Origin of the sequence: Microbacterium esteraromaticum (assembly GCF_028747645.1) — a bacterium.
Classification (GTDB): Bacteria; Actinomycetota; Actinomycetes; order Actinomycetales; family Microbacteriaceae; genus Microbacterium; species Microbacterium esteraromaticum_C.
This window is the reverse complement of sequence record NZ_CP118100.1, coordinates 1,821,022-1,876,929: the sequence shown is the minus strand read 5'-3', so window position 1 is coordinate 1,876,929 and position 55,908 is coordinate 1,821,022. Positions and strand designations below refer to the sequence as shown.

At 68.1% G+C, this 55,908-nt stretch carries 57 protein-coding genes, 1 tRNA gene and 1 pseudogene (2 of these 59 cut by a window edge); 34 read left to right on the top strand and 25 right to left on the bottom strand.

What is annotated here, in order from left to right; all coding sequences use genetic code 11:
- On the bottom strand, window positions 1-832 hold the 5' portion of the coding sequence (locus PTQ19_RS08840) for a carboxylesterase/lipase family protein (protein ID WP_274367060.1). It extends 587 nt beyond the left edge of the window; only the first 832 of its 1,419 coding nucleotides appear in the window; the start codon lies at window positions 830-832; its stop codon lies beyond the left edge, outside the window.
- A 99-nt stretch (window positions 833-931) separates the two neighbouring features.
- Here PTQ19_RS08840 and hrcA point away from each other — a divergent pair, with 99 nt between their 5' ends.
- The 12 genes from hrcA (at window position 932) to PTQ19_RS08780 (ending at window position 12,528) form a co-directional block, all read left to right on the top strand.
- Window positions 932-1,975, top strand: coding sequence for a heat-inducible transcriptional repressor HrcA (gene hrcA / locus PTQ19_RS08835; RefSeq protein WP_222445952.1), 1,044 nt, complete (start codon window positions 932-934; stop codon window positions 1,973-1,975).
- A gap of 58 nt (window positions 1,976-2,033) precedes the next feature.
- The gene (gene dnaJ / locus PTQ19_RS08830; protein ID WP_206549661.1) at window positions 2,034-3,140 is read left to right on the top strand and encodes a molecular chaperone DnaJ; all 1,107 of its coding nucleotides are present in this window, start codon (window positions 2,034-2,036) and stop codon (window positions 3,138-3,140) included.
- Window positions 3,141-3,158: 18 nt separating this feature from the next.
- Window positions 3,159-3,887, top strand: a complete 729-nt coding sequence (locus PTQ19_RS08825) for a 16S rRNA (uracil(1498)-N(3))-methyltransferase (protein ID WP_224817954.1) — start codon at window positions 3,159-3,161, stop codon at window positions 3,885-3,887.
- Between the two features lie 42 nt (window positions 3,888-3,929).
- Window positions 3,930-4,277 (top strand): HIT domain-containing protein, encoded by a 348-nt coding sequence (locus PTQ19_RS08820; RefSeq protein ID WP_179410628.1) that lies wholly within the window; start codon window positions 3,930-3,932, stop codon window positions 4,275-4,277.
- Between the two features lie 67 nt (window positions 4,278-4,344).
- Window positions 4,345-5,370 carry a PhoH family protein gene (locus tag PTQ19_RS08815; RefSeq protein WP_224818008.1) on the top strand — a complete coding sequence of 342 codons (1,026 nt, stop codon included), beginning with the start codon at window positions 4,345-4,347 and terminating at the stop codon, window positions 5,368-5,370.
- Window positions 5,367-5,825, top strand: coding sequence for an rRNA maturation RNase YbeY (gene ybeY / locus PTQ19_RS08810; protein ID WP_179410630.1), 459 nt, complete (start codon window positions 5,367-5,369; stop codon window positions 5,823-5,825). The genes PTQ19_RS08815 and ybeY overlap by 4 nt, the downstream gene beginning before the upstream one ends.
- Complete coding sequence (locus PTQ19_RS08805; protein WP_274367059.1) at window positions 5,822-7,117, top strand: hemolysin family protein; 1,296 nt, start codon at window positions 5,822-5,824, stop codon at window positions 7,115-7,117. The genes ybeY and PTQ19_RS08805 overlap by 4 nt, the downstream gene beginning before the upstream one ends.
- Window positions 7,110-8,006: a GTPase Era gene (gene era / locus PTQ19_RS08800; RefSeq protein WP_206549663.1), complete on the top strand. Its 897-nt coding sequence runs from the start codon at window positions 7,110-7,112 to the stop codon at window positions 8,004-8,006. Before PTQ19_RS08805 ends, era begins: the two co-directional genes overlap by 8 nt.
- A 5-nt stretch (window positions 8,007-8,011) precedes the next feature.
- Complete coding sequence (locus PTQ19_RS08795) at window positions 8,012-8,965, top strand: NADP-dependent oxidoreductase (RefSeq protein WP_274367058.1); 954 nt, start codon at window positions 8,012-8,014, stop codon at window positions 8,963-8,965.
- 176 nt (window positions 8,966-9,141) lie between these two features.
- Window positions 9,142-10,902 (top strand): 2-isopropylmalate synthase, encoded by a 1,761-nt coding sequence (leuA, locus tag PTQ19_RS08790; RefSeq protein WP_274367057.1) that lies wholly within the window; start codon window positions 9,142-9,144, stop codon window positions 10,900-10,902.
- Between the two features lie 55 nt (window positions 10,903-10,957).
- Window positions 10,958-11,728 carry a DNA repair protein RecO gene (gene recO, locus PTQ19_RS08785; RefSeq protein ID WP_179410635.1) on the top strand — a complete coding sequence of 257 codons (771 nt, stop codon included), beginning with the start codon at window positions 10,958-10,960 and terminating at the stop codon, window positions 11,726-11,728.
- Window positions 11,725-12,528 carry an isoprenyl transferase gene (locus tag PTQ19_RS08780; protein ID WP_274367056.1) on the top strand — a complete coding sequence of 268 codons (804 nt, stop codon included), beginning with the start codon at window positions 11,725-11,727 and terminating at the stop codon, window positions 12,526-12,528. The genes recO and PTQ19_RS08780 overlap by 4 nt, the downstream gene beginning before the upstream one ends.
- A gap of 4 nt (window positions 12,529-12,532) precedes the next feature.
- On the opposite strand, the gene PTQ19_RS08775 is transcribed toward PTQ19_RS08780, so the two are convergent.
- A complete protein-coding gene (locus tag PTQ19_RS08775; RefSeq protein ID WP_274367055.1) occupies window positions 12,533-13,099 on the bottom strand; it encodes an AAA family ATPase in 567 nt (188 codons plus the stop codon).
- Window positions 13,100-13,152: 53 nt separating this feature from the next.
- Between PTQ19_RS08775 and PTQ19_RS08770 the strand changes: the two genes are divergently transcribed.
- Entirely contained in the window at window positions 13,153-13,830 is a 678-nt protein-coding gene (locus PTQ19_RS08770) for a DsbA family oxidoreductase (protein ID WP_274367054.1), read from the top strand.
- An 11-nt stretch (window positions 13,831-13,841) separates the two neighbouring features.
- On the opposite strand, the gene PTQ19_RS08765 is transcribed toward PTQ19_RS08770, so the two are convergent.
- On the bottom strand, window positions 13,842-14,336 hold the full coding sequence (locus PTQ19_RS08765; protein WP_179410639.1) for a glutathione peroxidase: 495 nt from the start codon (window positions 14,334-14,336) through the stop codon (window positions 13,842-13,844).
- Window positions 14,337-14,395: 59 nt separating this feature from the next.
- Between PTQ19_RS08765 and dusB the strand changes: the two genes are divergently transcribed.
- The 5 genes from dusB (at window position 14,396) to PTQ19_RS08740 (ending at window position 19,760) form a co-directional block, all read left to right on the top strand.
- Window positions 14,396-15,559 carry a tRNA dihydrouridine synthase DusB gene (dusB, locus tag PTQ19_RS08760; RefSeq protein WP_274367053.1) on the top strand — a complete coding sequence of 388 codons (1,164 nt, stop codon included), beginning with the start codon at window positions 14,396-14,398 and terminating at the stop codon, window positions 15,557-15,559.
- Complete coding sequence (locus PTQ19_RS08755) at window positions 15,549-16,949, top strand: deoxyguanosinetriphosphate triphosphohydrolase (RefSeq protein WP_274367052.1); 1,401 nt, start codon at window positions 15,549-15,551, stop codon at window positions 16,947-16,949. Before dusB ends, PTQ19_RS08755 begins: the two co-directional genes overlap by 11 nt.
- Window positions 16,949-18,802, top strand: coding sequence for a DNA primase (dnaG, locus tag PTQ19_RS08750; protein WP_274367051.1), 1,854 nt, complete (start codon window positions 16,949-16,951; stop codon window positions 18,800-18,802). The genes PTQ19_RS08755 and dnaG overlap by 1 nt, the downstream gene beginning before the upstream one ends.
- A 32-nt stretch (window positions 18,803-18,834) precedes the next feature.
- Window positions 18,835-19,602: an ATP-binding cassette domain-containing protein gene (locus PTQ19_RS08745; RefSeq protein WP_179410643.1), complete on the top strand. Its 768-nt coding sequence runs from the start codon at window positions 18,835-18,837 to the stop codon at window positions 19,600-19,602.
- 85 nt (window positions 19,603-19,687) lie between these two features.
- Window positions 19,688-19,760 (top strand) — tRNA-Asn (locus PTQ19_RS08740).
- A gap of 105 nt (window positions 19,761-19,865) precedes the next feature.
- Here PTQ19_RS08740 and PTQ19_RS08735 read toward each other — a convergent pair.
- The 3 genes from PTQ19_RS08735 to def form a co-directional block, all read right to left on the bottom strand.
- Complete coding sequence (locus tag PTQ19_RS08735) at window positions 19,866-20,852, bottom strand: diaminopimelate dehydrogenase (RefSeq protein ID WP_274367050.1); 987 nt, start codon at window positions 20,850-20,852, stop codon at window positions 19,866-19,868.
- 93 nt (window positions 20,853-20,945) lie between these two features.
- Window positions 20,946-21,461 carry a septum formation family protein gene (locus tag PTQ19_RS08730; RefSeq protein WP_274367049.1) on the bottom strand — a complete coding sequence of 172 codons (516 nt, stop codon included), beginning with the start codon at window positions 21,459-21,461 and terminating at the stop codon, window positions 20,946-20,948.
- Between the two features lie 107 nt (window positions 21,462-21,568).
- A complete protein-coding gene (gene def / locus PTQ19_RS08725; RefSeq protein ID WP_274367048.1) occupies window positions 21,569-22,138 on the bottom strand; it encodes a peptide deformylase in 570 nt (189 codons plus the stop codon).
- Between the two features lie 118 nt (window positions 22,139-22,256).
- Between def and PTQ19_RS08720 the strand changes: the two genes are divergently transcribed.
- Complete coding sequence (locus PTQ19_RS08720) at window positions 22,257-23,252, top strand: multidrug DMT transporter permease (protein ID WP_274369063.1); 996 nt, start codon at window positions 22,257-22,259, stop codon at window positions 23,250-23,252.
- Between the two features lie 7 nt (window positions 23,253-23,259).
- On the opposite strand, the gene pgl is transcribed toward PTQ19_RS08720, so the two are convergent.
- From pgl to tkt, 6 genes are read right to left on the bottom strand one after another with little or no spacing between them, the layout of a single operon-like run.
- Complete coding sequence (pgl, locus tag PTQ19_RS08715; RefSeq protein ID WP_274367047.1) at window positions 23,260-24,039, bottom strand: 6-phosphogluconolactonase; 780 nt, start codon at window positions 24,037-24,039, stop codon at window positions 23,260-23,262.
- 4 nt (window positions 24,040-24,043) lie between these two features.
- Window positions 24,044-24,979 carry a glucose-6-phosphate dehydrogenase assembly protein OpcA gene (locus PTQ19_RS08710; RefSeq protein ID WP_274367046.1) on the bottom strand — a complete coding sequence of 312 codons (936 nt, stop codon included), beginning with the start codon at window positions 24,977-24,979 and terminating at the stop codon, window positions 24,044-24,046.
- Window positions 24,976-26,520, bottom strand: coding sequence for a glucose-6-phosphate dehydrogenase (gene zwf / locus PTQ19_RS08705; protein WP_179410649.1), 1,545 nt, complete (start codon window positions 26,518-26,520; stop codon window positions 24,976-24,978). The genes PTQ19_RS08710 and zwf overlap by 4 nt, the downstream gene beginning before the upstream one ends.
- 34 nt (window positions 26,521-26,554) lie before the next feature.
- Entirely contained in the window at window positions 26,555-28,156 is a 1,602-nt protein-coding gene (locus tag PTQ19_RS08700) for a glucose-6-phosphate isomerase (protein WP_274367045.1), read from the bottom strand.
- Complete coding sequence (gene tal / locus PTQ19_RS08695; RefSeq protein ID WP_206820403.1) at window positions 28,153-29,265, bottom strand: transaldolase; 1,113 nt, start codon at window positions 29,263-29,265, stop codon at window positions 28,153-28,155. The genes PTQ19_RS08700 and tal overlap by 4 nt, the downstream gene beginning before the upstream one ends.
- 35 nt (window positions 29,266-29,300) lie before the next feature.
- Window positions 29,301-31,403: a transketolase gene (gene tkt, locus PTQ19_RS08690; protein WP_274367044.1), complete on the bottom strand. Its 2,103-nt coding sequence runs from the start codon at window positions 31,401-31,403 to the stop codon at window positions 29,301-29,303.
- A 275-nt stretch (window positions 31,404-31,678) separates the two neighbouring features.
- Between tkt and PTQ19_RS08685 the strand changes: the two genes are divergently transcribed.
- The gene (locus tag PTQ19_RS08685) at window positions 31,679-32,599 is read left to right on the top strand and encodes a heme o synthase (protein ID WP_206821643.1); all 921 of its coding nucleotides are present in this window, start codon (window positions 31,679-31,681) and stop codon (window positions 32,597-32,599) included.
- A gap of 78 nt (window positions 32,600-32,677) precedes the next feature.
- On the opposite strand, the gene PTQ19_RS08680 is transcribed toward PTQ19_RS08685, so the two are convergent.
- Window positions 32,678-33,712, bottom strand: a complete 1,035-nt coding sequence (locus PTQ19_RS08680) for a COX15/CtaA family protein (RefSeq protein WP_425313207.1) — start codon at window positions 33,710-33,712, stop codon at window positions 32,678-32,680.
- A 317-nt stretch (window positions 33,713-34,029) separates the two neighbouring features.
- On the opposite strand from PTQ19_RS08680, the gene sufB reads away from it, so the two are divergent.
- The 6 genes from sufB to PTQ19_RS08650 are packed head-to-tail and all read left to right on the top strand — an operon-like array spanning window position 34,030 to window position 39,279.
- Entirely contained in the window at window positions 34,030-35,448 is a 1,419-nt protein-coding gene (sufB, locus tag PTQ19_RS08675; RefSeq protein ID WP_274367042.1) for a Fe-S cluster assembly protein SufB, read from the top strand.
- The gene (gene sufD / locus PTQ19_RS08670) at window positions 35,448-36,677 is read left to right on the top strand and encodes a Fe-S cluster assembly protein SufD (protein ID WP_274367041.1); all 1,230 of its coding nucleotides are present in this window, start codon (window positions 35,448-35,450) and stop codon (window positions 36,675-36,677) included. Before sufB ends, sufD begins: the two co-directional genes overlap by 1 nt.
- Window positions 36,674-37,000 (top strand): non-heme iron oxygenase ferredoxin subunit, encoded by a 327-nt coding sequence (locus PTQ19_RS08665; protein WP_179410656.1) that lies wholly within the window; start codon window positions 36,674-36,676, stop codon window positions 36,998-37,000. The genes sufD and PTQ19_RS08665 overlap by 4 nt, the downstream gene beginning before the upstream one ends.
- Window positions 37,001-37,771: a Fe-S cluster assembly ATPase SufC gene (gene sufC, locus PTQ19_RS08660; protein WP_179410657.1), complete on the top strand. Its 771-nt coding sequence runs from the start codon at window positions 37,001-37,003 to the stop codon at window positions 37,769-37,771. It abuts the gene before it with no gap.
- 9 nt (window positions 37,772-37,780) lie between these two features.
- Complete coding sequence (locus PTQ19_RS08655; protein WP_179410658.1) at window positions 37,781-38,110, top strand: metal-sulfur cluster assembly factor; 330 nt, start codon at window positions 37,781-37,783, stop codon at window positions 38,108-38,110.
- Window positions 38,111-38,127: 17 nt separating this feature from the next.
- A complete protein-coding gene (locus tag PTQ19_RS08650) occupies window positions 38,128-39,279 on the top strand; it encodes a MalY/PatB family protein (RefSeq protein ID WP_274367040.1) in 1,152 nt (383 codons plus the stop codon).
- Window positions 39,280-39,320: 41 nt separating this feature from the next.
- On the opposite strand, the gene PTQ19_RS08645 is transcribed toward PTQ19_RS08650, so the two are convergent.
- Window positions 39,321-39,863, bottom strand: coding sequence for a TetR family transcriptional regulator (locus PTQ19_RS08645; protein WP_179410660.1), 543 nt, complete (start codon window positions 39,861-39,863; stop codon window positions 39,321-39,323).
- 78 nt (window positions 39,864-39,941) lie between these two features.
- Between PTQ19_RS08645 and PTQ19_RS08640 the strand changes: the two genes are divergently transcribed.
- From PTQ19_RS08640 to PTQ19_RS08630, 3 genes are read left to right on the top strand one after another with little or no spacing between them, the layout of a single operon-like run.
- The gene (locus PTQ19_RS08640; protein WP_224817931.1) at window positions 39,942-40,523 is read left to right on the top strand and encodes a biotin transporter BioY; all 582 of its coding nucleotides are present in this window, start codon (window positions 39,942-39,944) and stop codon (window positions 40,521-40,523) included.
- The gene (locus PTQ19_RS08635; RefSeq protein ID WP_274367039.1) at window positions 40,520-41,200 is read left to right on the top strand and encodes an energy-coupling factor ABC transporter ATP-binding protein; all 681 of its coding nucleotides are present in this window, start codon (window positions 40,520-40,522) and stop codon (window positions 41,198-41,200) included. Before PTQ19_RS08640 ends, PTQ19_RS08635 begins: the two co-directional genes overlap by 4 nt.
- Window positions 41,197-41,793, top strand: a complete 597-nt coding sequence (locus tag PTQ19_RS08630; RefSeq protein WP_274367038.1) for an energy-coupling factor transporter transmembrane component T family protein — start codon at window positions 41,197-41,199, stop codon at window positions 41,791-41,793. Before PTQ19_RS08635 ends, PTQ19_RS08630 begins: the two co-directional genes overlap by 4 nt.
- Before the next feature lie 223 nt (window positions 41,794-42,016).
- Here PTQ19_RS08630 and PTQ19_RS08625 read toward each other — a convergent pair.
- From PTQ19_RS08625 to PTQ19_RS08610, 4 genes and pseudogenes are all read right to left on the bottom strand, one after another.
- Window positions 42,017-43,051 (bottom strand): annotated as a pseudogene (locus PTQ19_RS08625) (acyltransferase family protein); the annotation flags it as partial.
- A gap of 94 nt (window positions 43,052-43,145) precedes the next feature.
- Window positions 43,146-43,817, bottom strand: a complete 672-nt coding sequence (locus PTQ19_RS08620; RefSeq protein ID WP_274367037.1) for a response regulator — start codon at window positions 43,815-43,817, stop codon at window positions 43,146-43,148.
- On the bottom strand, window positions 43,814-45,073 hold the full coding sequence (locus PTQ19_RS08615; RefSeq protein WP_274367036.1) for a sensor histidine kinase: 1,260 nt from the start codon (window positions 45,071-45,073) through the stop codon (window positions 43,814-43,816). The genes PTQ19_RS08620 and PTQ19_RS08615 overlap by 4 nt, the downstream gene beginning before the upstream one ends.
- A gap of 5 nt (window positions 45,074-45,078) precedes the next feature.
- Complete coding sequence (locus tag PTQ19_RS08610) at window positions 45,079-45,825, bottom strand: DedA family protein (RefSeq protein WP_274367035.1); 747 nt, start codon at window positions 45,823-45,825, stop codon at window positions 45,079-45,081.
- 155 nt (window positions 45,826-45,980) lie between these two features.
- Here PTQ19_RS08610 and abc-f point away from each other — a divergent pair, with 155 nt between their 5' ends.
- Complete coding sequence (abc-f, locus tag PTQ19_RS08605) at window positions 45,981-47,579, top strand: ribosomal protection-like ABC-F family protein (protein WP_206549688.1); 1,599 nt, start codon at window positions 45,981-45,983, stop codon at window positions 47,577-47,579.
- A 557-nt stretch (window positions 47,580-48,136) separates the two neighbouring features.
- Window positions 48,137-48,664 carry an endonuclease domain-containing protein gene (locus tag PTQ19_RS08600; protein ID WP_274367034.1) on the top strand — a complete coding sequence of 176 codons (528 nt, stop codon included), beginning with the start codon at window positions 48,137-48,139 and terminating at the stop codon, window positions 48,662-48,664.
- 108 nt (window positions 48,665-48,772) lie between these two features.
- Here the strand turns inward: PTQ19_RS08600 and PTQ19_RS08595 are convergent, their stop codons facing one another.
- From PTQ19_RS08595 to PTQ19_RS08580, 4 genes are read right to left on the bottom strand one after another with little or no spacing between them, the layout of a single operon-like run.
- Window positions 48,773-49,333: a GrpB family protein gene (locus PTQ19_RS08595; RefSeq protein ID WP_274367033.1), complete on the bottom strand. Its 561-nt coding sequence runs from the start codon at window positions 49,331-49,333 to the stop codon at window positions 48,773-48,775.
- A 29-nt stretch (window positions 49,334-49,362) separates the two neighbouring features.
- Window positions 49,363-50,178 carry an SURF1 family protein gene (locus PTQ19_RS08590; RefSeq protein ID WP_274367032.1) on the bottom strand — a complete coding sequence of 272 codons (816 nt, stop codon included), beginning with the start codon at window positions 50,176-50,178 and terminating at the stop codon, window positions 49,363-49,365.
- Window positions 50,175-50,372, bottom strand: coding sequence for a hypothetical protein (locus PTQ19_RS08585; RefSeq protein ID WP_206823952.1), 198 nt, complete (start codon window positions 50,370-50,372; stop codon window positions 50,175-50,177). Before PTQ19_RS08585 ends, PTQ19_RS08590 begins: the two co-directional genes overlap by 4 nt.
- The gene (locus tag PTQ19_RS08580; protein WP_206549691.1) at window positions 50,369-50,746 is read right to left on the bottom strand and encodes a DUF3099 domain-containing protein; all 378 of its coding nucleotides are present in this window, start codon (window positions 50,744-50,746) and stop codon (window positions 50,369-50,371) included. The genes PTQ19_RS08585 and PTQ19_RS08580 overlap by 4 nt, the downstream gene beginning before the upstream one ends.
- A gap of 140 nt (window positions 50,747-50,886) precedes the next feature.
- Here PTQ19_RS08580 and PTQ19_RS08575 point away from each other — a divergent pair, with 140 nt between their 5' ends.
- Window positions 50,887-51,597 carry a beta-ketoacyl-ACP reductase gene (locus tag PTQ19_RS08575; protein WP_179410672.1) on the top strand — a complete coding sequence of 237 codons (711 nt, stop codon included), beginning with the start codon at window positions 50,887-50,889 and terminating at the stop codon, window positions 51,595-51,597.
- 6 nt (window positions 51,598-51,603) lie between these two features.
- Here PTQ19_RS08575 and PTQ19_RS08570 read toward each other — a convergent pair whose 3' ends face one another.
- The 3 genes from PTQ19_RS08570 to glgC all read right to left on the bottom strand — a co-directional run bounded on the left by PTQ19_RS08570 (window position 51,604) and on the right by glgC (window position 54,339).
- Entirely contained in the window at window positions 51,604-52,302 is a 699-nt protein-coding gene (locus PTQ19_RS08570) for an alpha/beta fold hydrolase (protein WP_274367031.1), read from the bottom strand.
- Between the two features lie 105 nt (window positions 52,303-52,407).
- Window positions 52,408-53,043 carry a phosphoserine phosphatase SerB gene (gene serB / locus PTQ19_RS08565; RefSeq protein WP_274367030.1) on the bottom strand — a complete coding sequence of 212 codons (636 nt, stop codon included), beginning with the start codon at window positions 53,041-53,043 and terminating at the stop codon, window positions 52,408-52,410.
- A 54-nt stretch (window positions 53,044-53,097) separates the two neighbouring features.
- Window positions 53,098-54,339, bottom strand: a complete 1,242-nt coding sequence (glgC, locus tag PTQ19_RS08560) for a glucose-1-phosphate adenylyltransferase (RefSeq protein WP_274367029.1) — start codon at window positions 54,337-54,339, stop codon at window positions 53,098-53,100.
- Window positions 54,340-54,385: 46 nt separating this feature from the next.
- Here glgC and glgA point away from each other — a divergent pair, with 46 nt between their 5' ends.
- Both glgA and PTQ19_RS08550 read left to right on the top strand, forming a co-directional pair.
- Window positions 54,386-55,570: a glycogen synthase gene (gene glgA, locus PTQ19_RS08555; protein WP_274367028.1), complete on the top strand. Its 1,185-nt coding sequence runs from the start codon at window positions 54,386-54,388 to the stop codon at window positions 55,568-55,570.
- A gap of 18 nt (window positions 55,571-55,588) precedes the next feature.
- Window positions 55,589-55,908, top strand: partial view of an ABC transporter ATP-binding protein gene (locus PTQ19_RS08550; RefSeq protein ID WP_274367027.1) — the beginning only. The gene runs 466 nt beyond the window's last position; the window shows 320 of its 786 coding nt (coding positions 1-320); the start codon lies at window positions 55,589-55,591; the stop codon falls past the right edge of the window.

Genomic DNA, 55,908 nt, shown 5'->3' with positions numbered 1-55,908 from the left:
CGGGGTCGATCGCGAACTGGAAACCCGGGGCTCCGCCGAGCGGTGAGGAACCGGCTGCGTGGGTGCGTCGAGCCTCGAGGAGCTGCTCTGGCGTGACGGCGGCGAACGCCTCGCGCTCCGCGGGGATGCCCAGCAGCTTCGCCAGCTGCGCGGTCACGCGTCCGGCCTTCTTCCGCGGCTGGGCCCGCAACGGACCCGACTGGATGATTGCTCGTGCGATCATCGGCCGCGACGTGTCGAGCGCGAGCAGACCGGCCACGAGGGCCCCGCCCGCCGACTCGCCCATCACGGTGATCTGAGTGGGGTCGCCCCCGAACGCGGCGACCTCTCGACGTACCCATGCCAGGGCGGCGGCCGCATCGAGCAGACCGAGGTTCGCCGGGGCATCGGACAGCACCGAGAACCCCTCAGAGCCGAGGCGATAGTTGACCGAGACGAAGACGATCCCGGCGCGGGCGAACACGGCGCCGTCGTAGAGCGGGATGGCGGCGGTGCCACGTTCGAGCGCACCGCCGTGCAACCACAGCACCACTGGGGCTTGCTCTGCCTGTGCCGGAGCCCAGACGTTTGCGGTGAGCACATCGTCGCCGTCGATGATCACCGACCCGAGCAGCTCGCCGATCGGACCGGCGTAGGGAACCTGCGGCGACGTGGGACCGAACGCGGTGGCCTCGCGTACGTCGTCCCACGGGGCGGGCGGTTGCGGTTCCCGGAACCGGTTCTCGCCAAAGGGCGGTGCGGCGTAGGGGATACCAAGGAATCGGTGCACCCCGTCGGTGACGGAGCCGCGGACAGCGCCGTCCGTGAGGGTGGCGATGGGGGCGTCGCTCATGAGCGTCATCCTAGGGGCAGACCCACCGCCTTCGGCAGGTGCTCGGCTGGGCGGGGTAGGATTGGCACTCGGTAGGTTCGAGTGCCAGTGGGAGGGGCGATGGTCACAGAAAGAGGACTCGAAGTCCTCCGCGCGATCGTGCAGGACTACGTCGAGACCCACGAGCCGGTCGGTAGCAAGTCGATCGTCGAGCGGCACGCCTTCGGTGTGTCCGCGGCGACCATCCGCAACGACATGGCGCTGCTCGAAGACGAAGACTTGATTGTCGCGCCGCACACGTCCTCGGGTCGAGTGCCGACCGATAAGGGGTACCGCGTCTTCGTCAACCACTTGGCGCAGTTGCGTCCCCTCTCGGCGGGACAACGCAGCGCCATCGAGTCCTTCCTCGGCGCTCCCGGTGACCTCGACGACATGATGGCCCGCACGGTGCGTGTGCTCACGCGCCTCACCGGCCAGGTGGCACTCGCGCAGTACCCGTCCTTCGCGCGGGCGAGCATCACGCACGTCGAGTTGGTCGCCCTCGCACCGAACCGGCTTCTGGTGGTGCTCGTCACCGATGCCGGCGGAGTGTCGCAGCGCATCGCGCAGGTACCGATCGATCTCGATGAGAACGATGTGGGGCTCCTGCGGGCGCAGCTGCTCGCCCTCATCGCCGGTCGTGCGGTCAGCGAGGCCACCGAGCGAGTTCGTTCGCTCGGCGAGCCCGCCCCGGCCGAACACGCCCGTCGGCTGCATCCTGCGCTCAGCGCGCTGGCGGCCGTGATCTCGGAAGAACTGGCCGAGTTCCGGCAGGAACGACTGGTGATGGCGGGGGCGGCGACCCTCGCCCGGCGCGAGCAGGACTTCCGCGGTAGCATCCACCCTCTACTCGAGGCGATCGAAGAACAGGTGACCCTGTTGCGGTTGATGAGTGAGATGGTCACCGACGAGCACGGCCTGGCGACCAGCATCGGTACCGAGAACGCGCCCTTCGGGCTCGGCGAGGCATCGATCGTCGCGAGCAACTATGACGCGCCGGGCGGCACCGCGCGCGTCGGCGTGATGGGCCCTACCCGCATGGACTATTCGAGCAATCTCGCGGCGGCGCGGGCGGTCGCCCGCTACCTGTCGCGGTTGCTCGAAGACGACGAGGCCGCCCGTTGACGCGGGTGGTCGTACAGAACACACAGACAGACGCACACGCACGCGCAGAAAGGTGATCGTGGCGGACCACTATGAGGTTCTCGGGGTGTCGAAGGACGCTTCGCAGGATGAGATCAAGAAGGCTTACCGCAAGCTGGCGCGCCAGCTGCATCCGGATGTGAACCCGGGAGATGAGGCCGCCGAGCGGTTCAAGCTCGTCACGCACGCGTACGACGTGCTCAGTGACGAGGACTCCCGGCGACGCTACGACATGGGCGGAGACGCGAACGGCGGCTTCGGAGGGTTCGGCGGTTTCGGCGACATCTTCGAGACGTTCTTCGGTGGTGCCGGCGGTGGACGCGGGGCACGGCCCCGCTCGCGTCGCGAGCGCGGGCAGGACGCCCTGGTGCGGGTCGACCTCGACCTGGGCGACGTCGTCTTCGGAGTGCACCGCGATATCGAGGTCGACACGGCCGTGCTGTGCGAGACCTGCGAGGGTGCGTGCTGCCAGCCGGGGACATCGCCGGTCACGTGTGACGTGTGCGGCGGTACCGGTCATGTTCAGCGTCAGGTGCGCAGCCTGCTCGGCAACGTCGTCACCACTCAGCCGTGCGGCAGCTGCGAGGGCTTCGGCACGACCATTCCCTACCCCTGCGGCTCGTGCGCCGGTCAGGGACGGGTGCGTTCGCGCCGCACGGTCGCGCTCGACATCCCCGCCGGGGTCGAGACCGGCCTGCGCCTGCAGCTGCCCGGATCGGGTGAGGTCGGCCGCGCGGGTGGTCCGAACGGCGACCTGTACGTCGAGATCTCGGTCGCCCCGCACCCGGTCTTCAGCCGGGAAGGCGACGACCTGCTCGCCACGCTTGAGGTCTCGGTGACGGATGCCATCCTCGGCACCACCACGACGATCGACAGTCTCGATGGCACCGTCGACCTCGAAGTGCGCGCCGGGGTGCAGTCCGGTGACGTGCTCACGATCAGCGGGCGCGGCATCACACCCCTGCGCGGAACCCAGCGCGGTGACCTGCGCGTCGGCGTGCAGGTGGTCACCCCGACCCGACTCGACAGCGCGCAGCGACGCCTCATCGAGGAGTTCGCCAAGAAGACGAAGGCGCCGGCTCCCAAGCTCGCACAGTTCCAGCAGGGGCTGTTCTCGAAGCTGCGCGACCGCTTCCGCTCGCACTGATCTCAGAAACGGACCGACATGGCGCTGCACTTCATCGTCCCCTCGTGCTCCGAGGCCGGTGAGGGCGATCTGATCACCCTCACCGGTGCCGAGGCGAAGCACGCCTCGGCCGTGCGCCGCGTGCGGGTGGGAGAGCACATCACCATCGGCGACGGCACGGGCGTCTGGCTGGAGGGCTCCGTCGAGGATGTCTCGGCCGCCGAGGTCACCGTGCGCATCGCGTCGCGCATCACCAGTGAGCGACCCGCGTCGCGGATCATCCTCGCCCAGGCGCTGGCCAAGGGCGACCGTGACGAACTCGCCGTGCAGACGGCATGCGAGCTCGGCGTCGACGAGATCGTGCCGTGGCAGGCGGCGCGCAGCGTCTCGCGTTGGGAAGGGGCGAAGATCGCGAAGGGGCGGGAGCGCTGGGCGACGATCGTGCGCGAGGCCGCCAAGCAGGCGCATCGCGCGTGGGTCCCCGAGGTCGCCGAGCTGAGCAGCACCGCGCAGCTGGTCGCGCGCGCCGCTGAACATCGGATGCTGGTGCTCGACCCCACGGCGGACGTCCCGCTCACCGGCATCCGCGATGACGGTCGCGACATCATGCTCGTGGTCGGGCCGGAGGGTGGCATCAGCCCCGAGGAACTCGCGCGGTTCACGGATGCCGGCGCCGAGCGCGTGCGGCTGGGCGACACGGTGCTGCGCACCTCGACGGCAGGACCGGCGGCGATCGCCGTGCTCTCAGGGGTGCTCGGTCGCTGGTGAGCCGGTGTCCGTCGCCCGAGCAGCCAAACTAGACTGACTGATATGAGTGAACCCTCGATCTTCACGCGCATCCTGAACGGGGAGATCCCCGGCGAGTTCGTCGCCCGCACGGAACGGGTGTTCGCGATCCGCGACATCAACCCGCAGGCGCCATTGCACGTGCTGGTCATTCCGGTGACCGAGCAGTACCGCGACGTCACCGAGCTCGCCGCCGGTGACCCCGGACTGCTCGCAGAGATGGTGGCCCTGGCCAAGCAGATCGCCGCGGAGCACGCGGGCGGCGAGTACCGACTGATCTTCAACAACGGTGCCACGGCCGGACAGACCGTTTTCCACGTCCACGCGCATGTGCTCGGCAACATCGAGGAGGGCAAGCTCGTTGGCTTCTGACGAACCGACACCCCAGTTCCCCGCTCAGCCCGAGTACACCGATCGCGTCTTCGTCGACGGCGTGGCGATGGTGCAGTTGCTCGGCCCGCAGGACCGCCTGCTGCGGATGCTCGAGAAGCAGCATCCTCGGGTGCAGGTGATGGTGCGCGGCAATGAGATCGTGCTCGGTGGTGCTCGCGATGACGTCGCGTCGGCGCGTCGGCTCGTGGACGAGCTGATCGAGATGACCCGCTCAGGCCATCAGCTCGCGCCCAGCGACGTCGAGCAGTCTGCTCGCCTGCTGCAGCGTTCTGACGGTCCCCGCCCGAGCGAGGTGCTCGGCGAGGCGATCCTGTCGACGCGTGGTCGCGTCATCCGTCCGAAGACGCTGGGGCAGAAAGAGTACGTCGACGCGATCGAAGAGAACACGATCGTGTTCGGCATCGGTCCCGCCGGAACCGGCAAGACCTACCTCGCGATGGCGAAGGCCGTGCAGGCGCTGCAGCGCAAAGAGGTGCAGCGGATCATCCTCACCCGGCCCGCGGTCGAGGCAGGGGAGCGTTTGGGGTTTCTGCCGGGCTCGCTCAACGACAAGATCGACCCGTACCTGCGCCCGCTGTACGACGCGCTCAACGAGATGATGGACCCCGAGGTGGTGCCCCGGCTGATGGCCACCGGTACCATCGAGGTCGCGCCGCTCGCCTACATGCGCGGGCGCACGCTGAACGACTCGTTCGTCGTGCTCGATGAGGCGCAGAACACGACGCCCGAGCAGATGAAGATGTTCCTGACCCGCCTCGGGTTCGGCACGAAGATGGTCGTCACCGGAGACATCACTCAGATCGACCTTCCGACGGGATCGTCCGGTCTACGGCTGGTGACCCGTGTGCTCAGCGACATCGATGACATTCACTTCTCGCGCCTGACCAGTGACGATGTTGTTCGGCACTCGCTGGTCGGACGTATTGTCGACGCCTACAGCGAGTACGACGAGAAACGCGTCGCCGAGCGTCACGAGCGCGAGCAGGCGCACCAGTTCGCCAACCGCGCCGACCGCCGCGGCGGCGCGCGCCAGAACCCCAGAGACCGGATGCCGAAGCGAGGCCTGTCATGATCGAGATCAACAACGAGTCGGCGATCGACGTCGACGAGACGGTGCTGCAGCGCCTCACCGACTTCAACCTCGCGCAGCTGAACGTCAGTCCGGACGCCGAGGTGGCAATCGTGCTGGTCGATGAGGGCGCGATGGAGTCCCTGCATGTGCAGTGGATGGATGAGCCCGGCCCCACGGACGTGCTCAGCTTTCCGATGGACGAGTTGCGCCCCGGTACTCCCGACAACCCGACTGCGCCGGGACTGCTCGGTGACATCGTGCTGTGCCCGCAGGTCGCGGAGTCGCAGGCGCAGACGGCCGGCCATACGCTGCAGGACGAGCTGATCCTGCTGACCACTCACGGGCTGTTGCACCTGCTGGGATTCGACCATGCCGAACCCGAAGAGGAGCGTGAGATGTTCGGGCTGCAGCGGTCGCTGATCGAAGGATTCGCTCAGGTCGAACGACGACGATGACCCCTGCCATTCTGCTGGCGGCCGCAGTTCTGCTGGTCGCCTTCGGCGGTCTCATGGCCGCGGTCGACGCCGCGTTCTCGGTGAGCTCTACCTCGGACCTCGAGTCGCTGGCCTCAGAGGGGCGCAACGCGTCAGCGTTGTCGCGCATCGCTGAGGACCCCGCCCCGCACGTCAATGCCGTGGCGTTCATGCGTGTGCTTGCCGAGACCACCGCCGCCGTGTTCGTCACCGTCGCGCTGGATGCGCTGCTGCCCAGTATCTGGTGGGCGATGCTCGCCGCGGCGGTTCTGATGACGGGGATCACGTTCGTGCTGGTCGGCGCGAGCCCGCGCTCGTTCGGCCGACTGCACGCGGCGTCGATGCTGCGGACGTGGGCGCCGGTCGTGCGTGGCATGCGCATTCTGCTGGGGCCACTCGCGCAGACCCTCGTCCGGGCCGGACAGCGCGTCACCCCGGGAGCGGGACGCACGTCGTTCGCGTCGGAGGAGCAGCTGCTGAGCATGGTCGACGAGGCCGCCTCGCATGATCTGATCGAGCAGGACGATCGCGACCTGATCCACTCGGTGTTCGAGTTCACCGATCAGGTGGTGCGCGCTGTGATGGTTCCGCGCACCGAGATGATGACGGTCGATGCGGCAACCACGGCGACCGAGGCCATGGCGCTGTTCCTGCGCACGGGGGTCTCGCGCATGCCTGTCGTCGATGGCGATGCCGATGACGTCGTCGGGGTGCTGTATCTGAAGGACCTCGTGCAGTTCGCGTACCGCGATGAGAGCGCCTGGCGCACCAGACCCGTGCGGCCGATCGCCCGACCCGCCGTCTTCGTTCCCGAATCGATGCGTGCCGAGAGTCTGCTGCAGCAGATGAAGCGCGACGCCGTGCACGTGTGCATGGTCATCGACGAGCACGGCGGTGTGTCGGGGCTCGTCACGCTTGAGGACCTGATCGAGGAGCTCGTCGGTGAGATTGCCGACGAGTACGACCGCGGGCCCGCCGACTTCGTCGACCTCGGCGACGAGCGATTCCGGGTGAACTCGCGGTTGCCGCTCGAAGATGTCGGCGACCTCTTTGGGTTGGAGCTCGACGATGAAGACGTCGACTCGGTCGGCGGGCTGCTGGGCAAGGCGCTTGGTCAGGTGCCGCAGCCGGGTGCCACGGCGACCGTGAAGGGCCTGGTGCTGACCGGCGGCGCTTCGCGCGGCCGCGGCCGTGGCATCGCCACGGTGTTCGTGGAGCGGGCGCCGTACACGATGCCGATCGATGTGCGCGATGGAGGAGAACAGCATGACTGAGCAGACACGCAGTGGATTCGTGACGTTCGTGGGCCGGCCGAACGTCGGTAAGTCCACGCTCACCAACGCGCTGGTCGGTGAGAAGATCGCTATCACCAGCGAGAAGCCGCAGACGACTCGTCGGGCGATCCGCGGCATCGTCAACCGTCCCGACGGACAGCTGGTGATCGTCGATACGCCGGGCATCCACAAGCCGCGCACGCTGCTCGGTGAGCGGCTGAACGACCTCGTCGAGCAGGTGCTCGGCGACGTCGATGTGATCGGCTTCTGCGTGCCGGCGACCGAGAAGGTGGGCCCCGGCGATCGTCGCATCGCCGCGTCGCTGGACGGCTACCCGCGGGCCAAGAAGGTCGCGATCGTCACGAAGACCGACGCCGCCGATAAGGACGACATCGTCGAACGCCTGATGGAGGTCGACTCGCTGCGCGAGGACTGGGCCGCGGTCATCCCGCTGTCGGCGCTCACCCGCGAGCAGCTCGATGTGCTCGCCGACGAGATGCTGCAGCTGATGCCGGTGGGTCCGCGGCTGTACGACGAGGGTGTGGTCACGGACGAGTCGACCGACGACCGCATCGCTGAGATGATCCGTGAGGCCGCGCTGGAGGGCGTGCGCGACGAGCTGCCCCACTCGATCGCCGTCGTGATCGACGACGTCGAGCCGCGTGAGGACTCCGATCTCACCGACGTGTATGCGTCGATCATCGTCGAGCGCGACAGCCAGAAGGCGATCATCATCGGGCACAAGGGTTCCCGCCTGCGATCCGTGGGCGCGACAGCACGCGCAGGCATCGAGGAGCTGCTCGGCACGCGGGTGTTCCTGAAGCTGCACGTCAAGGTCGCGAAGGAATGGCAGCGCGACCCCAAGCAGCTCGGGCGCCTCGGCTTCTGAGCCCGATGTCGATCGCGCACCGCTGGCTCGCGACGGATTGGGGACCGCCGGAGCACTGGCGGTTCGCACCGTTCACAGTGTCGGCGCCGAGGGCGGGTGAGGTGACGATCCGGGTGCGCGCGGCCGGCGTGAACCCGGCGGATGCGAAGCACGTCGCGCGTGCGCGGCCGGGTACGGAGCTGCCCGTCGTCATCGGGTACGAGGTCTCCGGGACGGTCATCGCCGTCGGGCCGGACACGCGAATCGTGACGGGACCGGTGACCGTCGGCGACGAGGTGATCGCGTTCCGTGTGCGTGGTGGCTACGCCACCGAGCTCACGGTGCCTGCCGAGAAAGTGCTGCAAAAACCGGCGCCGCTCAGCCACGCACAAGCCGCGAACCTGCTGCTGGCCGGGACCACGGCTGCAGAGATGCTGCACACGGTCGGCGCTCGAACGGGGGAGACGGTGCTCCTGCACGGTGCCTCCGGCGCCGTCGGTGTCAGCGTGCTGCAGCAGGCGGCGTTGCGTGGCATCCGCGTCATCGGCACGGCGCGCAGCGCCCGCCTCGAGACCGTGCGACGGTTCGGCGGGATCGCCATCGAGTACGGAGCGGGGCTCACCAACCGGATCGCCGCGTATCTGGCATCCGAGGGCATCGCCCGGATCGACGCCGCGCTCGATGCGGCGGGAACGGATGAGGCGATCGCGACGTCCTCGGCGTTGGTCGCCGATCCCGGCCGCGTCGTCACGATCGCGGCGCCCCGCGCGGCGTCAGAGCAGGGTTTCCGCGCGATCGCGGGGTCGATGCCCGAGAGTGCGCGTTTCCGGGACGAGGCGCGGGCACCCCTCGTCACACTGGCAGAGAGCCGCCGACTGACGGTACCGGTGGGGGCGGAGTTGCCGCTGGAACAGGCGCCAGAGGCGCACCGCATGCTCGCGGCGGGGAGTGTCGAGGGAAAGCTCGCGCTGATTCCGTGATCGCGAGGACACCTCCGTGGTGAGCAGAATGCGAAGTCGGATGCTACGATCGACGCATGCTCTTGGGCGGTCTGCTTCTTCTTAGCTGCCGCGGCGAGTCCTGATCTGACAGGCCTTCTCGTCGCGGCGTTCGTGTTGGCCTGACACACAACTCCTGACGAAGAAGAAGCCTCACCATGAAGAACACCCAGAAGCCCTCGTCGATGCCGGTCCACAAGTACCGGCCGTATCACGAGCAGATCGTCTTCGACCTGCCGGACCGCACCTGGCCCGGCAAGCGGATCACCGAAGCGCCCCGCTGGTGCGCCGTCGATCTGCGCGACGGAAACCAGGCGCTGATCGACCCCATGTCGCCCGAACGCAAGCGGGTGATGTTCGAGCTGCTGGTCAGCATGGGCTACAAAGAGATCGAGGTCGGTTTTCCCTCGGCGAGCCAGACCGACTTCGACTTCGTGCGCCAGCTGATCGAAGAGGGGCTGATCCCGGACGACGTGACCATCCAGGTGCTGACCCAGGCGCGCGAGCACCTGATCGCGCGCACCTACGAGTCGATCGCGGGCGCCAAGCAGGCCATCGTGCACTTCTACAACTCCACGAGCGTGCTGCAGCGCGAGGTCGTCTTCCGGTCCGACCGTGAGGGCGTCAAGCAGATCGCGCTGGAGGGCGCCCGCCTGTGCCGTCAGTACGAGAAGACGATCCCCGGCACCGAGGTCTACTACGAGTACTCGCCCGAGAGCTACACCGGCACCGAACTGGAGTACGCCGTCGAGGTGTGCAACGAAGTACTCGAGATCCTGGAGCCCACGCCCGACCGCAAGGTGATCATCAACCTGCCGGCCACGGTCGAGATGGCGACACCGAATGTCTATGCCGACTCGATCGAGTGGATGCACCGCCACCTGGCACACCGAGAGAACGTGATTCTGTCACTGCACCCGCACAACGACCGAGGCACCGCGGTCGCGGCCGCCGAACTGGGTTACCTCGCCGGTGCAGATCGGATCGAGGGCTGCCTGTTCGGCAACGGTGAGCGCACCGGAAACGTCGATCTCGTCGCGCTGGGCATCAACATGTTCACGCAGGGTGTCGACCCGCAGATCGACTTCAGCGACATCGACAACGTCAAGCGCACCGTCGAATACTGCAACCAGCTGCCGGTACCCGAGCGCAGCCCGTGGGCGGGCGACCTGGTGTTCACCGCGTTCAGCGGCTCGCATCAGGATGCCATCAAGAAGGGCTTCGAGGCGATGGCCGCGAAGGCCGCGGCTTCGGGTGTCACGGTCGACGACATCGAGTGGGCCGTGCCGTACCTGCCGATCGACCCGAAGGACCTGGGACGTTCGTACGAAGCCGTCATCCGGGTCAACTCGCAGTCCGGCAAGGGGGGCGTCGCGTACCTGCTGAAGGCCGACCACGCACTGGATCTGCCCCGCAAACTGCAGATCGAGTTCTCGGGGGTCGTGCAGGCCAAGACCGACGCCGAGGGTGGCGAGGTCACCAGCGAGCAGATCTGGTCGATCTTCCACGACGAGTACCTGCCGGCCGACGACGCCGAAGCCAAGTGGGGCCGGTTCGAACTGCTCGGCACCCAGACCCGCAGCGATATGACCGGCGATGTGTCGCTGGACGTGGTGCTGCGTGATGGCGACGAGTCGGTCGCGACCGCCGGCACTGGCAATGGCCCGATCGCGGCGTTCATCGAGGTGCTGCGCGAGCGCGGCTTCGAGATCTCGCTGTACGACTACGTCGAGCACACGATGTCCAGCGGGGGCGACGCTCAGGCGGCGGCCTACGTCGAACTGCAGGTCGGCGACCAGCGGCTGTGGGGCGTCGGCATCGACGGCGACATCTCGACGGCGAGCCTGAAGGCGATCGTCTCGTGCGTGAACCGTTCCATTCGTAGCCGCGAGACGGCACCGGAGCTCGCAGCGGTCTGACGCGGCCCCGAGGACGCTGACGCCTGATGTCGGGGGAGCGGGGGATAATCGAGAGGTGCCCACCTATCGAGACGAAGCGGTGATCCTGCGCACCCACAAGCTGGGTGAGGCGGACCGCATCGTCACGATGCTCTCCCGACGTCACGGCAAGATCCGCGCGGTCGCCAAGGGGGTGCGGCGCACGTCGTCGAAGTTCGGCTCCCGCCTGGAGCCGTTCATGGTCGCCGATGTGCAGCTGTACCAGGGGCGCACGCTCGATATCGTGCAGCAGGCCGAATCGCTCGGTGCGTACGGTGCCGATATCGCCGTCGACTACGAGCGGTTCACGGCGGCCAGCGCAATGGTCGAGGCCGCCGACCGGTTGAACGAGGCCGAGGCGACGACCGAGCAGTACCTGCTGCTCGTCGGCGGCCTCCGCTCGCTTTCGCGGGGAGAGCACGTGGCGCGCAGCATCCTCGATTCCTATCTGCTGCGGGTCATGGCGCTGTCGGGCTGGGCGCCCGCACTCGACCACTGCGCCCGCTGCGCTGCACCTGGTCCGCATGCGTTCTTCGGCGCACAACTGGGCGGATCGGTGTGCGCGGCATGCGCCCCGGCCGGCAGTCCGCAGATCCCGGGCACGGCTCTCGCCCTGTTGCGCGCGCTGATGGGCGGGGACTGGACGCTGGTCGACGCGGCCGCGCACACCGATCTCGCTGCGGCATCCGGCACCGTCGCCGCGTATGCCCAATGGCACCTCGAACGTGGCATCCGCTCGCTCGAACACGTGACCCGGCCGCCCCACGCGGTCTCCCGTCCCCTCTCGACCCCGCAAGGAGCCCGGTGAGTCCCAAGCCGTACACCCATAAGGACGCCGTGCCGTTCCGCCCGCTCGACTGGACGGGAGCGCAGCCGCCCGCGTTCCCCGCCGTGCCGAACCATGTCGCCGTCGTCATGGACGGCAACGGCCGATGGGCCAACCGCCGGGGCCTCAACCGCATCGAGGGGCACAAGGCGGGAGAGGAAGTGCTGCTCGACGTGGTCGCCGGTGCCATCCAGGCCGGTGTGAAGCATCTGTCGGTGTACGCGTTCTCGACCGAGAACTGGGCGCGTTCGCCCGAAGAGGTGCGGTTCCTGATGGGGTACAACCGCGACGTACTGCACCGGAGGCGTGACCAGCTCAACGAATGGGGTGTGCGGGTGCGCTGGGCCGGTCGCAAGCCGCGGCTGTGGGGGTCGGTGATCAAAGAGCTTCAGTTCGCCGAGCAGCTCACTCGCGACAATGACGTGCTCACACTCACGATGTGCGTCAACTACGGCGGGCGCGTCGAACTCATCGACGCCATGCGCGCGATGGCCGAGGACGTCAAAGCCGGGCGCCTCAAGCCCAGCGCGGTCACCGAGAAGCAGCTGCGCAAACACCTCTACGTGCCCGAGATGCCCGACGTCGACCTGTTCCTGCGTAGCTCGGGCGAGCAACGCACCTCGAACTTCCTGCTGTGGCAGTCGGCATACGCCGAGATGGTGTTCCTCGACACGCTCTGGCCCGACTTCTCGCGCGAAGAGCTGTGGCGTGCGATCGGCGTCTACCTGTCGCGCGACCGCCGCTTCGGGGGTGCGATCGACACCCCCGACGCCACCGCCTGAGGCCTCATCGGCCGAGGCGCCCCAGCCAGCGCTCTGTCTCTGTCGGATGCCCGAGACGCACGAACGTCAGATGCGGAAAGCGCGCCTCATGCCCCGGCATCCGCTCCCGCCACACATCACGGGTCTTCGTCTGCCACCGCAGCACGTTCTCTTCGGGTGCGGTCGTCGTGGCCAGCCGCCAGATGCTCGGCTCGCGATTGCCGTTCCACAGCTCGCGGCGCAGGATGCTGCGGGCGAGCGTCCGGCGCCACAGGCGTGCGCGCACCAGGCGATCCGGATAGTCCAGCCACACGCACAGGTCGGCGCGGGGAGGCAGGATCTCACTGACGCCCTTCGATGTGTACTGCCACTCAGACACCCACCGCTCGGAGGCTGCGAAGGCGCGGACATCGTCGAGGAACTCGGGCCGCGGCGTCCACTCGGGGCCGTGATGCAGGGCGTCGAGTTCGTACCGGGGAAGATCCAGCAACCGGCTCACGCGCGTGACGAGCGTCGTCTTGCCCGCACCCGAGACGCCGCAGACGAGCACCCGCGATGGGCGGAAGGGGAGGGCGTCATCGCAGGTGAGCACCTGTAGATGCTAGACGAGGAATACGCGCGGCATGCATGCGGTTGGATGAGAACGTGAGCGAACCCATCTCTATCGACATCTGGTCCGACATCGCCTGCCCCTGGTGCTACATCGGCAAGCGCAATCTTGAAGCGGGCATCGCGGCGACCGCGTCCGACGAGGACGCCCCGCAGGTCAACATCACCTTCCACTCGTTCGAGCTGGCCCCCGATACCCCGGTCGACTTCGACGGCGACGAGATCGACTTCCTCTCCGGACACAAAGGCATGCCGCGTGAGCAGGTCGAACAGATGCTGGCGCACGTCACCGATGTGGCGGCCCGGGCCGGCCTGCAGTACCGCTTCGATCTGCTGCAGCACACCAACACCGTCAAGGCCCACGAGGTGCTGCACTTCGCCAAGAGCAAGGGACTCCAGCACGAGATGGAGGAGCGCCTGATGTCGGCGTACTTCACTGAGGGGCGCCACGTCGGACGCATCGACGATCTCGTCGCGCTCGCTGTCGAGGTCGGCCTCGATGCCGACGAGACCCGCACCGCACTGGAGTCGAACGCGCACCTCGACGACGTGCACGCCGACCAGGCGCAGGCACGCGCCTACGGCATCAACGGCGTGCCGTTCTTCGTGATCGACGGTCAGTACGGTGTCTCGGGGGCCCAGCCGGCCGAGACCTTCGCCAACGTCCTGCGCGATCTGTGGGCCAAGCGCGGCGTCGAGACGCCGGTCGCCTGACGCCGACCTGATCAGCGGACGAGCGCTGCCTCGATCGCCGCGACGATCTCGGGGGAATCCGGCTTCTGCTTCGGGCGGAACCGCTGCACGGCGCCGTCGGGTGCGACGAGGAACTTCTCGAAGTTCCAGCTCACGCGCCCGGCGGAGCCCTCGGCGTCGGGAGTCTGCTTCAGCGCCTTGTAGAGGTCGGCGGCGTTCTTGCCGTTGACCTTCACCTTCTCGTTCACCGGGAACGAGACACCGTAGGTGGTGGAGCAGAAGTCGAGGATCTGCTCCATCGATCCCGGCTCCTGACCCAGGAACTGGTTGCACGGGAATCCCAGTACCGTGAAGCCGCGGTCGGCGTACTCACGCTGCAGCTGCTCGAGCTGCGCGTACTGCGGTGTCAGACCGCACTTCGACGCCACATTGACCACGAGCACCACGTCGGCGCCCACGTCATCGAGGGTTCGCTCCGCTCCGGAAGCATCGACGAACGGGATCTGGCGCACAGGAAGATCACTCATATCCACAGCCTATGTCTGTGCGGACCGGCACAGGCACGGTCTGGGACAATGGAAGGGATATGACTGCTGCCACTGCCCCCGCGACCGCCCTGCGCATCGGCCCGATCGAACTCGACGTGCCGGTCGTCCTGGCACCCATGGCCGGGATCACGAACACCGCGTTCCGTAGGCTGTGCCGTGAGTACGGTGCCGGCCTGTACGTCAGCGAGATGATCACCTCGCGCGCACTCGTCGAACGCAACGCGATCACGATGCGGCTGATCCAGCACCATGAGTCGGAGACGCCGCGTTCGATCCAGCTCTACGGCGTCGACCCCGGCACCATCGCCGAAGCCGTGCGGATCATCGTCGCCGAAGACCACGCCGACCACATCGATCTGAACTTCGGATGCCCCGTACCCAAGGTCACCCGCAAGGGCGGTGGCGCCGCGTTGCCGTGGAAGATCGGTCTGTTCTCGGACATCGTCGATCAGGCCGTCAAGGCCGCCGGCTCGGTGCCGTTGACGGTGAAGATGCGCAAGGGCATCAACGACGACCACCTCACCTTCCTCGAGGCGGGGCGTGCGGCCGAGGACGCCGGTGCCGCCGCCGTGGCGCTGCACGCGCGCACCGCTTCGCAGTACTACTCCGGGCACGCCGACTGGAATGCCATCGGTGAGCTCAAGCAGACCGTCACCAGCATCCCCGTGCTCGGCAACGGTGACATCTGGTCGGCCGATGACGCCGTGCGGATGCTGGCGCAGACCGGCGCCGACGGCGTGGTCGTCGGCCGCGGATGCCTGGGGCGACCCTGGCTGTTCGGCGAACTCGCCGCGGCGCTCGGCCCGAGGGACGCGGTGGCGGCACCGCCGGTCGATGCGACCCTGCAGTTCGTGGCATCCGCCTTCCGGCGCCACGCCGAACTGCTCGTGGAGTTCTTCGAAGACGAGGACCGCGGGTGCAAGGACGTACGCAAGCACGTCGCCTGGTACTTCAAGGGATACCCCGTCGGTGGTGAGCTGCGCGCGGCGCTGGCGAAGGCGTCGACGCTGCAGGAGATCGATGATCTGCTCGGTACGCTCGGCGACGCGCCGTACCCCGGCGTCGGCGCCGAGGGGCAGCGCGGACGCGCCGGTTCGCCGAAGCGCACGGCACTGCCCGAGGGGTGGCTCGATTCGCAGGAGATCGGCGAGGGCATCGGAGAGATGATGCGCGGAGCGGAGACCGAGAACGATGGCGGCTGACTCCTCATCAGTACCGGTGGGACACACGGCCGGCGGGTATACGGGCGCTGATACGGAACGCTTCTTCGCCGAGACGCACCGCTCCGAGCGTGATCACTTCTCGCGCGACCGCGCGCGGGTGCTGCACTCCGCCGCGTTGCGTCGTCTGGCGGCCAAGACTCAGGTGTTGAGCCCCGCGAGCACCGCCGACTTCGCCCGCAACCGGCTGACGCACTCGCTGGAAGTCGCGCAGGTCGGCCGTGAGCTGGCCGCGGCGCTGGGCGTCTCGGCCGACGTGGTCGACACGGCCTGCCTCAGCCACGATCTCGGGCATCCGCCCTTCGGACACAACGGCGAACGCGCGCTGAACGAATGGGCGGAGCCCATCGGCGGTTTCGAGGGCAACGCCCAGTCGTTGCGTATTCTGACGCGGCTCGAGGCGAAGGTGCTCGATGATCGTGAGCACTCCGTCGGGCTCAACCTGACCCGGGCGACGCTCGACGCGACGTGCAAGTACCCGTGGACCGTGGATGAGCCGATGCCCGATCCGGGCGGACGTCTGAAGTTCGGTGTATATCCCGAGGACGAGGCCGTCTTCCGGTGGATGCGCGCGGACGCCCCCGGGCGCATGCGGTGCATTGAGGCCGAGATCATGGACCTCTCGGACGACATCGCCTATTCGGTGCACGACTTCGAGGACGCGATCGTCAACGGCTACGTCGACGTCGCTCAGCTCTCTGATCCCGTCGAGCACCACCCGCTGGTCGGTCGCATCCAGCAGTGGGTCGGATACGACTTCACGCGCGAGGAACTCGCCGATGCGCTGTACCGGCTGACCCGGCAGCCGATGTGGTTGAAGTCCTTCGATCGTTCGCGCCGAGACCTGGCGAAGCTGAAGAACCTGACCAGCGACCTGATCGGCCGGTTCGCTCGTGCTGCGGTGACCGCAACGCGGGAGGCCTATCCGGGAAGCACGCTGGCGCGCTACAGTGCGCACGTGGTCGTACCGCGTGTCGTCGAAGCCGAGATCGCCGTTCTCAAGGGCATCATGGGGCAGGCCATCGTGACCCTCGACGCCCGCCGCGGCGTCTACAAGGAACAGCGGCGTGTTCTCGTGCGGTTGGCGGATGCGCTGTGGTCGACCGATGCGCTCTGGTCGGCGGGAGCCGATGTGCTCGAACCCGCTTTCGAGGCGGATTTCCTCGCCGCAACGTCGGATGCCGAACGTGCCCGCGTCGTGGTCGATCAGGTCGCCAGCCTCACCGACCAGACCGCCGTCGACTGGCACAACCGGCTGGTCGGCGAGATCGATCCGGCCGAGGTCGGAATCTGGACGCCGCGCCACGCCCGCCCGGGCGGGCACCGTCATCCGCATCCCCAGCCTCAGGTGGTCGTTGAAGGAGCGCGCTGATGCCGCGCATTCTTCAGGCGGACGTCGAAGAGGTCAAGACGCGAACGAACATCGCTGACATCGTCGGCGAGCGCGTCGCCCTCAAGTCGGCCGGGGTGGGTTCCATGAAGGGACTGTGCCCCTTCCACGACGAGAAGAGTCCCAGCTTCCACGTCCGTCCCCAGGTCGGCTACTACCACTGCTTCGGCTGCGGCGCCTCGGGAGACGTGTACTCGTTTCTGCGCGAGATGGACCACGTCAGCTTCACCGAGGCGGTTGAGCGGCTCGCGGCACGCATCGGGTACTCGCTGCATTATGAGGACGGAGGTGCTGCGCCCGAGAGCAGCGGACGCAGCCGTCTGTATGCGGCGAACTCGGCGGCCGGGGAGTACTTCCGCTCGCAGCTGCTGAGCCCGGAGGCGGAGACGGCGAGGCGGTTCCTGGGCGAGCGCGGCTTCGACGCCGGTGCGGCGGCGCACTTCGGCGTCGGATATGCCCCGCGCGGCTGGGAGAACATGCTCAAGGCGCTGAGCGCGCAGGGCTTCACCCGTGATGAACTGACGGCGGCGGGACTGGTCTCTGCCGGCCAGCGCGGCGTCTACGACCGATTCCGTGGGCGTCTGGTGTGGCCGATCCGTGACGTCACCGGGCAGACCATCGGCTTCGGCGCGCGCAAGCTGTACGACGACGACCAGGGGCCGAAGTACCTGAACACCCCCGAGACGCCGATCTACAAGAAGGCGCAGGTGTTGTACGGGCTCGATCTGGCCAAGCGCGACATCGCGCGCGGCGACCCGCGCCGGGTGGTCGTCGTCGAGGGATACACCGACGTGATGGCCTGTCACCTGGCCGGGGTGACGACGGCGATCGCCACCTGCGGCACGGCGTTCGGCGCCGAGCACATCAAGGTGCTGCGCCGGGTGATGGGTGATGACTCGGCGGCGGGCGAGGTCGTCTTCACCTTCGATGGTGACGAGGCCGGTCAGAAGGCCGCGCTGCGTGCCTTCTCGGAGGACTCCCGCTTCACGGCCCAGACGTTCGTCGCGGTCGCTCCCGACGGTCTGGATCCGTGCGATCTGCGCTTGCAGCGCGGGGATGCCGCCGTGCGCGGCCTGATGGACGCCAAGGTGCCGATGTTCGAGTTCGCGATCGACCGCAAGCTCGCCGCCTACGACCTCGCCACCGTGGAGGGGCAGGTCGGTGCGCTGCGCGCCGCGGCACCGATCGTCGCCGAGATCCGTGATGAGCTGCTTCGGCCGGGGTACGAGCGCGTGCTGGCGCGCCGTTTGGGCATGGACCCGACGTCCGTACACCAGCAGGTGCAGCGCGCTGCACGTGGCGGCCGCGAGACGCCGCACGTGCGGTCCGAGCCGGTGGCATCCGCACCCGACGGCGATGCGACGGCGCCGGTGCGCCTGCGCGACTTGCCGCGCACCGCCGAGGTCGCGCTCGAACGGGATGCGCTGATGGGCGTACTGCAGTACGGCCACCGTATCGATCCCGCCCTGCTGGCGCGGGCGCTCACCGAGCCGTTCCGAAACCCGGCGCTGGAGGCGGTGCGCCAGTCGGTGGCATCCGTCGCAGATCGCGCGCGCGTCGGCTGGGCGACGGGAGCGGCGGATGCCGTGCGCGAGCCCTATCGTGCGCTGGCCGGCGAACTCCTGATGATGCCGTTCCCCGCACGGGATGAGGCGGGTGCGCTCGCCTCGGCGACGGATATGTGCCGTCGGCTGATCCTGCGCAGTATCGAACGCGAGAAGCACGAGCTCCTGGGAGCCGTTCAGCGGGTACCCGCGGACTCGGAGGGTGGTCGGGCGCTGCGGATGCGCCTGCGCGATGTCGACGCGGAGCGACTGCAGTTCATCGAAACGTGACGGCGACCGCGTGAACCGGGCAGGATGGAGACATGCCTGCCGACAGTGACGCCGCGATCGACTGCCATGACCTCGTCATCGATCGGATCGGGCACGGCGGCACCACCCGTGCCGTCGACGGCGTGACATTCACACTGCAGCCGGGTGAGCTGATGTGCATCGGCGGTTCGACCGGGTCGGGTAAGTCATCGCTGGTGACTGCGCTGGCGGGCATGGGGGACGCCTCGCTCAAGGTCGCCGGCGGGCGTGCCGAGGTGTGCGGGGTGAACGTGCGTCGGCCCGGGCGCCGACGTCGCGTGCTGACAGCACTCACCGGATTCGTGCCGCAGGGGGCGGGCGGGTCGTTGCCGCCGCGCCTCACGGTCGGCGAGGCGATCTCGGAGCCGGTCACCTCGCGCGAGAAGAAGGTCAACAGTCGGGCACTCGCGATGCGCGTCGCGGCGCTGCTCGACGAGCTGCACCTGCCGCTGGGGATGGCGACGAAGTTTCCGTATGAGCTCAGCGCAGGCATGCGTCAGCGCGTCGCGATCGCCCGGGCACTGATGCTGGAACCCCACGTGCTCATCGCCGACGAACCCCTCGCGAACCTCGATCTGGAGGTCCGCCCGGTGGTCTTCGGCGCGATCACCCGGCGCCGAACCGAGCGCGCGATGGCGGCGCTGATGGTGACCAACGACGCCGACTTCATTCGCGAGCTCGATGCGGAAACCCTGATCCTGCGTGGCGGTCACGTGGTCGCTCGAGGGGTCGGGCGCAACCTGCTGTGGTCGCCGGATGCCGAGCCGAACGGAGCGCGCTGACGCGCCACGCCCGGGTGGTCGGCCGTGTTCGGAGAGGCCGTGGGAGTTTGCTAAGCTAGACGAGTTGCCCGCGCAGCGAGCACATTCCCCTGTAGCTCAATTGGCAGAGCAGCCGGCTGTTAACCGGCAGGTTGTTGGTTCGAGTCCAACCGGGGGAGCAACAGAGAAGAGCCCCGTCCTCAGGACGGGGCTCTTCTGCGTGTTCCGCGTGGTCGGACGCGCGTGGTGCGGGGCCCGGTCGGCCCCGCACCACGCGGTACGTCCTAGAGCATCTCGGCGCGCAGCTGCTCGGGCGACTTCGGCGAGAGCAGCCCCGGGGCGATGTCGAACGGCGTCTTCGCGCCATGATCGCCGGATGCTGCCAGCCGGGCGGCCGCGCGGGCGTAGGCGACGAGAACGCTGGCCGTGAACTCGGGGTTCGACTCCAGCGCGAGACGGTAGTCGATCGTCTGCGTGGTGCCGGCGGATGTCTCAGCGCTGCGGATCACGAAGCCGCCGTGGGGGACACCCGCGTGATTCGTTGCGAGCTCCTCCGCCGAGATGAAGGTCACCGTCGTGTCGTACGGTTCGAAGTAGTCCGGCATCGTCACGATGGCCTCGCGCACAGCATCCGCGTCCGCACCCTCGGTGAGCACGACGAAGCACTCCCGCGTGTGCTTGTCTCGTGTGGACAGCTCGGGGCGGGCCCCCGAGTGCACACGCTCGATCGCGTCGTCCGAGGGGATCGTGTACTGCACGCCGGCCGCGACGCCGGGAACACGACGGATCGCGTCGGAGTGCCCTTGGCTGAGCCCCCGCCCCCAGAACGTGTAGGTTTCGCCCTGCGGCAGGATGGCCTCGCCGTACAGGCGCTGCAGCGAGAACAGCCCGGGATCCCAGCCGGTCGAGATGATCGCCGTGGTGCCGGCGCCGCGTGCCGCGGCGTCGACGGCGGCGAAGTGCTGCGGGATGCGCGCGTGGGTGTCGTAGCTGTCGACGACCGTGAAAGCGGATGCCAACGCCGGCGTCTGCTCAGGAAGGTCAGACTTTGACCCACCGCACAAGATCAGCACGTCGATCTCATCGCGCATGCCGTCAAGGGCTTCCAGGCCGTGCACGGCCGTCGTCTCGGCCAGTGGGCGAACCGTCGCCGGGTCGCGGCGGGTGAAGACGCCCACGAGGTGCATGTCGGGTGTCAGCGTGAGGGCGGTCTCAACCCCTCGACCGAGATTTCCGTAGCCGACGATGCCGATGCGTGTGCGCGCAGTCATGGGTGCCTCTTCGAGAGTTCGGGGGAGCGGGGGAGTCCCTCCCAGCCTAGAGGGAGCGCCCCCGCCGTCTGCGCGGCGTGACGCCGCGCAGAGTCAGCGCGCGGCGCCGGCGAGCGTGCCCGTGACCTGGCCCTCGGGGTCCCAGATCACACACTGCACGATGCGGTCGTCCGCCTGCTCCCACGTTCCCTGCGTCGGGTAGATGGCGAAGTACTCCAGCGCGGAGTCCTCCCAGGGCATCCCGACGAAATCGCCGAACGATTCCACGCAGTAGGTCTCGGCTTCGGCCTGGATGGCCTCGACGCCAGGGAAGTCGCCGTCGGCCATCGCGAACTCGTCGTAGACCTCTTCATCGTGCGGCTCATCGCACGGGACGACGGTGGTGTCGAGGATCTCGCCGCTCTGGTCCTCCATCTTGCAGTCGCCGACCTGGAGGTTGAAGATGCCGATCTCGGAGGAGGACTGCACGCTGCCGGCTCCGTCACGGTCTGCCTCGCCGGTGAGCATGCTCGCGATGTCGGACGGCAGGCTGCAACCGGTGAGCGCGATCGCCAGTGCTCCCGTCGCGGCAACGGTCCCGATCGTACGGCGGTTGCCCGTGGTGGCCATGATGAGTTCCTCCTCGAAGTGGGGTGCGGGTGCGAACGCACCCGAAGGAGGAACCTAGCCAGTGAACCAGCTGAGAGTCAACTTTGTGCTCACTGTGAGCGAGGCGACTACGCGCCCTCGAGATCGTCCACTCCGGGCATCCAGCTATGCCCACCGCGGATCCAGCCGCGCTTGCGTGCGATCTTCTGCGCGGTCTTCCAATCGCTGTCAGAGAGCCGATCGACGTACAGGACTCCGTCGAGGTGATCGAACTCGTGCTGCATGATGCGCGCGCGCCAGCCGTCGACCTCGATGCGCACCGGCGCACCCTCAAGGTCAGTCCCGGTGACCAAGACGCGATCCGAGCGCCGCAACGGGAACCGCTCGCCGGGGAACGACAGGCATCCCTCAGCCTCCTCATCCGGATCGGGTGAGCCGGGTTCGAGCGGGGCCATCCACAGCGTCGGGTTGATGATCTCGCCGCGCCACGGCTGGTCGTCGTCATCCACGTACGAGTACACGTAGATACGCAACGCGACCCCGACCTGCGGGGCGGCGAGCCCGACTCCGGGGGCGAGGTCCATCGTCTCGTACATGTCGGCGACGAGCGTGCGGATCTCATCGGTCACCGCGGTCACCTCGCCCGCGGGAGAGTGCAGAACAGGGTCGCCCATGATACGGATCGCAAGAACAGCCACGGCACAACCCTACTTGCTCACCTGCGCCCGATAAGGTGAGACAGTGCAAAACGGGGTGGGTTTCGCAGTCGATGTCGGCGATCAGCTGGTCGGCGTCTTCGCCAACCCCGGGCTGTTGATGGGCATCCCGTTGGCCCTGGCGGGTGCGGTGTTCATGTCGCTGGGTGCGCAGTACCAGCACCGAGGCGTCGAGAAGGTCGAGCGCATCACCGGTGTCGAGGGCACCACAGGTCTGAGTTCGGCTCAGTTGAAGGCGTTGCTGACCCGACCGTCGTGGCTCATCGGAACGCTGATGCTCGGGCTGGCGATCGTGTGCCAGCTCAGTGCGATCGCCATCGCCCCGCTGATCGTGGTGCAGCCGCTCGGCGCCGTCGCGCTCGTCGTCACCACACTGCTCAACGCCCGCATCTCGGGGCACTCGCCGACCAGGCAATCGCTGATCGCGATCGCCGCATGTATCGGTGGCATCTTCTTGTTCGTCAGCCTGGCGGCGCTCTACGCCACGGAACGCCCCATCCGTGATCAGGATCTCTTCATGATCCTGACCATCCTGCTCCTGGTCATCATCGTCTTCGGCGCAGGATGGCTCATCCTGCGCCATCGCATGCGCGCGATGTTCTACGTCACCGGCGCCGGTGTGCTCTACGGTTTCGTCGCCACACTCGCCAAAGCGGTCATCAGTCGCATCCAGGCGCAGAACTTCGACTGGCTGACCGTCGCCTGCCTGATCGCCCTCATCGCCGCTGCCACGGTCGGCGCCTACTTCGTGCAGACCGCGTACAGCTCGGGGCCGCCCGATCTCGTCATCGCCGGACTCACCGTCATCGATCCGATCGTCGCCGTGCTGATCGGTGCCCTCGTGCTCGGTGAGGCCGACGCCGCACCGGTGTGGGTGCTGATCATGTTCGTGGTCGCCGGGGCGATCGCAGTATGGGGCGTGTTCGGGCTGGCCCGCTACCACCCCCAGGTGCTCAGCGAGAGCCAGGAACTCGGGATCACCCGCGGCAGCGGCCCGGCACCGGGCGCCGACTCACCGGGTGCCGAGCCTGCGCAGCGCGGCGAGGCCCGCACACAGCGCGGGCCGGATGACGGTGACGCGCCGCTCGGAACGTAGTCCGTTCTCAGTAGTCGCGGTCGATCAGATCCGGCGAGACCTCTGCCGCGGCCGCTTCGTCGACGAAGAACACCGTGCGCCGTTGGCCCTTGGCGCCTGCGGCCGGCACACCGGCATAGCTCGCGCCCGCAAGTGCGAGGCCTAGTGCCGATGCCTTGTCGGCACCGGTCAGCACCAGCCATACGCGCTTGGAGGCGTTCAGCACAGGGCGCGTGAGCGTGATCCGCTCGGCCGGCGGTTTGGGCGAGTCGCGCACCGGCAGGACAGCGGCATCGGTGACAGTCACCTCGGGACGGTCCGGGAACAGCGAGGCGATGTGCCCGTCCGGGCCGACGCCGAGGAAGCACACCGCGAAGGACGGCCATGCCGTGTCATCCGTGCTGAATCGTGCGAGCTCCTCGGCATAGGCCCGCGCGGCCTCGTCGAGCGTCAGGCCGTCCGACGGGGCTGCGGCCTCGTGGATGTTCTGGGCGGGAACCGGGATCCGGTTCAGCAGCGCATTGCGTGACTGCAGCGAGTTGCGGTCGGTGCTGTCGCGCTCGACGAAGCGCTCGTCGCCCCACCAGAAATGCACCAGCGACCAGTCGATATCGGCCACGCGCGCATCCGCCGCGGTCGCAGCCAGCACCGCCCCGCCCATCGAGCCCCCTGTGAGGCAGACATGGGCGAGACGGCCGTTGCGCGTGCGCGCGATGAGCCGGGTCAGGAAGCGATCCGCAACGCGCGTCGCGAGCGCCGCGGGGGTGGGTTCCACCACCACGGTCTTGGTCTTTCCCTGCACCTTCATCGGTTCACTCTCCTCGCTCGGGCGGACCGAGGTGCGACCAGCCCTCGGTGATGACCCGACCGTAGAGCAGATCGGCATCCAACCGACGCAGCTCCTCGGCGAGGCACTCCCGCACCGTACGGCGCGGAAGATGCAGCTCGTGATCGGGCTGTCCCGGCTGGGTCAGGATCGCGACGGCCGCCGACGGACGCTCCAGCAGGATGTCACCGGACGCGCGCGAAAGCCGCACCGACTTGATGCCCTCCTGCCAGTCATCCGGATGCTCGTACGACCAGGACACCGGAACACCGAGCGCCATCTGCAGCCAGGCCGCGAGCAGCGCCGTCGAGGGCGATGCCGCGGCGCCGCGCACCTCGACGGCGGTGACCGGCTCGAACGGCGGCTGATCGAGAACGGCAGCCAGCTGCTCGCGCCAGTGCGTAAGCCGCGTCCAGGCGAGATCGGTGTCACCGGGGGAATGCGTGCGCCCCAGCAGTGAGAGCCGGTCCCGCACGTCTGTGGTCGTGGCGGCGTCGGTGATGCGCCGTTGCGCCATGCGTCCCAGCGGCGAAGCTGCGGCATCCGTCGGTGCCTCATCCGGCCACCACACGACGACGGGTGCGTCGGGCAGCAGCAGACCGGTGACGAGGCTCTCGGCGTTGCTTGCGGCGTCGCCGTAGGCGCGCAGCACGACCACCTCGCTCGCACCGGCGTCGCCGCCGACGCGGATCTGCGCATCCAATCGTGCCGTGCCCTCGGTCGTGGTCACGACGATGACGCGCATCGGATGCTCGCGCGAGGCATCGTTGGCGGCGACGATGGCCGCCTCGGCGACACCGCTGCCGGCGGCGATGATCAGCGTCAGGACCCGGCCCAGTGCGACGGCTCCACCGTCTTCACGCACCTTCTCGAGCTGCTTGGCGACCTGGCTGACCGTCGTGTCGGAAAGGTCGATGATCACGGGCGTCTCCAGACTCGTCCGTCGCGGGCAAGAAGGGCGTCGGCGGACTCGGGTCCCCAGGAGCCCGGTGCGTACTGCTCGGGCGGCGTGTCCAGGCTCGCCCAGTACTCCTCGATCGGGTCGAGGATCTTCCACGACAACTCGACCTCTTCGTGCCGCGGGAACAGCGGCGGGTCGCCGAGCAGCACGTCGAGGATAAGGCGCTCGTACGCCTCAGGGCTGGCCTCGGTGAACGCGTGACCGTAGCCGAAGTCCATCGTCACATCGCGCACCTGGGTGCCGGCGCCCGGCACCTTCGAACCGAATCGGATGGTGACGCCCTCGTTGGGCTGCACGCGGATCACCAGGGCGTTCTGCCCGTGCTCGGAGGTGCGTCCCAGCAGGTGCTGTGGGGCGCGCTTGAACACGACGGCGATCTCGGTCACCCGACGCCCCAGCCGCTTGCCCGTCCGCAGGTAGAACGGCACGCCCGCCCAGCGTCGCGTGGCGATCTCAAGCTTGAGGGCCGCGTACGTCTCGGTGTGCGACTGCGGGTTCATGCCGTCCTCTTCGAGGAAGCCGTTGACCTTCGCGCCGCCCTGCCAACCGCCGGCGTACTGTCCGCGCGCCGCGGCGAGCGAGAGATCCTCGGGCAGCTGAACCGCCTCGAGCACCTTCTCCTTCTCGGCGCGCAGGTGCTCGGCCGACATGCTGATCGGCTCTTCCATCGCGGTGAGCGCCAGCAACTGCAGCAGGTGGTTCTGGATCACATCACGCGCCGCGCCGATGCCGTCGTAGTATCCGGCGCGGCCTCCCACACCGATGTCCTCGGCCATAGTGATCTGCACGTGGTCGATGTGGTTGCGGTTCCACAGCGGTTCGAAAAGCTCGTTCGCGAAGCGCAGCGCGAGGATGTTCTGCACCGTCTCCTTGCCGAGGTAATGATCGATGCGGAAGATCGAGTCGGCGGGAAATGCCACCTCCAGCGCCTCGTTCAGGGCGCGCGCGGATTCCAGGTCGTCTCCGAACGGCTTCTCGATCACGACGCGCCGCCAGCACGAGTCGTCGTCCTCGTCGTCACCGACGAGTCCCGAGTCCTTCAGTTGACGTGCGACGGTGGGGAAGTCCTTCGGCGGGATCGACAGGTAGAACGCGTGGTTGCCCATCGTGCCGCGTTCGACATCGAGCTTCTCGACGGTCTCACGCAGGCGCCGGAACGCGTCGGGATCGTCGAACGTGCCCTGCACGAACCGGATGCCCTGCAGAAGCTGCTGCCAGGTCTCTTCACGGAACTCGGTGCGCGCGTGCTGCCGCACCGCTTCGCGTACGACCTCGGCGAAGTCCTGGTCCTCCCAGTCGCGTCGGGCGAAGCCGACCAGCGCGAATCCCGGTGGCAACAGGCCCCGGTTCGCGAGGTCGTACACGGCGGGCATGAGCTTCTTGCGCGACAGGTCGCCGGTGACCCCGAAGATCACCAGCGCGCTGGGGCCGGCGATGCGGCTCAGTCGGCGATCATCGGGGTCGCGGAGCGGATTGCGTCCGCGGGAGATGGGGACAGTCATCGGTGGGGGATATCTCCTGGAGAGGCGGAAGAGGTTACTGAGCGGCTTCGAAGAGCGTCAGGATATCTGCAGCGTCGGTGATGGTGAGGGAAACGACGGGTCGGCCGTGCGCGGCGAGCACGGCGGCGTCACCGGCGGCCTGTGCTTCGATGAGCTGGCCGAAGGTGAACGGACGGCCGGGGATCTCCAGATCGACATCAGTGCGTTCCAGGACCTGCAGGAAGACGCCCTGTGCGGGGCCGCCCTTGTGGTACTGGCCGGTCGAGTGCAGGAACCGCGGACCCCATCCGAACGTGGTCGGGCGGCCGGAGTCGGCGGCGATCATCTCGCGCAGCCCCAGCAGTTGGCCCATCGTGCTGCGGTCGACATAGGCCTGAACAGCCACGTAGCCGTCCTCGCCCAGACGTGCCCACAGAGCATCCATCACGCCCTCAAGCGTTCCGGATGCCGTCAGCTCGGGGTCGGTAGCGCGCACCTCGATGCCGTCCTGCACGAATGCGGGAGCGGTCGGCTCGGGACGGGCGTCAAGCAGGCCGCGGGCCGCGCTCTTGGCCGACTCGACGTCGGGCTGGTCGAACGGGTTGATGCCCAGCAGATGTCCGGCGATGGCCGTGGCGTACTCCCACAGCAGAAACTGTGCGCCCAGCGTTCCGCTGACCAGGATCTCGCCGGGGTGGTGCTCGGACAGATGGAACTCGTCGGCGTCGTCGACCAGACGCACGACCTGCAGGTCTGCCGGCGGGGCCTCGAGCTCTGGGGAGACGGGCAGCATCACCACGGGGAGGATGCCCGTGCCCGCCTTGCCGGTGGACTCGGCGATCAGCTGCTCGATCCAGTCCGGGAGACCGTCGATGTGGGTGCCGTCGCTGACGAGGGCGAGCTTGTCTCGGCGCGGCGCGGTGCCGGTGATCGCGGCGGCCAGGCGCAGAGCCGGGTTGTCGGCCGCGTCGACGGCGAATTGCAGCATCGAGGCCTCTGCCTCGTCGAGCAGTTCGGCGATGTCGACTCCCGCCAGTCCGACCGGCACGAGCCCGAATGCGGTGAGCGCCGAGTAGCGTCCGCCGACGTTCGGGTCGGCTGTGAAGACCCGGTAGCCGGCCTCACGGGCTGCGGTCTCCAGGGGGGAACGCGGATCGGTCACCACGACGATCCGGCCGACCGGATCGATACCGAGGTCGCTGAAGGCGGCCTCGAACGCGCGGCGCTGCGAGTCCGTCTCGACGGTCGACCCCGACTTGGAGGAGACCACGAGCACCGTGTCACTGAGATCGTCGTCGATGGCGTCCAGCACCTGTGCGGGAGCCGTCGAATCCAGAATCGTCAAGCGTGCGCCGGCCGTGTTCGCGATCACCTCGGGGGCGAGCGACGAGCCACCCATCCCCGCCAGCACGACGCGCGTCACTCCCTGCGCGGCGAGCTCTTCACGCAACGCGATGATCTGCGGCACCAGCGGGCGCGAGACCGACACGGCCTCGACCCAGCCCAGGCGCACCGAGGCCTCTTCACGGGCATCCGGTCCCCACAGCTCATCGTCGCCAGCCGTGAGACGCGAGGCGACGAGCTTCGCGACCAGGCCGGGCACGAGCTCGTCGACGGCGACCTTCGCGGCCCCCGAGACGTGCACCGAGACAGTCATCGCGCGGCGTCCAGGCCTTCGGCCACCTGCGCCAGCAGGTCGTGCCACGAGTCGATGAACTTCGCCACGCCTTCGTCTTCGAGCACCTGGGTGACGTCATCGAAGTCGATTCCCACGGCCTTGAGCCCGGCGAAGACCTCGTGCGAGGCGGCGTAGGTGCCGGTGACGGTGTCTCCGGTCACCTCGGCGTGGTCGAACGTCGCTTCAAGGGTCTTCTCAGGCATCGTGTTCACGACGCCGGGAGCGACCAATTCGGTGACGTAGAGCGTGTCGGGCAGGTTCGGGTCCTTGACGCCGGTGGATGCCCACAGCGGGCGCTGCAGGTTCGCACCTGCGGCGATCAGCTCCTGAACGCCGGCGTCGGCGAACCGCTGCTCGAACAGCTCATACGCCAGGCGGGCGTTGGCAAGGCCGGCCTTGCTCTTGAGCGCCAGCGCCTCAGCGGTGCCGATGACGCTCAGACGCTTGTCGGTCTCGGTGTCGACGCGCGAGACGAAGAACGACGCGACCGAGTGGATGCCGCTCAGGTCGATGCCGGCATCCTTCGCCTTGCGCAGACCCGCCAGGTACGCGTCGATCACTGCGGCGTACCGCTCGAGGCTGAAGATCAGGGTGACGTTGACGCTGATGCCGGCACCGATCGCCTCGGTGATCGCGGGAAGGCCCGCCTTGGTGGCGGGGATCTTCACCAGCAGGTTCGGGCGGTCGATGCTGTTCCACAGTTCCTTCGCCTGCGCGATCGTGCCCTCGGTGTCGTGCGCCAGATCGGGGGAGACCTCGATCGAGACACGGCCGTCGACGTGGTCGGTGGCCTCCCAGACCGGACGGAAGATGTCGAGCGCCGCCTGAACGTCCTGCGTCGTGGCGGCGAAGACGGCCTCTTCGGCAGAGGCGCCGGATGCGGCGAGCTCACGCACCTGTGCGTCGTACGAGGTGTCGTTCGCGTCGGTGATGGCGCCGGCGAAGATCGTCGGGTTGGTGGTGACGCCGACGACGTTGCGCGTCTCGATCAACTGCTGCAGGTTGCCGGACTGGATCCGATTGCGCGAGAGATCGTCGAGCCAGATGCTGACTCCGGCCGCGGAAAGCTCTGAGGTGGGGGTGCTCATGCGTTGCTCCTTGTGCTGCTCGGTCAATGTGGCGCTCAACGGTCTGCGACCGCGGCGATGGTCTCACGCGCGGCGTCGATGACGGCCTCGGTGGTGATCCCGAACTCCTGGAAGAGGGTCTTGTAGTCGGCGGAGGCGCCGAAGTGGTCGATGCCGACCGAGCGTCCGCGGTCGCCGACGATGTCGCGCCACCCGACGACGGATCCCGCCTCGACCGACACACGTGCGGCGACGGATGTCGGCAGCACCGACTCACGGTAGGCGTCGTCCTGCTCGGCGAACCACTCCAGAGAGGGCGCCGACACGACGCGGGCGTTCACGCCCTCGGATGCCAGTGCCGCGCGGGCCGCGACGGCCAGCTGCACTTCCGATCCGGTCGCGATGAGGATGACATCGGGAGTGCCGCTCGGTGCCTCGGCCAGCACGTACGCGCCGCGGGCCGTTCCGCTCGCCGAGGCGAAGACCTCGCCGGATGCCGCACCTTCGCCGCGTTCGAACACCGGGATGTTCTGGCGGGTCAGGGCGATCCCCGCGGGGCCCTCGTGACGGCGCAGGATCTCCAACCAGGCCGCGGCGGTCTCGTTGGCATCCGCGGGGCGCACGACGGCGAGGTTCGGGATCAGGCGCAGCGACGCGAGCTGCTCGATCGGCTGGTGCGTCGGACCGTCCTCGCCGAGGGCGACGGAGTCATGGGTCCAGACGAAGACGCTGGGCACGTTCATCAGGGCGGCCAGGCGAACCGCCGGACGCATGTAGTCGCTGAAGATCAGGAACGTGCCGCCGAAGGCACGCGTGGGGCCGTGCAGCACGATGCCGTTGATGATCGCGCCCATCGCGTGCTCGCGGATGCCGAAGTGCATGACGCGTCCGTACGGGTCACCCGACCACTCGTGGGTCGACCACTCGCTCGGGATGAACGACGGTGCGCTCTTGATGGTGGTGAGGTTGGACTCGGCAAGGTCGGCGGAGCCGCCCCACAGTTCGGGAAGCTTCTCGGCGAGTGCGTTGATGACCTGTCCGGAAGCGGCGCGGGTCGAGACGTCCTTGCCGGCCTCGAACGACGGCAGGGCATCAGCGATGTCTGCAGGCAACTGGTGCGCCTCGAGGCGGTCCAGCAGCGCCTTGCGCTCGGGGTTGGCCGCGGCCCACGCGTCGAACGAGGTCTGCCACTCGGCGCGTGCCTCGGCGGCGCGCTCGGCCAGACCTCGGGTGTGGGCGATCACGTCGTCGGCCACGACGAAGTGCTGCTCGTGGTCGAATCCGAGCACCTTCTTGGTCGCGGCGAGTTCGTCGGCGCCGAGCGCCGAGCCGTGGATCTTGCCGGTGTTCTGCTTGCCGGGCGAGGGCCAGCCGATGATCGTCTTGAGAATGATGAGCGACGGCTTGGACTGCTCGTCTTTGGCTGCCTCGATAGCGGCATTGAGCTCGGCGACGTCCTCGACATACTCACCCGTGCGCTTCCAGTCGACGGTCTGCACGTGCCAACCGTAGGACTCGTAGCGTGCGGCGACATCCTCGGTGAAAGCGACGTTGGTGTCGTCCTCGATGGAGATCTGGTTGGAGTCGTAGATTGCGATGAGGTTGCCCAGCTGCTGGTGGCCGGCCAGCGACGAGGCCTCGCTCGTGACGCCCTCCTGCAGGTCGCCGTCGCCGGCGATCGTGTAGACGAAGTGATCGAACGGGCTGGTGCCCGCGGCGGCCTCGGGGTCGAACAGGCCGCGCTCGTAGCGAGCGGCGTACGCGAAGCCGACCGCCGACGCGAGGCCCTGACCGAGCGGACCGGTGGTGATCTCGACGCCCTTGGTGTGGCCGTACTCCGGGTGCCCCGGGGTCCTGGAACCCCAGGTGCGCAGCGCCTTCAGGTCGTCGAGCTCTAGGCCGAAGCCGCCCAAGTACAGCTGCACGTACTGCGTGAGCGACGAGTGGCCGACCGAGAGGATGAAGCGGTCGCGCCCGAGCCAGTCGGTGTCGGTGGGGTCGTGGCGCATCACCTGCTGGTAGAGCAGATACGCAACGGGGGCGAGGCTCATAGCCGTTCCGGGGTGGCCGTTGCCCACCTTCTCGACGGCGTCCGCCGCCAGGATGCGGGCGGTGTCCACCGCACGACGGTCGATCTCATCCCACTGCAGTTCTGCCACGGCAATACTCCTTCTGGCTGTTGCGAAGGCGCCCTGTTCCTGCGCGGTCCGCGTCGTCACGGAGAGTGCTGCTGCGCCGGGCGCGCGAGTTGTTTCAGCATACCGGCGCTGTAGCATCCGGCGTCGGTGTGTTGCGTATGGGGGCGAACGCTGAGCAAGCGCTTTCCATCGGCGGGCTCGGCTCCGCCCCGTGTCACTGCCGTGGAGGCCGCCGCGACACGCCGGGTGGCATAGAATGAAGGGCAGTTTTGTCTGTGCCCGCTCAGAAGGAGGCGATCGCGATCTCGACGACATCGCAGACCACCGAGACCACGTACTCGTTCGGTCAGAAGATCCGCGGCTACATCGCCCTCACCAAGCCGCGGGTGATGGAACTCCTGCTGGTCTCCACCGTCCCGGTGATGTTCCTGGCCGCCGGCGGGCTGCCGAACCTCTGGCTCGTGTTCGCCACGGTGATCGGCGGCGCGATGAGCGCGGCATCGGCGGCATCGTTCAACATGTACCTCGATCGCGACATCGATGTGCACATGAAGCGCACCGTCAATCGTCCCCTGGTGACCGGAGAGGTCTCGCCCCGCGGCGCGCTCGTCTTCTCGTGGGTCCTTGCCGTCGTCTCGACGATCTGGCTGCTGGTGACCACCAACTGGCTCACCGCCGCGCTCTCGGCCGGAGCGATCTTCTTCTACGTCGTGATCTACACGATGATCCTCAAGCGTCGCACCGAGCAGAACATCGTCTGGGGTGGCATCGCCGGTTGCTTCCCGGTGCTCATCGGCTGGTCGGCAGTCACGGGCTCGCTGGACTGGCCCCCGTTCGTGCTGTTCGTGCTGATCTTCCTGTGGACCCCGCCGCACTACTGGCCGCTGTCGATGAAGTACAGCGCCGACTACGACGACGTCGACGTGCCCATGCTCGGCGCGACCCGCTCGCCGTCGCAGGTCGGCCTGCAGGTCATCCTGTACGCGTGGGCGACGGTCGCGTGCTCGCTGCTGCTGATTCCTGTGGCAGGCATGGGTCTGGTCTACACGGTCTCGGCGGTGGTGTTCGGCGGCTGGTTCATCTACGAGTCGCACCGGCTCTACAACCGCGCCGTGCACGGCGACGAGGCGCGACCGATGCGCGTGTTCCACGCCTCGATCACCTACCTCACGCTGCTGTTCCTCTCGGTTGCAGTCGACCCGCTGCTGCCCTTCTGATCCGAGCGGTCTACAACCGCAACGCAATCGCCCCGGCGCTCGTCACGAGCACCGGGGCGATTGCGTTGGAACAGCGGATCAGCCGGCGGTGGGGCGCTTGAGCTTCAGCACGACGACCGTGTAGTTGGCTGCCGTCAGTGCTGCCAACACCATGTGGATGCCCACCAGCAGTGCGGGAAGACCCTCGCGTGCCTGCCAGACGCCGACGAGCACCTGGACGGCGACGGCCGCCACCAGCAGCAGCATCCATCCGCGCATCGGCAGGCGCTGGATCCATGCGGCCACCGCCAGTGCGACGACAAGCGCCGCCAGGATGTAGCCCGGCCAGGAGTGCACGTGGGCCAGCACGGTGGCATCGAAGCCCTCGCGCACGACGTTGACGTCGCCGGAGTGCGGGCCGGAACCGGTGGTGAGGATGCCGACGACGATCGTCACTGCCATCGCGAGACCCGTGACGTGCGTGAGGATCGCGAACCAGACCGGAACGGCGCGTTCGCGTGCGCCGGCCGGTTCACGCATGCGCACCAGATAGGCGGCCGTGACGCACACCAGCGCGAGGGAAGCCGCGTAGTGGAACCCGACGATGAACGGGTTCAGTCCCGTCAGCACCGTGATGCCGCCGACGAAGGCCTGGGCGATCACGCCGATCAGGACGATCCACGCCAGTACGGGCAGGTCTTTGCGTCCCGGGGTCGTACGGAGCGAGTGCGCCGCAGCGACAATGGTGACGAGCAGCAGTGCGGCTGCGAAGAACGGGAACGCCTCGGCGCCCGCGGCTGCGGCGATCGCGTAGGCGATCAGCCCGGCTCCGACACCCGCGAGCGCGAACCACACGGCGTTCGTGAACGCGCGGCGCCCACCGATCGCGTGCAGTGTGAACAGCAGGACGACGATGGCGAGGATGCCGACGACCCCCGTGATCGTGCGGTTGCCGAACTCGATGACGCCGTGGATGCCCTGTTCCTGAGTGGGGACGAGCGACTCCGGGGTGCACAGCGGCCACTCGGAGCATCCGAGGCCCGAACCGGTCAGGCGCACCGCGCCACCGGTGCCGATGATGAAGACCTCGAAGAGGAACGACAGCCACGCGAACACGCGCACGCGTGCGTCCATGCTGCTCGGCATCCAGCCGAAGAACCTGTCGCGCAGGCGTGCGGGGGTGGGCGTCGTCTCGGGCGCGACGATGTCAGTCATGGGGCCTCCGGAGTTCCGCGGTGGAGCACGGCGCAGGGCCCGTCCAGCAGGGGAACCTGTAGAATCGGATTGTTGTGATGGTCGCACACTGCGTGCCGTCCACCACTGACAGTTTAGGCGCGCGCCGCGCGTCGTGATGAGGGCCCATGAGCGGCATCCGATCTCCGCAGACTCGACGGGGTTCGGTGTGCCGGGGCGGATGACACCGTCTGGGTCCATGTTGAGGAGAGTGTGCCATGTCGGATGTGCTGATCGACCGCCCGGAGCTGGACAGTCTGGGGGTGTACGAGTTCGGCTGGCACGACCCCGACGCGGCCGGTGCCAGCGCACGGCGCGGTCTGTCCGAAGCTGTCGTCCGCGACATCTCCGGTCTGAAGAACGAGCCCGAGTGGATGCTGAAGACGCGCCTGAAGGCTCTGTCGCTCTTCGAGCGCAAGCCGATGCCGACCTGGGGTGCCGACCTCAGTGAGATCGACTTCGACAACATCAAGTACTTCGTGCGCTCGACCGAGCGTCAGGCGCAGTCCTGGGAGGACCTCCCCGACGACATCAAGAACACGTACGAGCGCCTGGGCATCCCCGAGGCCGAGCGTCAGCGCCTGGTCGCCGGCGTCGCCGCGCAGTACGAATCCGAGGTCGTCTACCACCAGATCCGTGAGGACCTGGAAGAGCAGGGTGTCATCTTCATGGACACCGACACGGCGCTGCGCGAGCACCCGGAGTTCTTCGAGGAGTACTTCGGCACGGTGATCCCCTCCGGCGACAACAAGTTCGCCGCGCTGAACACGGCCGTCTGGTCGGGTGGTTCGTTCGTGTACGTGCCGAAGGGCGTGCACGTCGAGATCCCGCTGCAGGCCTACTTCCGCATCAACACCGAGAACATGGGCCAGTTCGAGCGGACCCTGATCATCGCCGATGAGGACAGCTACGTCCACTACATCGAGGGCTGCACCGCGCCGATCTACAAGTCGGACTCGCTGCACTCGGCGGTCGTCGAGATCATCGTGAAGAAGAACGCCCGCGTTCGCTACACGACCATCCAGAACTGGTCGAACAACGTCTACAACCTGGTCACCAAGCGTGCCGTCGCGCACGAGGGTGCCACCATGGAGTGGGTCGACGGCAACATCGGCTCCAAGGTCACGATGAAGTACCCGTCGATCTACCTGATGGGTGAGCACGCCAAGGGCGAGACGCTCTCGGTGGCTTTCGCCGGGCCCGGTCAGCACCAGGACGCCGGTGCGAAGATGGTGCACATGGCGCCGCACACGCAGTCGTCGATCGTCTCGAAGTCGATCGCCCGCGGAGGCGGCCGCTCCGGCTACCGCGGTGAGGTCCGGGTGGATCCCGCCGCGCACCACTCTGCGAACTCCGTGGTCTGCGATGCGCTGCTGGTCGACACACAGTCCCGCTCCGACACGTACCCGTCGATCGATATCCGTGTCGATGACGTGCAGCTCGGCCACGAGGCCACCGTCTCGAAGGTCAGCGCCGAGCAGCTCTTCTACCTGCAGTCGCGCGGCATCGATGAGACCGAGGCAATGGCCATGATCGTGCGTGGGTTCATCGAGCCGATCGCGCGCGAGCTGCCCATGGAGTACGCGATGGAACTGAACAAGCTCATCGAGATGGGCATGGAAGGATCGGTCGGCTGATGACGGCCCCCACACAGGCGCCCGCCGCGGCGCCGCAGACGAACGCGCACATCGACCCGGCCGCACAGGTCACCGGCGCCGGTTTCGTTCCGGTGCAGACCCGCTCCGAGCGGCCCCGGTCGTTCGATCCCGAGGACTTCGGTGCGCCCACGGGCCGCGAGGTCAACTGGAAGCACACGCCGGTTGCACAGCTGAAGGCGCTCTTCGAGACCAGCCCGGTCAATGACGGCGTCGAGACCACCGTCAGCCACCCGCAGTACGTCCGTCCCGCACTCGCGCACGGCACGGCGCCGCGCGGCGAGTTCTTCACCCCCGAGGACATCGTTTCGGCTGTGGCGTGGCAGGGATCGTCGGATGCCCTCCACCTCAGCATCCCCGCCGATGAAGAGGTCGCCGAGTCGATCGTCGTGCAGATCGACGGCAAGGGCGGACGCGCCGACGCCCACCTGGTGATCGAGGCCGGCCGCCACAGCGTCTCCACCGTTGTTCTGCGCCACACCGGCACGGCACAGTACGCGCAGAACGTTGAGATCATCGTCCGCGACGGTGCCAAGCTGAAGCTTGTCACCGTGCAGCAGTGGGACGATGACGCGATCCACGCGTCGGCTCACCAGGCACGTGTCGATCGCGACGCCGAACTGACGCACATCGTCGTCAGCCTGGGCGGTGGCATCGTGCGCGTGAACCCCAACCTCGAACTCGCCGGCACCGGTTCGGAGGGCTACCTGTACGGTCTGTCCTTCGCCGATTCGGGTCAGCACCTCGAGAGCCAGGTGTACCTGCACCACAAGGGTGCGCACACCACCGGTGACGTGCTCTACAAGGGTGCCCTTAACGGTGCGAGCGCGCACAGCGTGTGGATCGGCGACGTGCTGATCGGCCGGGACGCCGTCGGCACCGACTCGTACGAGGCGAACCGAAACCTGGTGCTCACCGAGGGAGCTCGCGCCGACTCGATCCCGAACCTCGAGATCGAGACCGGTGACATCGCCGGTGCCGGTCACGCCAGCGCCACGGGGCGCTTCGACGACGAGCAGCTGTTCTACCTGCAGGCTCGCGGCATCACCGAGGACGAGGCGCGACGGCTGGTCGTGTTCGGCTTCCTCACCGAGGTCATCCAGCGCATCGGCATCCCGTCGGTGCAGGACGAGCTGCTCGCCGCTGTCGACGCCGAGCTTGCCGCGGTCGACCCGCAGGCCGTTCTGGGCGATCGCGAGGCCGCCCAGTGAGTGCGCAGCGCGCGTGCGGCGTCAGTGAACTCGAGCAGGACACCCCGCTGCGCGTCGAGATCGACGGCGTCGCGATCGCACTGGTGAAGGACGCCGACGACGTGATCCACGCGATCGGCGACCGCTGCACGCACGGCGACATCTCGCTGGCCGAGGGCTTCGTGGAAGGTAAGACGCTGGAGTGCTGGGCCCACGGCTCGGCGTTCTCGCTCGAGACCGGCCACCCCCTCAACCTCCCCGCTTACGAGCCCGTCCCTGTTTACGCCGTCACGATCGACGGTGACGACGTGCTCATCGACCCCACTGTCATTAAGGAAGTCTGAATGTCTGTTCTCGAGATCCGCGACCTGCACGTAACGGTCGAGACCGATCAGGGCACTTCGCCGATCCTCAACGGGATCGACCTCACCATCAAGACCGGTGAGACGCACGCGATCATGGGCCCCAACGGCTCGGGCAAGTCCACCCTCGCCTACACGATCGCCGGTCACCCCAAGTACACCGTCACCCAGGGCACCATCACCTTCGACGGTGAGGACGTGCTCGAGATGAGCGTCGACGAGCGTGCCCGCGCCGGCCTGTTCCTCGCCATGCAGTACCCGGTGGAGATCCCCGGCGTCACGGTGACGAACTTCCTGCGCACGGCCAAGACCGCGATCGATGGCGAGGCGCCCTCGATCCGTCAGTGGACCAAGGATGTCAAGTCGGCCATGAGCAACCTGCGCATGGACCCGAAGTTCGCTCAGCGCAACGTCAACGAGGGCTTCTCGGGCGGCGAGAAGAAGCGCCACGAGATCATGCAGCTTGAGGTGCTCAAGCCGAAGTTCGCCGTGCTCGACGAGACCGACTCGGGTCTGGACGTCGACGCGCTGAAGATCGTGTCCGAGGGTGTCAACCGTGCGAAGGAGGCCACCGATCTGGGTGTGCTGCTGATCACGCACTACACGCGCATCCTGCGGTACATCCGCCCGGACTTCGTGCACGTGATCGTGGCGGGCAAGATCGTCGAAGAGGGCGGCGCCGAACTGGCCGACCGTCTGGAGGACGAGGGCTACGACCGTTTCATCGACCCCGCAGCCCCGATCGAAGCGTAGGCTGAGGGCATGACCGCGACCCTCACTCCCGAGAAGTTCGACGAGGTCACCGAGGCTCTCAAGGACGTCATGGATCCCGAGCTCGGGATCAACGTCGTCGACCTCGGTCTGATCTACGACCTGTCGTGGGATGACGAGAACGATGCACTGGTCATCCACATGACCCTGACCAGCGCCGGCTGCCCGCTCACCGATGTGCTCGAGGAGCAGACCGCTCAGGCGCTGGACGCCGTGGTCGATCAGTTCCGGATCAACTGGGTGTGGATGCCGCCGTGGGGCCCGGAGCGGATCACCGACGACGGGCGTGACATGATGCGCGCCCTCGGCTTCGCCATCTGACCCGGAGCCGAACTGACATGGCTGCGCCCATTCAGGCCCTGAGCTTGGAGCAGTTGCGCCGCCGAACAAGCGAGAAATGGCGGGAGTACCCCGAAGGGGTGCTCCCGCTGTTCGTCGCCGAGACTGATTTTCCGCTCGCCCCGCAGATCACCGCGGCGCTCGAGCGTGCCGTGCGGGGTGGCGACACGGGGTACGTCGCCTCGCGCACACCGCTGGCGGCGTCGTATGCGGCATTCGCCGATCGCCGTTTCGGGTGGGCCCCCGACCCTGCGGGCATGCGCAGCACCGCGGATGTCAGCATGGGGATCGTTGAGATCCTGCGCCGGGTGATCGCGCCCGGCGAACGTGTGATCGTGAACCCGCCGGTGTACCCGCCGTTCTTCGAGCTGGTTGAAGAGGCCGGCGGCGTCGTCGAACGGGTGCCTCTGCGCGATACCGGTTCGGGCTGGGAGCTCGACCTGGAGAGGATCGCCGGGTCGCTGGCATCCGGGGCCCGCGCGGTGCTGTTGTGCAACCCGCACAACCCGACCGGCACCGTACACTCGGCGGCGTCCTTGCGGGCATTGGCCGAACTCGCTGCGCAGCACGGCGCCGTCGTCGTGTCGGACGAGATCCACGCGCCCCTGGCGCAACCCGGCAAGGGGTACACGCCGTTCCTGGCCGCCGGAGATGCCGCTGCCCAGGTGGGGTTCGCGGTCGTCAGCGCGAGCAAGGCGTTCAACCTCGCAGGGCTCAAGTGCGCTCTGATGGTCGCCGAGAGCGCCGCGCATCGACGCGTGCTGCGCCGGCTTCCCGTCGAAGTCGAGTGGCGTACCGGACAGTTCGGCCTGCTCGCCGCAGTGGCGGCGTTCGCGCCCGAGAGCGACGAATGGCTCGACGGCCTGCTGCTGACTCTCGATGCCAACCGTCGCCTGCTCGGTGATCTGCTGGCCGATCGACTGCCCGAGGCGGAGTATCGGATGCCCGATGCCGGCTATCTCGGCTGGATCGATCTGAGTGCACTCGGCTGGGGCGCCAACCCGGCCAAGCGCATTCTGCGCGAGGCAGGAGTCGCGTTGCACTTCGGTCCGGCCTTCGGCGCCGAGGGTGCCGGACACGTGCGGCTGAACTTCGGCACCAGCCCCGAGATCATCACCGAGGCCATCGAGCGCATCTTCGCGATCCGCTGAACGACGCTGCCCCTGCTGTGTGGGAATCGGCCGTGCCGCGTTCAGACACGTACGCCCGCGGTGAGTGCTCGGATGCCGGTGCAGAACACCGCGTCGGAGTGCGCGGTCGGATCCTGAGCGTCGGGCTCGACGGCCCCGATGCTCTGTGCGTGCATGCGCTGCTGCAGCAGGGTGGCATGCCCCAGGATGAACTCGAAGACGGCGTCGGCGAGGACGTCGCTGTCGGGGTGCGGGGTCAGTGACGCGGCAAGCGCCTGCTGTGCGCGCGGGGTACCGAGGCGCAGCGCGTAGCTGCTCATGACGATCTCGGCGCCGTCGCGATAAGCCAGCAGGGCGTCGAGGATGGCGTGCGCGACCTGCGAGGTGTCGCGGGATGCATCGGGGGCCGGTACAGCAGAGAGGATGCGATCTGCCACACCTGCCAGCAGCGCTTGCTTGTTGGGGAAGTGCCAGTAGAGCGCGCTGGGTTGCACCTCGAGCTCGGCGGCGATGCGGCGCATCGACAGATCGGGAAGGCCGATGTCATCGAGTAGGCGCAGAGCGCAGTCGATGACGCTGTGTCGATCGTGTCGGGAGGGGGCCATACGGCCAGTATAGTGAACAGCGTTCAGGTGAACACTGTTCAGGTGAACATCGTTCAGGAAATCTCTGAGAGGAAACCTATGTCTGCTGTCCGTCGCCCCCTCAGCGCCGATCTCGCTCGCATCGCGCTGTTCGCCGCGCTGATCATCGTGCTCGGCACCGTCATGGTGCCCCTGCCCGGAGGCGTGCCGATCACGGGGCAGACGCTGGGCGTCATGCTCGCAGGACTCATCCTGGGTGCCCGTCGCGCCCCGCTGGCGATCCTCATCGTGCTGGCGCTGGCCGCCGTCGGCCTTCCCGTACTGGCCGGTGGGCGTGGCGGCCTCGGGGTCTTCGTCGGACCCACGGCGGGCTACCTGCTGGGATGGGTCGTCGGCGCGATCGTGATCGGGGTCATCGCGCACTCCGGGCGGTTCACCTGGTGGCGTGCGGGTATCGCCACCCTTGTCGGGGGCATCGCCGTCGTGTACCTGTTCGGTATCCCCGTCCAGTCGTGGGTCACGGGCGTACCGCTCGACCTGACCGCCGTGTCGACCCTCGCATTCCTGCCGGGCGATCTGATCAAGGCCGGTGCGGCGACGGCGCTGGCCGTGGCATTGCGTCGTGCCTACCCGCGCGCATTCCCGCAGCGGGTCGTGCACGTGGCATCCGCTGCATCGTGACGACCGCCGACATCTCGCTCCGGGGAGTCGGCTATGAGGCGGAGGGTGTTCGCGTACTGCGCGACGTCTCGGTGACGTTGTCCGCGCGCCGCACGGCCGTGATCGGGGCGAACGGGTCGGGTAAGTCGACCTTCGCCCGTCTGCTGAACGGTCTCCGACAGCCGACCACCGGCACGATGCGCGTGCTCGGACTCGATGCCACCGAGCACGCCGACCAACTGCGGGCCCGCGTCGGCTTCGTCTTCACCAATCCCGAGGCGCAGATCCTGATGCCGACACCCGGCGAAGACCTCGCGCTCTCGCTGGGGCGGGTGGACAAGCGCGAGCGAGCTACACGCATCGACGGGCTGCTTGCACGGTACGGGTTGGCGGGCCGTGCAGACCAGCCCGTCGCCAGCCTCTCGGGCGGCCAACGGCAGCTGCTCGCCGTCGCTGCGGTGCTCGCCACGGCCCCCGACCTCGTCGTCGCCGACGAACCGACCACACTGCTCGACCTGCGCAACACCCGCCGCATCGGCGACCTGTTGCTGAACCTCGACGTGCCGGTCGTGCTCGTCACCCATGATCTCGAACTCGCGGCGCAGTGCGATGAGGTCGTGCTGTTCGTCGACGGCTCTGTGCACGCGGTCGGCGAACCCGCCGATGTGATCGACCAGTACCGGCGACGAGCGGCATGATCTCGCTGTACCGGCCCGGCACGGGCATCCTGCATCGCATGTCGGCCGGTGCGAAACTCGGTCTACTCGCGGCGTTGGCGCTGTGTGTGTCGGTGCTTGCGCTGGGGACGACCGGCACCGCGATACTGGTGGCCGCCGTCTCGTCACTCTACGTCGTGGGCGGGCTGGGGTGGCGTCTGCTGGCAGAGTCCTGGTGGCGTCTACGCTGGCTGATCATCGTGCTCGCCGGGGCGCTGTGGATCTTCGTCGGCATCGACGAAGCCGTGCGCAACGCCGGGCGCGTGGTGGCACTGATCCTGCTCGCCGACCTCGTCACCCGCACCACCCGCATGGGCGACCTGCTCGATGTGCTGCAGCGGCTCTTGCGTCCCCTGCGGGTGTTCCGGCTCGACCCGGACACGGCCGCACTGGCGATCTCCCTCACCATCGCCATGGTTCCGGTGCTCGCGGGATTCCTGAATCAGGTGCGGGACGCGCAGCGCGCGCGTGGCGTGCGACTCGGGCCGCGCGCGGCGCTGCCCCTGCTGGTACTGACACTCCGGCACGCGGATGACGTCGGTGACGCGCTCGCCGCCCGCGGGCTGGCGCGCTGAGCGTGTGCACCGGGAGCTGACGCTCTGCGGGCACCGGCCGGGGTGACGTGACGATGAGTGCTCCGAGCCACAGCACGCTGGTGATCGCGGCCGTCACTGGGGTGGTGCCGGCGGCGAGCAGCACCACGACGCCGGCCACTCCCAGGACGACACCCGCTGCGGCTCGATCCGCGCGGACCAAGCCGCGGCGGACGCGCGACGCCTCGATGCGCGCCAGGGGCACGCTCAGCAGCGCCGTCAACGCCACCGCGACGGCGACCCATGCGGGACGAGTCAGCCACCACTCCGCTCCGCCCGGCGCGGGAAGGGCGCCGCCGGTCTGCTGAGCGAACAGCGCGAGAACACCGGCAAGGGCGAGCAGTACAGGCATGTGCCAGAGGTAGATAGTCATGGTGCGCTGCGATACGAACGCCGTGAAGGCTGCGAGCACGGGCCGCTCAGCGACGACGGCGATCCTCGACCGTGCGAGCGAGAACAGCAAGGTGTGGGTCAGTCCGACCAGCAGCAGCGCCGTCGTCGGCGGGTTGAGATTGGCGATCAGATCGGGGGAGTGGAAGCCGCTCTGGAATGACAGCACCAGGACGGCGACGGCAGCGGTCGCGGCGAGAGCCCGCGCCCGAGGCCCGATGCGGTCGATGCTGCCATCCGAGAGGAAGAACCCCAGCTGTTGCAGGGCCAACCAGACAAAGGCCATGTTGACCAGACCGACCGCAGCCTGGCCGGTGATGATGCGCGCAGCATCCACCAGCACGGCCATGGCGGCGAGTGCGCCCAGGGCGCCCACCCGGTACCGGGCGTGCAGCCGCACCATCAGCGGCAGCAGAGCCTGACAGCCCAGGAACACGCCGAGGAACCACAGCGGCTGTGAGAAGCGGAAGCCCGCCACACCGACGAGGTCATCTGCGACCCCGGTGTGGGTGAGCAACGCCAGGAGCACACCCGCCGTCGCGACCACGGCGAGCGCCGGACGCACCAGACGGTGCACACGCGCGGCGGCGAACGCGGCAGCCGACGTGGAGCGTCGACGCAATGCGGTGATGCCCGCGAATCCACCGATGACGAAGAACAGCGGCATCACCTGCAGTGCCCAACTCACTGGTACCAGCCAGGCGCCGCTCTCGGCCGCGTTCTCGAACGCCGGCCCCTGCGCGGTGACCGTGACTCCGACCATGAGGGCGTGCAGGACGATCACGCCCAGCACGCACAGAGAGCGGACGAGATCGACCGCGGTGTCGCGGCCGGCAGCGGTGGTGGACATGGCGCCTCCTGGTCGATGTGCCAGGAGACTATGGAACGGGTGGCGACGGGCGCATCACCTCACAGGGGCGGTTCACCCCCTACCGGGGAGCCACTCACACAGCGGGCGAGACGAGACCCGCGTCGTAGGCGAAGATCACCGCCTGCACACGGTCGCGCAGCGCCAGCTTCTGGAAGACCTTGCCGACGTGTGTCTTCACGGTCTGTTCGGCGATGAACAGCTCGGCGGCGATCTCGGCGTTCGACAGCCCCCTGCCGATCAGCGTGAGCACCTCGCGCTCGCGCTCGGTCAGCCCCGCCAGGGTCGGCCGTGCGACCGGGGGCCGGGGCCGGCGCGCACCGAAATGCTCGATCATGCGGCGCGTCACGCTGGGGGCCAGCAGCGCATCACCGGCGGCGATGACCCGCACGGCGTGTACGAGTTCCTCGGGCAGCGCGTCCTTGAGCAGAAAGCCGCTGGCTCCGGCCTCCAGCGCGTCATACACGTAGTCGTCGATGTCGAACGTCGTGAGCATCAGGATGCGCGGCACCCGGGCGGCGGGATAGTCCGGGCCGAGGATCCGGCGCGTCGCGGCGATACCGTCGAGCTCGGGCATCCGCACGTCCATCAGCACCACGTCGGGTTCGAGACGCGCGCACAGTCGGGCCGCCTCGGCGCCGTCTGCGGCCTGGCCGACAACGTCGATGCCGTCATGGGCGTTCAACAGCGCCGCGAAGCCGGCACGCACCATGCCCTGATCGTCGGCGATGAGAACACGGATCGTCACGAGAGCTCCACAGGGTCAGGGGTATTGAAGGGAAGGCGGGCATCGACGAGCCAGCCGCCGTCGGCGGTGGCCGATGCCTGAACAGTACCGCCCAGCACCGCCGCGCGTTCGCGCATGCCTCGAAGGCCGTGGCCGCTTCCAGCCGTCGGATGCGGTTGCGTCGCGCTCGCCGTGGGGGAGTCGGACGCCCGATCCGGCCCGCGATGCGCGCCTGGCGGCGCACTGCGCACGCGCAGGCGCAGGTCGCTGTCGTTGACCTCCAGGGAGACGGCGATGGGCGCGCCCGGGGCGTGTCGCAGCGCGTTGCTCAGTGCCTCCTGGGCGATGCGGAACGCCGCAAGACCGACGCCGGCGGGCGTTTCGCGCGGGCCGACGCGCTGCTCGAACGACACCGAGGCCCCCGAGCTGCGGATGCTGTCAATCAGCTCCGGGATGTCGGCGATGCCCTGTTGGGGCGTGAGCTCCGGTGCCCCCTCCTCGGTGCGCAGCACTCCGAGCAGCCGCCGCATCTCGGTCAAGGAGGTGCGGGCAGTCGCGGCGATGCCGTCGAATTCCTGCGCGGCGGCCTCAGGGAGGTCATCGACCCGGTAGCGGGCGGTGGCGGCCTGCACCTGGATCACTGACATGCTGTGCGCCACGATGTCATGCAGTTCGCGGGCAATGCGCGTGCGCTCTTCGACCCGCAGCCGGCGTTCGTGCTCAGAGGCAGATACTGCGCGCTCGCGGTCGAGCTCCGCGCCCACCCGCAACCGCGCCGTGATGAGCAAGGTCAGCAGGTACACGCCGACGGCGGTGCATACGCCGACGATGAGGTTCGCCGACGCCGCCGCGGCCACCTGCGCAACCACGTCGGGGCTCAGGATGACGACCATCAGAGAAGTCGCGGCGCCGACGATGAGCGGCAGGGAACCCATCCTCGCGCCGTGCTGTGCCGTTGCGACGGCCACCGCGCACAGCAGCGCGAGCATCGCGGGCACGGACCAGGGCCAAGGGGCATGCTGCACCAGCGTGGGCGATACCAGTAGCCCCAGACTCAGTTGTGCGACGACCATCATGGCCGTGGCCAGTCGCGGACGGGTCAGCATGAGTAGCGGCGCCCCGCACATCCCCGCGCCGAGCAGGAACGACAGGGCGACGGGGGTCCCGTAGACCACGGACTGCAGCGGCACCAGCACGGCAAAAAGCGCCACGCACGCGACGGAGATCAACAGGCTCGCGGCCTGGCGATACGTGGGGCGACGAATGCGCACGGACATGTCCGTCATCCTGCCAGTCGCGAAGTGCGTTCGTCCTGAGGCGTCGGTACGGGTACGGGCTCGTGCTGATCGCGCGGCTCCGGCACGGGCGCCTCGGCGTCGCCCGGGGCGCTCGCGGTGGCATCCGCAGTGCTCCGCTCGAGCCGACGCCGACGCCGGCGCGCGCGGCGTCGCAGCGCCGCCACCCGATCGACGATCACGCCGATCAGCAGGGCGATGGCGACGCCGAGCAACGCCGCCAGCAGCGGCTGGTCGCGCACCCACGTTCCCGCGACCAGCCCGATCGTGATGCTGAAGACGCTCCAGCACAACCCGGCGAGCGCCGACAGGGGCAGAAAGCGCCGCCATGGGTATCCGACAGCCCCGGCCGACATGTTCACCGCGACTCGGCCGACGGGCACGTACCGCGCCCCGAGCACGAGCACGGCCGCGGAATGATCCATCGCACGTCGCGCGTGATCGAAGGTCGCGGCCACCCGGGGCCTGCGCATCCATCGGAACCGTCGCGTTCCCACGCGGCGGCCGACCCAGAACGCGATGTTGTCGCCGATCGTCGCCGCCGCCGCGGCGAGCAGGCACAGCGGCACCAGGGCGGTCGCATCCGTCATCGCCAGCACAGCCGCCGCCGCGACCAGCACGGACTCACTGGGCACCGGCGGGAAGAAGCCATCGATCACGGTCGCGACGAACAGCACCGGAAACAGCCACGGCGAGGCCACAGCCTGCGCAATGAGTTCGTTGATCAGATCCACGAGAGCACGCTACGGGGGTGGTGCCGCATCGCGCGTCGTCCGTTGGTAGCATCCGCATCCCTCTCGGGGATGAACCTGGTCACCGTCGGTGGGCGCATATACTGAGAGGCTGGCCGTTCGGCCGCCCTCCACCTTCAACGAATGGACCCTCCGCTGTGCTTGCCGTGCACGAACTCGAGATCCGCGTCGGAGCCCGTGTGCTCATGTCAGACGTGTCGTTCCGCGTCGCCGCCGGTGACAAGATCGGATTGGTCGGCCGCAACGGTGCCGGCAAGACCACGCTGACCAAGGTGCTCGCCGGAGACGTCCTCGCTTCCGAGGGCAAGGTCACCCGCTCGGGCGAGCTCGGCTACCTGCCCCAGGACCCGCGCACCGGCGACCCCGAGATGCTCGCACGTACGCGCATCCTCGATGCCCGCGGTCTGGGAACCATCCAGCTGGGCATCGCCCAGGCATCGAACGACATGGCCTCCGACGACCCCAAGATCGCCGAGCGCGCCATGCGCAAGTTCGCCAACCTCACCGAGCGCTTCGAGTCGCTCGGTGGCTATGCGGCCGAGGCCGAGGCCGCGTCCATCGCGCACAACCTCTCGCTGCCCGACCGCATCCTCGACCAGCCGCTGAACACGCTCTCGGGCGGTCAGCGTCGTCGCATCGAGCTCGCGCGCATTCTGTTCTCGGATGCTGACACGATGATCCTCGACGAACCCACCAACCACCTCGACGCCGACAGTGTCGTGTGGCTGCGGGAGTTCTTGAAGAGCTACAAGGGCGGCCTGATCGTCATCAGCCACGATGTCGAACTCGTCGGCGAGACCGTCAACCGGGTGTTCTACCTCGATGCGAACCGCCAGGTCATCGACATGTACAACATGAACTGGAAGAACTACCTGCGCCAGCGGGTGGCCGATGAGGAGCGCCGTAAGAAGGAACGCGCCAACGCCGAGAAGAAGGCCACGCAACTGCAGCAGCAGGCAGCACGCTTCGGCGCGAAGGCGTCGAAGGCTGCGGCCGCGCACCAGATGGTCGCGCGTGCCGAGAAGCTCCTGTCGGGCCTGGACGAGGTGCGTCAGGTCGACCGTGTCGCCAAGCTGCGGTTCCCGAAGCCCGCACCGTGTGGCAAGACGCCGTTGATGGCGTCCGGCTTGTCGAAGTCGTACGGATCGCTCGAGATCTTCACCGACGTCGATCTCGCGATTGACCGCGGCTCAAAGGTTGTGGTGCTGGGACTCAACGGTGCCGGAAAGACGACCCTGCTGCGCATGCTGGCCGGAGTCGACCAGCCCGACACCGGCACGCTCGAGCCGGGGCACGGGTTGAAGATCGGCTACTACGCCCAGGAGCATGAGAACCTCGACGTCGACCGCTCGGTGCTGGCGAACATGATGTCGGCGGCCCCCGACATCACCGAGACCGAAGCCCGCAAGGTGCTCGGATCGTTCCTGTTCACCGGCGACGACGTGCTCAAGCCCGCCGGGGTTCTCTCGGGTGGCGAGAAGACGCGACTGTCGCTGGCGACCCTGGTGGTCTCGTCGGCGAACATGCTGCTGCTCGACGAGCCCACGAACAACCTCGACCCCGCATCGCGTGAGGAGATCCTCGGCGCGCTGGCCCACTACGAGGGCGCCGTCGTGCTCGTCTCGCACGACCCCGGGGCCGTGGAGTCGCTCAACCCCGAGCGCGTGCTGATCCTGCCCGACGGTGTCGAAGACATCTGGAGCCGCGAGTACCAGGAGCTCATCGAGCTCGCGTGAGACTGCGCGCTGCCCGGGTGGTGGTGCTGCTTGCTGCTGCCCATCGCCGCCTGCCGCCGCACATCTTCGGAGATCTGTACATTCTCGGAGCGATCCGGGGCGATAGCATCCGATGCTGTGCAGATCTGCGCGTGAACGACGTTGTCCCCATCCTCGGATGCTGACGCAGTTCTCCACAGAACACGGGAATCGTGGCCGGCAGAGGCGCGCCGCGCGCCATGCTCGGGGCATGAAACCGTTCGAACGCGCGCAGCGCGCGCACCTCGCCGTCCGAGCGCACGGTGGCGTCGCCCGCGTGCAGAGCCTGAAAGCGCAGGCCGTCAGCCGACACGACGTCGGTCTCGCCGTCGACGCCGGCACGATCCATCGCGTCCGTCGCGGCTGGGTTGCCCTACCGGACGCCGATCGGATGCTGGTGGATGCTGCGCGGCACGGTGCCGTGGTGAGCTGCATCAGCCAGGCGCGTCGGCTGGGCATGTGGGTGCACGAGGAAGAACCGGGAGTGCACTGGGGTGCTTCGCCGGGTGGCGCCGGGGGGAAAGCCCGACGATGTGCGCGTGCACTGGGCGAAGCCGCTGGTTCCGCGTCATCCCGATGCGTTGGAGGACTCCATCGAGAACGTGCGGGCGCTCGTGGCCGACTGTCAGCCGTTCGAACGCGCGCTGGCGACATGGGAGTCCGCGCTCAACAAGAACCTTGTGCAGCGCGACGTGCTGGAACGGTTGCCCCTCAAGAAGGTCGCGCGAGAGGTGCTCGCGGCGGCGATCCCATTCGCGGACTCCGGGCTCGAGACCTACCTGCGGGCGCGGCAGGCGTGGCTGGGGCTGATGCTGACGTTCCAGATCTGGGTCGCCGGGCACCGAGTCGACCTGCTGATCGGCGATCGCCTGGTGCTGCAGGTCGACGGGGCCACGCACACGGGCGCGCAGCGCAATGAGGACATCCGGCACGACGCAGAGCTGCGTCTGATGGGCTACCACGTCATCCGTGTCGGCTACCGGCAGGTCATGGAGCAGTGGCATGTCGTCCAGGATCTGATCATGCGCGCCGTGGCGCAGGGGTTGCACCGGGCATCCGCCGTGTGAGGCGACGGGATCCGCTCGCGGCGCGTAACACATCTTCGGAGATCTGCACATTCTCGGAGCGATCCGGGCGACAGCATCCGATGCTGTGCAGATCTGCGCGGATCGGCGTCAGCGGCGGGGGAGGATGAATGACTCCTTGTCGCGGATGTACGCCAGACGGTCTCCGGGATGCCGGTCTGCGAGCCGCCGTTTGAGTGCGCCATACGCCTCGCGATCAACCGGGTCGGCACGCAGGTGGTCGCGGAAGCCGAGGTAGTCCTGCCAGCCGCGCGACTGATACTCGAGGACGTGCACGTTGACGAGCCGGATCATCGGCTCCAGTTCGTAGCCGTACATGCGGTCGGGACGCACCTCTGTGGCATCGCCGCGCAGCAGCATCCCCGGTCCCGACAGCCACCCGTCGAGTGCGTCGGGCGGCGTGCCGGGTCGCACACCGATTGCGATGTCCAGGATGGGTTTGGCCTCCAGCCCCGGAACCGACGTGGAGCCGATGTGCTCGATGGCCAGGACCTCACTCGGCGCTGTGGATGCCAGCGCTTCGTGCACACCCCGGGACGCCCGTGCCCAGGCATCCGAAGCCGGAGCGACAGCGACAACGCCGCGCCGCAACCCCAGGCCGGTGCCGGTGAGTGCGTCTGCGAGCCGCCGCGCGGGGTCGGAATGGGACATCCATCCACGCTACCTGCGGGAGGGCGCGCTCAGCCTCGGACGGAGTCGAGCAGGGCGTCCTCGGCGTCGGCGTCGCGGTCGCGACGGCGACGTGGCTCCTGCTGGGGGATCTCTCCAGCGTCTTCTTTCGCCCGCACGATCTCGATGCGGATGATGTAGCCGATGAAGGCGAAGCCCATGATCGCAAACAGGATCCACTGGATCGCGTACGACAGGTGGGGGCCGGGATCCTCGGTGGGCTTGTCGAATCCGCCCAGCCCGACCTCGGGCGCGGGGTCTTCCGAGACCAGTCGCCCGTAGGCCCCCGTGATCAGGTCGCCGTCGACGCGTTCGTCGATCGTCGGCAGATGGATGGTCGGCACCTGACCCTCGGGAGCGCCACGACCGGATGCCGGTAGCTGTTCGCCCGGCCGAAGACGAACGATCACGGTGCTTTCACCGGCCGGGGGAGCGGGGACGGCATCCGGCCCCGGACCTTCACCGGGCCGGACCCAGCCGCGATCGACCAGGAAGAGCAATCCGGACTGATCCTGGAACGGAACCAGCACCTCGAACGCGCTGGTTCCGCCGTGCGGGCGGTTGCGGGCCAGCAGCTGCTCGTCGGCGAGGTAGTGCCCGTTCAGCTCGACCGGCCGCCACTCATCAGCGGGGTCGAGTACACCGTCGGCGCCGATCAGATCGGACAACGGCACCGGGGCGGCGTCGTAGTTGTCCTCCACGAGCGCGATCTGCGTCGCGCGGGACTCGTTGCGGTCGAACTGCCATTGCGCCAGAAAGACACATCCGATCGCGAAGGCGATCCCGACCAGCACATACGCGCCCCAACGCAGGAGTTTCTGCCTCACGACGGCAGCCCTTCGCTGACCTCGACCGGGAACTCCCGAGTGCGCAGGTAGTCGCTGAGGAATCCGACGTGCTCATCGCATGCCGGCCAGATCTTGCGCCGATCCGCGTCATGGATGCGGGGATTGCGCCACACGATGTGGTGAGTGGCCGCCGCGCGGCAGTCGGCGCGAGCGCACTCGAGGTCCTCGGTCATCGATCCTCGTCTTTCGGGACATCGTCGCGGGCGGCGTCGGGCTGCTCGCGGATGGTGAACACGTCTGTCGCGTCGTCAGGATGCGGCTGGGGCATCGCCGACGTCGCCTCGATCTGCATCGTGGGTGATTCGACGTTCGACGGGGTGCTGTCACTCCCGGCGTTGGCGTAGACGACCGCGATGTACGGCAGGAAGATCGCGGCGGCGGCGAACACCCAGGTCCACCAGCCGAATGGCTGAACGAGGGCGATCAGCAGGAAGCAGATCGTGCGGATGCCCATGGTGAGCGCGTAGCGGCGCACACGGTGTTTCGCCTCGTCCTGCGGCGACTGCGGCAGGGAGGTGACAGAGGGGGCATGACGGACGCGTTTCACAGTGTTTCCAGCCTACGCCGCGCACGAGGGCGCGGGATCCGCGGCTGTGCGCGCACAGCCGCTGGCGGGTGCGACGGTGAGCGCGATTCGATCCCTCGGTAGGATGGCCTGCGTTCGTCCCCACAGTCTGGAGCCCGTACATGAGCGCTGATCGCGTCGTCCTCGTCACCGGTGGAAACCGCGGTATCGGCCGCGCCATCGCCGAACGTTTCGTCCGCGACGGCTACCGCGTCGCGGTGACCGCGCGCAGCGGCGAGGGTCCCGAGGGCACGCTCACTGTGCGCGCGGACGTGACGGATGCTGCCGCGATCGACGCCGCCTTCACCGAGGTGGAGGAGAAGCTGGGTCCCATCGAGATCGTCGTCGCCAACGCGGGCATCACCAAGGACACTCTGCTGATGCGTATGAGCGAGGACGACTTCGACAGCGTCGTCGCCACCAACCTCGGCGGCACGTTCCGGGTGGTCAAGCGTGCGTCGAAGGGGATGCTGCGCAAGCGCTTCGGCCGTGTGATCCTCATCTCCAGCGTCGTGGGTCTCTATGGCTCGGCCGGACAGGTCAACTACTCGGCGTCGAAGAGCGCGCTCGTCGGCTTCGCCCGCTCGCTGACGCGCGAGCTGGGCGGGCGGGGGATCACCGCAAACGTCGTCGCTCCCGGCTTCATCGAGACCGACATGACTGCCGAGCTGCCCGAAGAGACGCAGAAGCAGTACAAGGCGAGCATCCCGGCTGGGCGCTTCGCCACCCCTGACGAGGTCGCCGGTGCGGTCGCCTGGCTCGCAGGTGACGATGCCGCATACATCTCGGGGGCAGTGATCCCGGTCGACGGCGGCCTCGGCATGGGGCACTGATTCCGTTCAGTCGACTCCTACGGCATCGACGAGCAGCTCGGCGAGGCGTTGGGGCGCGGTGAACTGCGGCCAGTGACCCGAACCGACCCGCACGACGCGAGCGTGCGCGATCGAGCGGTACTCCCGACCGAACTCGCCCCATCCCTCGGACTCGGCGTCAAAGCGCGTCTGGTCGTAGGCGCCCATGAGCAGCGTCACGGGAATGCCGTGCCTGCTCTCGCGCGTCAGCGGCAGGGGATCGGTCGGCACGCGCGCCGGCACGCTGTGCGTCAGCGGTAGCGTGCGTTCGCGCACGGTGTCGTCGAGATCGTAGACATCCTCGTCGGGAAAGAAATCCCATCCGGGGAACGGCACGACACCGTCGACGAGCGGGAACTCGCTGATGCTGCTGTCGGGCGCCGGCGGGACAGTGTCGACGAACACGACGTGCTGCACCTGCTCGGGACGGGCGTCGGCGGCGCCCCATACGACGTTGCCGCCGCCGGAATGCCCGACGAGCACCACGGGGTGCTCGGCGGCGTCGATCTGCTCGACCACCGCCGCGACCCAATCGGCCATTCCGATGCCGGACGATTCCGGGGCTGGTGAGCCGACGCCCGGCATCGTCAGCGGGCGAGGGCGATGACCCGCAGTGCGCAGCGCCGGCAGCACCGGGGCCCATGAGGACGCGTCGAGCCACAGCCCGGGGACGAGGATGATGTCCATGCCCGTACGATACGACGCCTCGCCGACATCCGGCAGGGTCATCGCCGCGCAGCTGTATGCGCCCCCGAGGTGTCAGGAAAGGAGTGGTGTCAGGAAGCAGCTGTGTCAGGGAAGCAGCGGGATGACCTCGGAGAGATCCTGCGGCCCGACGACGAGCGCCGCCGCGGCGCGTACCGCGGGTTTGGCGTTGAACGCGAGGCCGAGGCCAGCCGTTGCCATCATGTGAAGATCGTTCGCGCCGTCGCCAATCGCGATCGTCGCATGCGGCGCGACGCCGAGCTCTGCCGCCCACGCCGTCAGCGATGCTGCCTTGGCGGCGGCATCCACGATCTCGCCCTCGACGGCACCGCTGAGCACGCCGTCATCGACCGCGAGGCGGTTCGCCCGCCACCGGTCGACGCCCAGCGCGGGGGCGACCTCGTCGAGGATCTCGTGGAATCCGCCCGAGACGACGCCCACGACTCCGCCGCGCTGATGCACAGCATCCGTCAGTTCGCGCACGCCGGGCGTCGGTTCGATGCGTGCGCGCACGCGCGCGAACGCCTCCACCGGAACTCCTCGCAGCGCGGCGACGCGCGAGCGCAGGCTGTCGGCGAAGTCGACCTCGCCGCGCATCGCGGCCTCGGTGGCCGCCTGCACCTCGGCGCGGCGGCCCGCCTCGTCGGCGAGCAACTCGATCACCTCGTTGCGGATCAGTGTGGAGTCAGCATCGAGGACGACGAGAAAGCGCGCGGCGGTCACCCGTCGAGCGTACCGTCACCGCAAGACGCGGATGCCACCGCGTGACGCGCACCGTCACCGTGCGATGCGGATGCCCTTGCCGACCACTGTGATGCCGGACTCGGTCACTGTGAACCCGCGTTCGAGGTCGCGTTCGCGGTCCACGCCGACGGTGGCACCGTCTTCGAGGACGACGTTCTTGTCGAGCACGGCACGGTGCACCCGCGCGCCCGAGCCGATCTGCACCTGGTCGAGCAGCACCGAATCGGTGATCGTCGATCCTCCCAGCGCGACGCCGCCGACACCGACGACGCTGCGCTCCAGGTGGGTTCCCGACAGCACCGAGCCTGCGGCGACGACCGAATCGATCGCGTTGCCGATGCGTCCGACGGCATCGCGTACGAACTTCGCCGGCGGAGTGTTCACGCTCTGTGTGCGGATCGGCCACGCCGTGTTGTACAGGTTGAAGATCGGCAGCGTCGAGATCAGGTCCATGTGGGCGTCGAAGTACGAATCGATCGTCCCCACGTCGCGCCAGTACGAACGGTCGCGCGGTGACGACCCCGGTACCTCGTTGCTCTTCATGTCGTAGTACCCGGCCTCGCCACGCTCGACGAAGTAGGGAATGATGTCGCCGCCCATATCGTGCCCCGAGGTCGCGGACTCGCCATCCGCCTCGACCGCGGCGATGAGGGCATCGGTGTTGAAGACGTAGTTGCCCATCGACACGAGCACCTCGTTGGGGGAATCGGTGAGCCCGACGGGATCGCTGGGCTTCTCGAGGAAGTCGCGGATCCGCCCGGTCTGCTCATCGGCGTCGATGACGCCGAACTGCGAGGCGAGCGCGAGGGGCTGTCGGATGCCCGCGACCGTCGCCGACGCCCCGGATGCCACGTGCGCGTCGACCATCTGCTGGAAGTCCATCCGGTAGACGTGGTCGGCGCCGATCACCACGACGATGTCGGGCTTCTCGTCCTGCACCAGATTCAGGCTCTGCAGGATGGCATCGGCCGACCCCGAGAACCAGCGCTTGCCCAGGCGCTGCTGCGCCGGTACCGAGGCGACGTACGAGTCCAGCAATGCCGACATTCGCCAGTTCTGCGAGATGTGCCGGTCGAGGCTGTGGGACTTGTACTGGGTCAGCACCACGACCTGGCGAAGCCCCGAGTTGATCAGATTCGAGATGGCGAAATCTATCAGTCGATACTGCCCGCCGAACGGCACTGCGGGCTTCGCCCGGTCCGCCGTCAACGGCATGAGTCGTTTGCCCTCGCCGCCCGCGAGGATGATCCCGAAAACCTTCTTGGGTGCCGACATGGCTCCACCATAGAGCGCCCAGGGGGCGTTGTACTAGCGTGCAGTCATGCGCGTCGACATCATCACCAAGGAGTACCCGCCGGAGATCTACGGAGGTGCGGGGGTTCACGTCGCCGAACTCGTCGCCGCGCTGCGTCGGAGCGTCGACGTGCAGGTGCGCGCCTTCGGCGCCGAGCGGGGCGAACCGGGTACCCACAGTTATCGCACACCGGTCGAACTGGTCGCTGCCAACGCCGCGGTGCAGACCCTCGGCACCGACCTGACGATGGTCGGTGATATCGCCGGTGCCGACCTGGTGCACAGTCACACCTGGTACGCGAACTTCGCCGGTCACCTCGCCTCGCAGCTGCACGGGATCCCGCACGTGCTCACGGCACACAGCCTCGAGCCGCTGCGTCCGTGGAAGGCCGAGCAACTCGGCGGCGGGTATGCGGTCTCCAGCGGCATCGAGCGGCTCGCCTATGAGAACGCGGCCGCGATCGTCGCGGTCAGTGCCGGTATGCGCAGCGACATCCTGCGCAGCTACCCACAGGTCGATCCGGCCCGGGTGCGCGTGATCCACAACGGCATCGACGTCGAGCGCTGGCGGCCGGTCGACAACCCCGGCTTCCTGGCCGAGATCGGCATGGATCCAACGCGCCCCTCGGTGGTCTTCGTCGGGCGCATCACCCGGCAGAAGGGCCTGCCGTACCTGCTGCGCGCGGCGCAGCTGCTGCCGGCGGATGTGCAGCTGGTGCTGTGCGCAGGTGCGCCGGACACCCCCGAGATCATGGCCGAGGTGCAACAGGGGGTGCAGAAGCTGCAGAGCTCTCGCGACGGCGTGATCTGGATCGAACGGATGCTGCCGCGCGACGAACTGTCGGCGATTCTCGCCGCCGCCACCGCGTTCGTGTGCCCCTCGATCTACGAGCCCCTCGGCATCGTCAACCTCGAGGCGATGGCCTGTGGCGCCGCCGTCGTCGGCACAGCCACCGGAGGCATTCCCGAAGTCGTCGACGATGGGGTCACGGGTCGTCTGGTGCCGATCGAGCAGGTGCAGGACGGCACCGGAACACCCATCGACCCCGATCGGTACGTCGCTGACCTGGCGGCGGCGCTCGCCGAGGTGACCGGCGACCCGCAGCGGGCCGCCGAGTACGGTGCAGCCGGGCGCGAGCGCGCACGCACGCAGTTCAGCTGGGGTGCGATCGCCGACACCACGCGTGCGCTGTACGAAGAGCTCACCTTCTGAGCCGATAGGCTGGACGACATGTCGAGCGCTGTTGAGTTCACCGATGTCGTCGTGCGCCGTGACGGGCGGAACATCGTCGATCACGTGACCTGGGAAGTGTCGGCCGATCAGCGTTGGGTCGTGCTCGGCCCGAACGGTGCGGGCAAGACGACACTGCTGCAGCTGGCCGACACCCTGATGCACCCCACCTCGGGTACCGTGTCGATCCTCGATGAGACCCTGGGGCGCACCGACGTGTTCGAATTGCGCCCGCGGATCGGCTTCGCCTCGTCGGCCATGGCACGACGTATTCCGCGTGATGAGACGGTGCTGAACACCGTGATGACCGCGGCATACTC

Bases quoted from the DNA above. Each gene is read 5' to 3' on its own strand.
- sufB (WP_274367042.1), top strand. From the start codon at position 34,030: ATGTCGGATGTGCTGATCGACCGCCCGGAGCTGGACAGTCTGGGGGTG.
- dnaG (WP_274367051.1), top strand. From the start codon at position 16,949: ATGCCGCGCATTCTTCAGGCGGACGTCGAAGAGGTCAAGACGCGAACG.
- glgC (WP_274367029.1), bottom strand. From the start codon at position 54,339: ATGTCGGCACCCAAGAAGGTTTTCGGGATCATCCTCGCGGGCGGCGAG.
- zwf (WP_179410649.1), bottom strand. From the start codon at position 26,520: ATGACTGTCCCCATCTCCCGCGGACGCAATCCGCTCCGCGACCCCGAT.
- sufC (WP_179410657.1), top strand. From the start codon at position 37,001: ATGTCTGTTCTCGAGATCCGCGACCTGCACGTAACGGTCGAGACCGAT.
- dusB (WP_274367053.1), top strand. From the start codon at position 14,396: ATGACTGCTGCCACTGCCCCCGCGACCGCCCTGCGCATCGGCCCGATC.
- PTQ19_RS08650 (WP_274367040.1), top strand. From the start codon at position 38,128: ATGGCTGCGCCCATTCAGGCCCTGAGCTTGGAGCAGTTGCGCCGCCGA.
- PTQ19_RS08805 (WP_274367059.1), top strand. From the start codon at position 5,822: ATGACCCCTGCCATTCTGCTGGCGGCCGCAGTTCTGCTGGTCGCCTTC.
- PTQ19_RS08755 (WP_274367052.1), top strand. From the start codon at position 15,549: ATGGCGGCTGACTCCTCATCAGTACCGGTGGGACACACGGCCGGCGGG.
- PTQ19_RS08825 (WP_224817954.1), top strand. From the start codon at position 3,159: ATGGCGCTGCACTTCATCGTCCCCTCGTGCTCCGAGGCCGGTGAGGGC.
- PTQ19_RS08745 (WP_179410643.1), top strand. From the start codon at position 18,835: ATGCCTGCCGACAGTGACGCCGCGATCGACTGCCATGACCTCGTCATC.
- ybeY (WP_179410630.1), top strand. From the start codon at position 5,367: ATGATCGAGATCAACAACGAGTCGGCGATCGACGTCGACGAGACGGTG.
- PTQ19_RS08795 (WP_274367058.1), top strand. From the start codon at position 8,012: ATGTCGATCGCGCACCGCTGGCTCGCGACGGATTGGGGACCGCCGGAG.
- PTQ19_RS08720 (WP_274369063.1), top strand. From the start codon at position 22,257: ATGGGCATCCCGTTGGCCCTGGCGGGTGCGGTGTTCATGTCGCTGGGT.
- PTQ19_RS08570 (WP_274367031.1), bottom strand. From the start codon at position 52,302: ATGGACATCATCCTCGTCCCCGGGCTGTGGCTCGACGCGTCCTCATGG.
- PTQ19_RS08640 (WP_224817931.1), top strand. From the start codon at position 39,942: ATGTCTGCTGTCCGTCGCCCCCTCAGCGCCGATCTCGCTCGCATCGCG.
- PTQ19_RS08680 (WP_425313207.1), bottom strand. From the start codon at position 33,712: ATGGACGCACGCGTGCGCGTGTTCGCGTGGCTGTCGTTCCTCTTCGAG.
- era (WP_206549663.1), top strand. From the start codon at position 7,110: ATGACTGAGCAGACACGCAGTGGATTCGTGACGTTCGTGGGCCGGCCG.
- PTQ19_RS08615 (WP_274367036.1), bottom strand. From the start codon at position 45,073: ATGTCCGTGCGCATTCGTCGCCCCACGTATCGCCAGGCCGCGAGCCTG.
- PTQ19_RS08765 (WP_179410639.1), bottom strand. From the start codon at position 14,336: ATGAGTGATCTTCCTGTGCGCCAGATCCCGTTCGTCGATGCTTCCGGA.
- leuA (WP_274367057.1), top strand. From the start codon at position 9,142: ATGAAGAACACCCAGAAGCCCTCGTCGATGCCGGTCCACAAGTACCGG.
- PTQ19_RS08700 (WP_274367045.1), bottom strand. From the start codon at position 28,156: ATGACTGTCTCGGTGCACGTCTCGGGGGCCGCGAAGGTCGCCGTCGAC.
- PTQ19_RS08575 (WP_179410672.1), top strand. From the start codon at position 50,887: ATGAGCGCTGATCGCGTCGTCCTCGTCACCGGTGGAAACCGCGGTATC.
- PTQ19_RS08730 (WP_274367049.1), bottom strand. From the start codon at position 21,461: ATGGCCACCACGGGCAACCGCCGTACGATCGGGACCGTTGCCGCGACG.
- pgl (WP_274367047.1), bottom strand. From the start codon at position 24,039: ATGAAGGTGCAGGGAAAGACCAAGACCGTGGTGGTGGAACCCACCCCC.
- PTQ19_RS08630 (WP_274367038.1), top strand. From the start codon at position 41,197: ATGATCTCGCTGTACCGGCCCGGCACGGGCATCCTGCATCGCATGTCG.
- PTQ19_RS08655 (WP_179410658.1), top strand. From the start codon at position 37,781: ATGACCGCGACCCTCACTCCCGAGAAGTTCGACGAGGTCACCGAGGCT.
- PTQ19_RS08815 (WP_224818008.1), top strand. From the start codon at position 4,345: ATGGTGCAGTTGCTCGGCCCGCAGGACCGCCTGCTGCGGATGCTCGAG.
- PTQ19_RS08820 (WP_179410628.1), top strand. From the start codon at position 3,930: ATGAGTGAACCCTCGATCTTCACGCGCATCCTGAACGGGGAGATCCCC.
- PTQ19_RS08645 (WP_179410660.1), bottom strand. From the start codon at position 39,863: ATGGCCCCCTCCCGACACGATCGACACAGCGTCATCGACTGCGCTCTG.
- sufD (WP_274367041.1), top strand. From the start codon at position 35,448: ATGACGGCCCCCACACAGGCGCCCGCCGCGGCGCCGCAGACGAACGCG.
- PTQ19_RS08735 (WP_274367050.1), bottom strand. From the start codon at position 20,852: ATGACTGCGCGCACACGCATCGGCATCGTCGGCTACGGAAATCTCGGT.
- glgA (WP_274367028.1), top strand. From the start codon at position 54,386: ATGCGCGTCGACATCATCACCAAGGAGTACCCGCCGGAGATCTACGGA.
- PTQ19_RS08595 (WP_274367033.1), bottom strand. From the start codon at position 49,333: ATGTCCCATTCCGACCCCGCGCGGCGGCTCGCAGACGCACTCACCGGC.
- tal (WP_206820403.1), bottom strand. From the start codon at position 29,265: ATGAGCACCCCCACCTCAGAGCTTTCCGCGGCCGGAGTCAGCATCTGG.
- hrcA (WP_222445952.1), top strand. From the start codon at position 932: ATGGTCACAGAAAGAGGACTCGAAGTCCTCCGCGCGATCGTGCAGGAC.
- PTQ19_RS08585 (WP_206823952.1), bottom strand. From the start codon at position 50,372: ATGACCGAGGACCTCGAGTGCGCTCGCGCCGACTGCCGCGCGGCGGCC.